Raw genomic sequence first — 56491 nt, 5'->3', positions numbered from 1 at the left:
CCTTGAAGCGGGTGTTGCTGCGCTGCGCCATGTCGCGCAGGTGCAGGAGGGTCACGAGGGTCTTCGAGTCGGCGAGCTGCGGGGCCACGTCGTCCGAGCAGAGGGCGATGATGTGGTTGTACGAGCCGGGGTTGAGGGACTCCAGGAGCATCCGGTCGGTGGTGTCGTCCTCCTTGAAGTTCAGGCCCTGGACGCGCATGGTGGGGCCGATCTTGCGGATGGCCTCGGCCGCGTCGGGGTGGTCGGAGACGACGTCGGTGACCGAGCCGGGGGTCACGTACTGGTCGAGCTGCTCCAGGATCGTGCGCGACATGGCGTTCCAGCCGAGGATGAGCGTGCGCTCGGGTCGGTTCCCGGCGTCGGCGCGCGCGACGATGACGCTCTCGTCGATCACGGGCCGCGAGCCGTCGAGCGCGATCGCGGAGTCATCGGCCGCGAGGAGGATGAGCTTGTCGCCGGGCTGGAGCGAGGCCGAGGTCGGCGGGTTGATGATGCAGCGGCCCTCCTTGGTGAGCACGCCCATGAACGAGGACGTGCGGTAGGAGTGCAGGGCCTGGCTGAGGGGCCGGCCGAAGAGGCCCGGCTCCTCGACCATGTAGATCTCGTCGCCGCCGAAGTCGAGCAAGTCGGTGTAGACGACGGAGAGGCCTGACTGGCGGCAGGTCTGGACCATGAGGCGGGCCATGAGGTCGTTGGCGTCGACGATGTGCGCGGCGCGGCCGCCGGCGAGGCGGGCGGCGGGAAGGTTCCGGCCCTCGGCCACGGCGCCGACGACATGGCACTTGATGCCGTTGCCGCCCTGGGTGACCGCGAGGAGCGAGCGCACGAGCTGCGCGTCCGGGTCCTCCTCGGCGGAGGTCAGGATGATGACGCTCTTGGCCTGCGAGGGGTTGACGAGGCCGATGCTGTCGGGGTCGGCCGGGTCGCCGGAGCGGCACACGACGACAGTGGATTTGAGATCCGCGATCTTCGTGCGGATCTCGTCCTCCATTTCGACCTTGTCGCGGTCGGCGAGGATCGCGATGACGGCGCGCTTCTCGCTCTCGTTGGCCTCCACCAATTCCGAGATGACGATGAAGACCTGGTCGGACCATCCGAGAACGACCGTGTGATCTTTCTCAACGACGAGCGAGCGGCCTTTCCGGAGCTCTTCGAGTTTCGCGTCGAGACCGGTCGTCAGCACACCGACGAGTGACGACAGGATCACCAGACCGCCGATGGTGGTGATGAACATGACGACCATCGCGGGGCCGCCGGCATCGTCGCCGGTGATGGTTCCGGCGTCGAGGATGTGGATGAACGACTTCCACAATGTACCGCCGAATCCGTCGCCTTCTTGAACGACGACGAGGAACAGGGCACCAATCGCGGTGAGCGCCAACGTGATGACGGTCAACCAACCGATCAGCGCTTTCGTGCCCTTCGACATGGTGTTGTCGAACCAATAGCGTGCCCGCTGTTTGAAGGTCGGCTCGGACATCGGGGGCGTCCTTTCTGGGAACGGCTTTCGACCGGCCGACTCGGGGCGGAGGCGAGTGGGGCCGGGACTTTGTCAGGGGCGTCAGCCACTATTACTGCATTGCGTCCACTGCGACCGGTCGCAGCGATACCGCTACACGTGGTCACCCGGATCCGAAGGCGCGCTGAGGGGTGGGCGCGGACCGGCGGGCGAGGACGCCTCCACCCTAGTTCGAATCGTTAAGCCGCACGAGGCGAGGGGTGACCGGGGGCCGACGGGGCCTCGCGAGCACTCCTTAGAGGGGGCCGTCCGCGTCGGGGGCCACTTCGATCGCGAGGCGGGTGTGGCGCTTTGGCACGGTGAAGCGCGGTTCGGTCTCAGGGCCGGTGCCCTTGCGGTGGGCGGTGATCTGGAGGCTGACGCCGTCGCGGCACTCGCGGTCCCAGACGCGCACCTCGTCGGCGACGCGGACGGCGAGGGCCGAACCGTTGGGGCCGTGGCCGCGCACGCCGATCTCGTTCCCACCGCCGTGGCGGCGGCACACCAGGTAGGCGAAGTCCTCGCCTTCGACGACCGCCGGGTTGGCCCAGCGCAGCAGCAGGCGCTGCAGGCCGTGGTCGCCGAAGGGGGCGCTCATGCGCCCGTACCCGGCGAACGCGCAGGCCAGCCAGAGCGAAAGCTGGGTGGCGTCGTCGTTCACCTTGAGCTGCACGGGGGTCCACACGGTCGTGCCGCGCCCGTCGAGGACGCCTCGCACGCCGTCGGCCTCGACCTCGTGCTCGACGTGGAAGGTCATGATGCGGCCCTCGGAGAGTTCCACGGTCTGGCCCTCCTGGCTGCCGAGGCCGCGCATGGGCATGAAGCCGCAGCTCACGATCGAGCGGCTGCGCATGACGCCGTCCACATAGTCGAAGGCGACCGAGTGCTCGCAGCCGCGGATGCTCAGGGGCGCGACGAGCCGGCCGCCTTCGGCGAGCTGGTCCCACCAGGCCGGGGGCAGGTCCCAGGTGCCGACGGTGGCGATGATGCGGTCGTACGGCGCGCCGTCGACGAAGCCGAGTTCGCCGTCGCCCTGGATGACGCGGGCGCGTTCGGCGCCGACCGCTTCGAGGGCCCGGCGGGCCCGCCCGGCGGTGTCCGCGTCGATGTCCACAGTGGTCACCGCGCCCTCGGGGCCGACGAGCGCGTCGAGCAATGCGGCGTTGTAGCCGGTGCCGGCGCCGATCTCGAGCACGCGGTGGCCGGGCCGCACGTCGAGCTGCTCCAGCATCTCGGCGACGATCGCGGGCTGCGAGGCGGAGCTGACGGCCTCGCCGTCGCTGTTGCGCTTGGTGACGTACACGTCGTCGGCGTAGGCGATGCGCAGCGTCGCCTCGGGCACGAACAGGTGGCGCGGTACGGCGAGCATCGCCGTCTCCACTGCCTCGCTCCGGATCACGCCGCGCGACCGCAGGCTCTCCACGAGGCGGGTGCGCAACCGCTGCGCCTCGTTACCTGAAGTATCGGTGTGATCACCCACGTCTTCCAGCGTACGTCCGATGTGCCACGTTCGCCTCCTCCAGTTCCATCGATTGGAACGGTTCAACCGTTCATTCCCGCTCGGCGCAACGCGCGTCGAGCATCGTCCATAGGGCTTCGCGCCGGTCCTCCGGCACGTCGATCGGGGTCGCGACGGGCTCGCCGCCGCCGATCGCGATCCACGCGGTGAACCCGAACGGGTGCTTCGCGTCGCCCACCACATGGCCGTCGCAGCGGTGCGCGTCGAAGACCAGCGGCACCGTCACGCCGCCTGCCTCGGGCGTCGACGCCCCGGCGTGGATCTCGAACAGGACGCTCCCGCGAACCTCGGTCACCTCCAGCGCCGCCTCGCCCAGCGGCGTCACGCTCAACCTCCCTTCGAGGGTGCCGTCCGCGGCGGCGGTCAGCTCCCCCAGTTCGATGCGGGCCGCGGAGGCCACCGCCTGCGCCGCGCACGCTTCCCGGACCAACCGGTCAAGTGTGCCGTTGGGGTACGACAATTCCAGGTTCACCGTGTGCTCGGCCCCGTCTTCAGTGGCGACTTGCAGGACCACGGACGCCGGTTCGGCCTTCGTGTCGACGCCGTCGGGGCAGTTCGCCGCACCGTATTGAATGAACATGTCTCGGGCGTTCACGCTGGGCGGGACCTCGGTGTCGAACTCCTGAACGCCCGAGGGCGCGAACGACTCGGTGAGCAGCTCGACGCCGCGCACGCGCACGGGCGCATCGCCGTGGTTGGTGACGGCGACGGCGACCTGGCCCGGCTTCATGAACATGCGACGGATCTCGGCGGTGGCGCTCAGATCGGGCGGGTCGGCGACGGCGACCGCGGTCGTCTCGCCGCGGGGCGCCGCGAGGCTCCCGGCGAGCGCCGCCGAGGCGGCGGCCAGCACGAACACGGCGACGATGGCGATCCGAACCCAGCGCACACGGCCTCCCCGGCGAGCCGATCCGAAGGCCCGCAGGGGGTTGCGGAGACGGAAGGGCCGATCGAGTCCAGTCTGGCACCGAGTGCGGCCGATGTGAAGCACCCCGGCCGCGGCGCTTCGCGGTCGGTCCCCCGCCCCCGAGGTCGGGTGTAGCGCGGCCGATGTGAAGCACCCCGGCTGCGACGCTTCGTGGCCGGTCCCCCTCCCCCGAGGTCGGGTGTGTCGGGCCGCGGGACCCCCCGAATCAATATTGGCGCGGAGGTACGACGAGTGCGCCGCCCGTCCGCCACCCGCGCTCGGGTGTGTCGATGCGCAGCGCCCCTGTACACAAGGGTGCATCGCGGGTACGACGATTCGCCGCACGAGGACGGACCGGAAGGCGCCGATCCGCGGTCGGGCACCGGCCCGGCAAGGCGGCGCTCGCTACCGATTAGGGGCGCCAGCCGCCGCCCGGGGCACCGACGCGGGCACCGGCGGAGATGCGAAGCGGCCGTAGGGCCGCACAGGCCAACGGCAATGCGGCGCGCTCGTCAGCGGTTAGGGCGCAAGCGCTCCGATTCGTCGAGGCACCAGGCGAGTGCGGAAGGCCAGCGCCCGTAGCCGTCGCCCAGGGCGAGGTGGCCGCCGCCGGGGATCACGTCGACCTCGCAGCCGAGGGGCCGCCCGTAGTGTTCGGCGGCGCCTTCGGTGCAGTACGGGTCGTCGTCGGAGCAGACCAGCCGCACCGAGCGCTCTGCGAGGCGCATCCCGGCGAGGTCGAGGCCGACCGTGGTGAAGCCGGCGATGACGTCCCAGTCGAACGCCTGCGGCCCCGGGGGGCTCACGAGCAGGACGCGGTCGGCCGAGGCGGGGTTGGCGGAGGCGGCGTCGGCCGCCGCGAGGTGGAGCCACGCGACGCTGGCGAGGCTGTGGCAGACCACGACCTTCTCACCGCGCATGAGCGCCAGCTCGGACCGGAACGCGTCGGTCCAGTCCACGAGCCTCGGCCTGTCGGTGTCGGGCAGCTGCGGGTAGAAGACCTGCTCGCCTCGCTCGCGCAGGTCCATGGCCAGCTCATGCTGCCAGTGGCCCTCGGGCCTGCGGTTCTCCACGCCGTGGAGGATGAGAAAGCTGCGGTTCCACATAGTTCGGGAGCGTAGCGGCGGCGCGCTGCGGAAGCGTACGGGGTCCCGGCGCGAAGCCGGCTCGCGAACTGCGAACGCCGCGCCCGGCGCCGACTCGCAGACGGTGCGCGGCACGCAGGGTCCCGCTGCGCGAAGCCCGCTCGCGAACTGCGAACGCCGCGCCCGGCGCCGACTCGCAGACGGTGCGCGGCACGCCGAAGCCCGCTGCGCGGGGCCGGCTCGCGGGCGCCGTGCCGCGGGCACGGGCTCGCGGCATGCCCAGTCCCATTGCGCGGGGCCGCCGGGTTCGGTCGGGCCCCGCGCAGCGGGCTTCGGCGGCGGGCGTCAGGAAGCGGGAACCGTCGCGACCGTCAGCAGGTGGTTGCTCGCGCCCAGCAGCGAGGGCTCGGCCTCGATGATCCTCAGGCCGTCCATGAGGTGCTGGCGGACGTCCTCGTCGTCGATGAGCGCCTCCAGCTCGGGGATGTACCCGGGAGGGCCCTGCACCGCGTACTGCGCCGCGCCGGCCAGTCCCGCATCGGCGAATTCGGACGCGACCTCGGAAGGATGGGCCAGGTAGGCGGTGGTGAAGATGTCCTGGTCGAAGTACCGCAACGTGCCTTCGCGCATGATGCGCAAGCTCGCCTCGGCGCTCAGGCCCTTGTCCCCGCCGCCCGCCCGGAACAGCAGGAAGTCGTTCCAGCCCGCCGTGCGGTTGATCGTCGCGGCCGCCACGATCCCGCCGGGGCGCGCGCACCGCGCGGCCTCCTTGACGGCCTGCACGCGCTGCTCGCGGTCGGTCAGGTGGTAGAGCGGCCCCATGAGCAGCACCGCGTCGAAACTCGCGTCGTCCCAAGGCAGTTCGCGGGCGTCGCCGACGACGGCGGTGACGCCGGGCAGCTGCGCCGCGACCTCGACCTGGCTGGCGACGGGGTCGATCAAGGTGACGCGGTGGCCGTCCTCGGCGAGCCACTTCGCGTGCACACCGGTCGCGCCGCCCACGTCGAGCACGTCGAGGCTCGCGCCGGGGAGCTTGCGGCGCAGCAGGTCCTGCATGCGGGCGAACTCGAGGCGTCCGCGCGCGTTGCGCGTCAGGCGCTCGCGCTCCTGGCCGCGCTCGTAGTACGACTCGATCTCGGTTTCCAGTTCCCAGGTGCTCATGGCGACGATTCTCCAAGAACCCCGCAGATACCGCTATCGAGTAATCGAAGCGTGGAAACGGCGGCCGGTCTGCCGTCCCCTCGCACTCCCGCAAGCGCAAAGGATCGGTCGGCTGGCCGCCGCGCTGCTATCTCACCGCATCGCCCGCGAACCCCGCCGCGCGGGGCCGCCCGGTCGACCGATGCATCAGTTCGCGGCGACGCGGAGGCCCAGGGCGACCATCACTGCCCCGGTGACGCCGTTGAGCCAGGCGCGCACGCGTGGGCGTTCGAGGACGGCGCGGAACAGGCCGATCAGGTTCGCGAGTCCGATGTAGAAGAGCCCGCAGACCGCCATCCCGACGGCCGCGAGCTCGACGATGAGGACCGCCTGCGAGCCGCCGCCGACGAGGAACTGCGGCATGAGCGCGGTGAACAGGACGACCGCTTTCGGGTTGAGCAGGTTGCACATCAGGCCGGAGCGGAACGCGGCCCAGTGGCTCATCGGCCGGTCGAGTTCGATCTCGGCGGCGGGCCGCCGCCGTTCCTTTACGGCGGTGCGGATCGACCGGATCCCCAGGTAGACAAGGTAAGCGGCGCCCGCGAGCTTCACCACGGTGAAGGCCAGCGCCGATGCGGCGAGGAGCGCGGCCAGGCCGATCGAGGTGGCGACGACCCACACGACGATGCCGAGGCCGATCCCGGTGGCGGTCCACATCCCGCTCACCCGCCCCGAGAGCACGGTGTTGCGCACGACCATCGCGAAGTCGGGTCCGGGGACGATGGCGGCGAGCAGGATCGCCAGGCCGAAGAGCAGCGGGCCGGTCATGGTGTCTCCCCCGTTTTGGTGCGGTGCGTTCGCACCCATCCTCCGCGCGGGAGGGCGCGTCCGCATCCGCATGGTGACGGGGTCGGGTGACCAGGTTTCGGCGGGCCGGTCGGGGGGGATCGGTCAGGCGGGGTCGGCGAGGCGCCAGTACTGCTTCTTGTCCTTGTCGTGCACGACGACGCCGAGGGTGTCGAGTTCGTCGAGGAGTTCGGCGAGGTCGCCGCCGTTGGACTTCTCGAGGGCCTGCTGCCGGGCCTTGAGCACGGCGTTCGCGCCCTTGGGGAGGCCTTCGGCGCCGGGGACCCAGCGTTTGAACTCGGCGGCGTACGGGTCGCCGCCGGGGAGCCAGGCGTAGCCGTGCTTGCGGAGGGCGGAGGCGAGCTTGTCGCGGTCGAGGTCGAATTCGACGTTGGCGAGTTCCTGGCGGCGGTGGCCGAGCACGACGACGCGCTTGTCCTGCACGAAGACGCCGCTGACGTCCGCGCGGTCGAGCTCGCGGTCGTAGTCGCCGCGTTTGAGGGCGATCCGGTCGCGGCCGACGCTGATCTTCAGCATCTCGTGGACGGCGAAGAGGGCGAGCACGATGCCGAGGAGGAGGCCGACGGCGAGGGCGACGACGAGCCGGAGCGTCTCGGACAACTCGGTGAACAGCTCGAACAGGCCCTGGAAGGGGAACCACCTGAGCCCGACGATCCATTCGACGATGAAGGTGAGCCCCCATCCGAGCGCGGCGCCGGCGAGCGGGAGGCCGATGAGGAAGGCCGGGCCGACCCAGGGGGCCTCGGCCACGGTGGTGGTCTCGCCGACACGGGCGTTATCGGTGGACATGCGGTCGCCTTTCGGTCGGATGCGAACGACTTCACTGTATTTCGCGCCTGTTGACCTGCGCAAACGCTGGCGCGAGATCGAGCCCAAGGGATGAGCCGCGGCTCCGCATTCGATACCGAAGACGTTCGCGCCGAGCCGCGGGCGATACGAAAGTATCGGGGACCCGACACTGCATACACCACCGAAACAGGCGAAAGCATCACAAACAGGATCGGTCTCGGCTAGCGTCCGGATTGTTCGATCCGGAACGCGGCCATGGACTCTTGGCCGCGCGCGAGAAAGGCCCGGACCCGTGCCGCACCGCCGCCCTGCAACGCTCGCCGCCGCCGCGGCGTTCCTGCTCTGCACCACCGCATCCGCCGCCACCTCCACCGCGTCGTCGCAAAATTATGCGCACCTCGTTCTGGTGGAAGGCGACAGCCGCTGCACCGCCGAGCGCGTCGAGGTGGACGCCGCACCGCCGGCCTCAGTCGCGGTCGACGCCGACCGGATCGACTTCGACTGCAGCGGCACCACCTGGTTCGCGTTCAAGAGCGACATCGCGTTCGCCTTCGACGACGCGGCGGGCACGGCGACCGCCGAGGACGTCCGCATCGCCGCCACGAAGTTCGGCGTGACCTGCACGTACAAGGCCTCCAGGGTGACGCTCGAGCGGGAGGGCACCGGCCGGGAGTACCGCGGCGGGCCGATCGGCGCGGGGAAGGTCGGCGGTTCGTTCCTGTGCCCGGGGTCGGTGAACCTGGATTCGGCCGAGGTCGTCTTCCACCGGTAGCGTTCGCCCGCAACCGGATCGGCGCTGGCCGCCGCCGCCTCCTAAGGCACCGGCACCGGCCGGTCCACGAGCGTGCCCTCCCGCGCCGCCGCGACCGCGTCCCGCCAGGGCTCGGCCGCAGCCGGGTCGCGCAGCTCCGGAACGCGCTCCTCGAGCAGGTCCAACTGCAACTGCTGCAAGCGCTCCTGCGCGACTCGCACGGCGCCGAAACTGCGCAGGTACCGGCGCCGCGCGCGCCGCCGCGACAGGCTCGCGACCTCGACCGGCACCAGGCTCCCGAGCGCCACCTCCTCGGCGGCGACCGCGGCGAATCGGGCCCGGAAGCCGCGGCGCACCACGATGTACACGACCACGAGGATGCCGAAGTTCACCAGCGGCTTCGCCACCACCCCGGCGATCCCGCCGCTGAACAGCGGACTGTTGAACAGCCAGTGCATGCCCATGGCCAGCGCCAGGCAGCCCGCGGCGACCCAGGCGCGCCGGGCGGCCGTCCGGCCGGACGCGCTCACGAGGTACCCGATGCCGGCCCCCGCGACCGCGCTCATCGCCCAATGCGATCCGATGCCGGTGAGCAGGATGCGAACCCACAGCACCTGCCCGGTCGCCCCGACCGGGTCGACCCCGCCCGCCATGGCGATCGCGTTGAGCCCGTACGTGAAGTTCTCCATCAGCTGGAAGCCGAATCCGATGAGCGCGCCGTACACGAAGCCGTCCGCGGCGCTGCGCACGAGCCGCGTCGAGACGCACGCCAGCAGCACCACGCCCGCGGTCTTCACCGCCTCCTCGTTGACCGGCGCGGTCAGCGCCGCCGCCCACTCCCCTGACGCCTCCAGCCCCAGGGCCTTCGACCAGGCCGACATCAACACGCCGTTCATGACCAGTGCGAGCCCGCACGCGCCGAACGCGCCCCACATGAGCGCCAGCCAGGTCCCCGACCACGGCGGGGCCTGCACCGGGCGCAGGAACCGCCGCGCCAGCCACAGGGCGACGGCCAGGCTCATCCCGAGCACGAGCAGGTCGATGGCCGTGCTGCCCGGGAACGCCGCCACGACCGGCAGGAAGTCGTGCTGCAGCACCCACAGTCCGAAGGCGGACACCGCGAGCATGATCCAGAACCCCGTGGTCCGGACGCTCACCTTGACCGGACGCGGCACCGCGGTATGGGCGTAGACGGTCATGACGCCTCCTCGAACGCGATCGAGTCGATGAGCGCGGCGGCGTCCGCCATCTCGCGGTCGCCGGTGCCGGCCGGGGCGAGCACCTGCGCTTCCACGGCGGTGTCGCCGTTCGCGTCGGGCAGTATGTACGCCTGCCCGGACCGGTCCCCGATCTGGAGGTCCCCCTGCATCCCGGCGACGCCCGCGGCGTTCTCGTACTCGGCCGGGTCGCCGAGGCGCGCCGTGACGCCTTGGCGGCGTTCGATGTCCAGGAGCCGGTCCATGCCCTCCCACATCGCGTCCGGTGAGGCCGCCGCAGGGAAGGTCACACTGGACAGTTCCACCTCCACGTCGCCCCGCACGAGCACGAGGCGCGAATTGACGTCACTGGACGCGCTGTCGAGCACCCAGTCCTCGCCCACCTGCACCGACGCGCGCTGGTCGGGCCCGAACCCGATCACCGTGTCGGGGGCGACCCCCACCCCGTCGGGCTGCGACCTCGCGAACACGGCCTCAGCGGCGAGCAGCACCAGCAGCACCCCCACCACGGCCAGCGGCACCCGGATCCGGCGCCTGCCGTACACCGCGTTCCCCGCGGCCCCCATCTCGTTCATCTGCTCAACATAGCCAGAATCCGTTCGCTCTAACCTGGGAAAACTCTCAGGACGGGTTATCTGTGGACACTCCGATCCCCGGTTCACCGCGCGTCCACTCGCGTCACCGCGCCCGATCCCGGTGGCCGCCTGTGCCGGAACCCCGACCGATGGGAGGATGTTGCGCATGTCGACCATGGCGCACGGTACGGAGCACCACCGCTTCCGCCGCATGACGGGCCGCGACCCCGAAGAGCCGCACCGCAGCGCGACGCCGCTCGAACTGCTCTTCGACCTCACCCTGGTCGTGGCGTTCAGCCAGGCCGGCGCGCAGATGGCGCACCTGCTCGAACTCGGGCACTACGGGCCCGCCATCGGCGCGTTCGGGTTCTCGGTGTTCGCGATCTGCTGGGCGTGGATCAACTACTCGTGGCAGGCGTCGGCGTTCGACAACGACGACGTGTTCTTCCGCGTCGCCACCATGGTCCAGATGCTCGGCGTGCTCATCCTCGCCCTCGGCCTGCCGCAGATGTTCCTCTCGATCGACGAAGGCGCGCACGTCGACAACAGCGTGGTCGTCGCCGGATACGTCGTCATGCGCGTGGCCGCGATCGCCCTGTGGCTGCGCGTCGCCCGCCACGACCCCGAGCAGCGCCGCAACGCCCTGACCTACGCCTTCCTCATGGGGCTCGCCCAGGTCGGCTGGGTCGTCCAGATCTTCACCAACCCGCCGCTGGAGGTCACCGCGGCGGTCGTGGTCGCCCTCGGCCTCTTCGAGATCCTCATCCCGATCGTCGCCGAACGGCGCGGCGGCCGCAGCCCGTGGCACCCGCACCACATCGCCGAACGCTACGGCCTGCTGGTCATCATCACGCTCGGCGAGATCGTGCTCGGCACGATCCTCGCCGTCTCGGCCGTGATCGAGGAGCAGGGCTGGTCGGAGGAGGCCGTGCTCGTCGCGTTCGGCGGCACCGCGCTCGCGTTCGGGCTGTGGTGGGTGTACTTCCTGATGCCCTCGGCCGAGGTGCTCGCCCAGCACCGCGAGCGCGGATTCGTCTGGGGCTACGGGCACCTGATCATCTTCGGCTCGCTCGTCGCGTCCGGCGCGGGCCTGCACGTGGCGGCCACCGTCATCGAGCATGTCGCGCACATCAGCGCGACCGCCGCGATCCTGACGCTCATCGTCCCCGTCGCGATCTTCATGACCGCGCTGTTCACGCTCTACTCGATCCTCCTGCGCGATCTCGACCCGTTCCACGTGGTCCTGTTCGTGGGCGCGATGCTCGCCCTGGCCGCCTCGGCCGTCGCAGTCGCGGCGGGGGCCACCGTGGGTATGGGCATCGCGATCGCGGCCTGCTCGCCGCTGGTCGTCATCGTCGGCTACGAGACGATCGGCCACCGGCGCCAGGCCGCCACCCTCGAACGCATCCTGGAGTGAGGTGCGGCCGGTCGACTCCCACCTGAGTCGACCGGCCTTTGAGAGCTCCGCGGGCCGTTCCCGGGGTTGACCGGCACGCGGAGCAGCTGTGGTGCCGCGGGGCTGCGGCGGTTGCTATCTGTTGGCGGCCTTGGCGATCAGGGCCCTGGCCTGCTTCATGATCGCCGGACACCAGGGGTCACCGCGCCAGGCGCCGTTCCACTCCGGGACGTCATCGGGCTCGTCGGTGAAGCGGCAGCATTCGCGAGCGCCCACGCCGTCGTCCACGTCGATCAGGTAGTAGCCGGGCACGTTCGGGTAGCAGCTCTGGTCGGGCGCGATCCGATAGACCGTGAACAACGCGGGCTCCCGGGCGAAGTCGCCCAAGTAGCCGTGCGTGCTTGAACCGCCGTCGGAGCGCAGGCCGTGACGCTTGGAGGAGGGATCGGCAGGGCCGACCGGGCTCGCGGTCCTAACCATCGCAGAACCGCACCGAGGCCGGAACTCCCCCCGCTCCAGGCCCTTACCCGGTCCCGCATTGTTCTGCTGCTGAGTCGCCAATGCCTTACCTCCACTTCGAGCTGTCACATTCCCGACAGATTCGGAAGCCGCAATGAGCTTCCCGATGTATCGAATGTAGGCAACGGGTACGTGTTCTCAGAAGAACCACGAGGTGGCACTACCTGCCCCGCAACAGCACGTGGAAAGAATCGACCGGAAAGTTTTGCAGCCCAAACCTTTCCTTATCGGACGCCGCATTGCGTCGAACATTTGCGCGAGGGTACCGTCTGATCACAGTGCGTTTCCACCGACGAACTCCGGGAGGCTTGAATGCCGCTCTCACACCTTGCCGACTGGTACGTTCCTGCGGAGCTCCAAGCGTTGTATAGCGAATCTGGGCTCACCTACGGACAGATCGGTGCCAAGCTCGGCGTGAGTGTGCGGACCATCGGGAACTACCTGACCGGAGAGACCCGGCCGAAGCTCGCGATGGCCGCGAAGTTCGCCGAGGTCTGCGGAGCGACCGAGAAGCGGACCGAGTTCCTGATCCATGTCATCAGCCAGATGGACCACGGCAGGATCGTGTCAGACCTCGATGAGCGCAACATCTTCATCGTCGAACGCGCCGAGGCGACATCCGGCGAGTTCTGGAAGTTCGATCCCTGGTACATCCCAGGGCCACTCCAACTCGAGCAGTACCACATGGAACTGCAGCCGGACAAGACTCCGCGCCTCGCTGCGAACTGGCAGCGAAAGAAGCGCCGTCATCTCCGAATCTTCAGCCGCAGGCCCGCCCCTGCAATGAAGTATCTGATCAGCACCAATGCGCTGCACCCACTGATCGGCTGGGAGTGGGGAGCCAAGGCATGGAACCACCTGCTCGAACTCGATCAGAAAGCCGGGTGCGAAATCCGACTCCTTGATGGTCTGCATCCGGGCGTCGAGCACGCATTCGAAATCTACCTGCCTGGCGGAATGAAGGATGCGCCGCCGCCATTCGTCTATGTCGAGGCCATGGATCAGAGCCGACACATCGAGGAGACAGAGAAAATCGAGCTGTACCATGGCGGAGTCAAAGGCATGTGGTCGTTTGGATCGCGAATCGGAGGTCGCCTGGATGACTGGGTTCACTAACTGGCGCAAGAGCTCTCGGAGCGGCAGCGGCGACGACAGCAGCTGCGTCGAGTGCCGCGTGACCTGGCGCAAGAGCACCCGCAGTGGCAGCGGCGATGACAGTAACTGCGTCGAGGCCCGCCCCCAATCCGGCGGGTTCCAGGTGCGGGACTCGAAGCTGGGCCATGACTCGCCGATCTTCGATCTCGGCGCGCCCGACTTCAGAGCACTCCTCACGGCGGCCGAGTGATGGGCAGCGAAGAGAAGCCGAGCCTTCCCGGATCGGCCGCGTACTGGGAGCGCCGCTACGCCAAGGGCGGGAACTCGGGCGCGGGGTCGCGTGGCGAGCACGCCCAGTTCAAGGCGGAGGTGTTGAATCGGTTCGTGGCGTCGCAGGGCATCGACTCGGTCATCGAGTTCGGTTGCGGCGACGGCGAACAGCTCTCGCTCGCCGAGTACCCCCGCTATCTGGGCTTCGACGTGTCCCCCACGCAGCTGAGCCGGACCATGGCCAGGTTCGCGGAGGACGCCTCGAAGAGCTTCGCGCTCTACGACCCCATTCGCTACAGCGACCGCGCCGGGATCATCACCGCCGACCTGGCCCTCTCGCTCGACGTCATCTTCCACCTCACGGAGGACGAGGTCTACCAGCGGCACCTCGAGCACGTCTTCGGTGCCGCCCGCCGCTACGTCGCCCTCTACACGAGCGACGCCGATGACCCCGAGCTGACCGGGGAGTTCGCTCCCCACATGCGCAACCACCCGGTGCTCCGCGATGTCGCGAAGCACTTCCCCGAGTGGCGGCTGCGCGAGCGCATCGAGAACCCGCATCCCTGGTCCCGAGAGGATACGGACGGGTCGATCTCCGACTTCTTCATCTACGAGCGCACCGGGGTCTCCTGAACCACCGAGCCGCCACAACGATGAGGGCCGCCGCCGCGAACATCGCAGCGACGGCCCTCGCGCGTTCAGCGGCGGGGGCGCATGATGTGCAGGTCGTCGCCCCAGTCGTCGAGGGTCTTGTCGTGTCCCGCCTTGCGGGCCTTGGGCTCCACTTCGGCGAAGAGCGCCCGCTGCACGTCGGTGTCGGCGGTGGCGACGATGCGGCGCAGCGTGCCCAGCAGCGCGGCGGTGTCCCAGCCGGGCAGCGGGTGGTGCTCCAGCTCCCACTCCAGGCACTTGTTGTACGGGCGCGGGCGCCGGTCCAGGGTGAACAGCAGCTCGAGGAGGTAGCCGATGCTGTCGGCGGCGTCGAGGTGCCCCGCGAGGACGCGACCGTCGCGCTGGTTCTTCACCGAACGGAACAGCGAGTTCGCGTAGGCGTCGAGGACTTCGGCGGCGTGGTCGAAGGCCTGCTGCGGGTCGAGGCGCCGCTTGCCTTCGAGGAACGCGGTGAGCCGGCCTCCGGTGCGGTCGAGGACGACGCGGCTGCGGGCGAGGGCGTAGCGCGTGTACTCGGGGAGCACGTCGCCAAGGAGCTCGTTCACGGGCACGACGTTCAGGTCGAGGGCGGTCGAGCGCAGGCCGTGGTGGCGCTCGAGCCCGGTCGCGGCGCCTTCGGCGGTGATGACGAACAGGTCGTGGTCCGAGTGCTCGGTCGCCAAGCCCTCCATGGACTTCGACCCGATGAGGAACAGCCCCACCACGGCGGGGTCGGCTTCGGCGAGGCGGACGACGTCGTCGTACGTGAGCGGCTGCGTTTCGGTCATCGTCGATGTCTAGCAGCCTTTGGGCTGCAAGGAAAGCGCGTTTCGGCTGCGGTGTCCCGGATCGCCGGAAACAGGCGTGAGCGGTGCTCGCGGTCTCTAGACTGCGGGGATGGCGATTCGATGGACCACCGCGTTCTGGGACTATCCGGCTGAGGGCTTCGAGAGCGGTATCGCGTTCTGGCTCAAGGTGACCGACTCGGCGCTCTCGGAGCGGCGGGGGCCCGGAGGGGCGTTCGCGACTCTCCTGCCGAAGGCGGGCGACCCGTGCCTGCGGGTGCAGCGCGTCGGCGAGGGGACGGGCGGCAGCCACCTCGACCTGCACGTGGACGACATCGAAGTCGAGGCGGAGCGGGCGATCGGGCTCGGCGCGAAAGTCGTCCACGGCGAACCGGGCCTGGTGGTGCTGCACTCCCCCGGGGGCTTCGCATTCTGCCTCGTCGGGTACCACGGCGAGGCGGCGGTGCCGCAGCCGCTGGACTGGCCCGGCGGGCAGCGCAGCCGGGTCGACCAGCTGTGCATCGACATTCCGCCGCAGGCGTTCGACCACGAGCTGGCGTTCTGGCAGACCTTCACGGGCTGGCGCCAGACCACCACCGATACTCGGGAGTTCCGGCGGCTCCTGCCGCCGCCGGGGCTCCCGCTCCAGTTCCTCTTGCAGCGCTTGGACCTCGCCGAGCGCGGGCAGAACGCGACCGCGCACATGGACCTGGCCTGCAGCGACATCGACGCCGAGACCGAGCGGCACGTCGGCCTCGGGGCCGCGGAGGTGCGGCGCCACCACTGGTGGCAGGTCATGCGCGACCCCGGCGGCCTCGAGTACTGCATCACCCGCCGCGACCCGGACAAGGACCTGCACGCGGTCACCTGACCCGCAGCGCGAACGCCTCCCGCGAGTGCCTGAGGCGTTCGCGCTGCCCCGCATCACGATTCGGGCAGGCGCCGGCCGAGGACGGGGATGAGGATCGCGGCCACGATCACGTGGAGGATCGCCAGGAAGACCTTCGTGCCGACGGTCGCCTCGGTGAAGACCACCGGGAAGCACTCGAGGGCGAAGACGACGCCGGCGCCGATGCGCCAGACCAGGACCGCGCGTTTCCTGGCGAAGCGGTCGAGGATCGCGCGAGCGAGCCAGCCCGCGCCGCCGAAGAGCACGACCGAGACGGCGACGTTCCATGCGGCGATCGGCACCGGGTCCTGACCGGGCTGGCTCGCGGTCAGCTCGACGCCGGCGAGGTTCGCTACGCCCCAGGCGATCAGGGTGGCGACCATCGTGGCGCCGAGGGCGAGCAGGCGGATGCGCCAGACCGGGGCCTGTATTGCGACGCGTTCGTCTGTTTTGGACATTTGTTGACTCCACTGCCTTGGGTTTCGGGTTCGGGGGAACGCCTTCGAAGGTATGGCCGGGAGTCGGGAGCGCCCATCAGCGAGCGTCCTCGGTTCATACGCGATCGTCCTCAGGCCCGCCGCCAGCGGGCCGCGCTGGCTAGGGTTGCCGCATGGATGTGCTCAGCGACGTCATGGCCGTGCTGCGGACCGGCCGGCCCTTCGCCGCCCGGTTCTCGCTCGCGGCGCCGTTCTCCGATCAGCGCCGGAGCCACGCGAACGGGTTCGGCGTCCAGATCATGGTGCGCGGCAACGCCTTCGTGACCACCGCCGACGGCCGGGTCATCGAGGTCGAGGAGGGCGACGTGCTCGTGGTCCCCCGCGGCAGCTCCCACACGATCGTGTCCGACTCGCTCAGCACGCCCACCGGTCCCGCCTGCGACGGCGCCGGCCCCTCGGAGCTCATCCTCCGCACCGCCGACGACCCCGCTGCCACGCACGTCATGGTCTGCCTCGCCTACGCGATGGCGCCCGGCCGCGGCCACCCGCTGCTCGCCGGGCTGCCCGACTTCACCCGCATCCCCGCCGACCCGGTGGCGCGGCCCGAACTCGCGGGCGCGATCAGGATGCTCGAAGGCGAGCTGCGCGCCGAACGCGGCGGCGGCGACACGCTCGTGTCGGCGCTGCTCGACGCGGTCCTGATGTACCTGCTGCGGGCGCTGCTTGAGGGCAACACGCGCCATTGCGGCTTCGACGGGTGGGCGGCGGCCCTCGCGGACCGCTCGGTCGGCGCGGCGCTGCAGGCGATCCACGCCGAACCGTCCCGGCAGTGGTCGGTGAGCTCGCTCGGGGAGGTCGCCGGACTCTCGCGGTCGGCGTTCTCGCGGCGGTTCACCGAGCTGGTGGGCCAGCCGCCACTGGCGTACTTGACGTTCTGGCGGCTGACGCTGGCCGCGCGGCTCCTCGCGGACACGGACGCGCCGCTGGCGGCCGTGGCCCGGCAGGTCGGGTACGCCTCCGAGTTCGCGTTCGCGGCCGCGTTCAAACGCGACTTCGGCCAGCCCCCGGGGCGCTTCCGCAAGCAGGCCCCGGCATGCGACCCGGCGGTGCCCGCGTTCGACCGCGAGCCCGTGCCGGCCTGATCCGCCTCTGCCGATCGCTCCCCGCGGACGGCCGTCCCGCGTTCCAGTGCGAGCCCGTGCCCGCCTGATCCGCCTCTGCCGATCGCTCCCCGCGAACGGCCGTCCGGCGTTCCAGTGCGAGCCCGCGCCCGCCCGATCCGCCCGCCTCCCCCGCTACGCGCCTCCCGGGACGTACCGTCAGGCGACAGTCGTTGCGAGAAGGAGGCGGCATGGCCGTGGAGATCGAGGTCCGCGAGAGCGCGACGCGGCTGCGGGCGCGCCGGCTCTGGTACGCGGCGCTGTTCGCGGTCGCGCTGGCGTCGCTGGTCGCCCAGACGTTGCTGGTCGTGCAGGGCGGGACCGACGTCAACGCGAGCGAAGCGGCCCCCGCCGGCCTCGCCGTGCGGCTCGTGCGCCTCGCCAGCTACTTCACGATCCAGAGCAACGTGCTCGTGCTCGCGGTCTCGCTGCTGCTGATGCTCCGGCCCGGCCGCGACGGCCCGCTACTGCGGGTGCTGCACCTTGATGCGCTGCTGGGCATCGCGGTCACCGGCCTGGTGTTCGCGATCGTGCTCGCGCCGCTGATCGACCCCGAAGGCGTGGCCGCCGCGGTGAACGCGGGCCTGCACGTCGTCTCGCCGATCGCGGCCGTGCTCGGTTGGATCCTGGTGGGACCGCGCGGCTGGGTGGATCGCCAGGTCATCGGGCGCGCGTTCCTCTGGCCGGTCGCCTGGATCGCCTACACGCTCGCGCACGGCGCGCTCACCGGCTGGTACCCGTACCCATTCCTCGACGTGGCCGAGCTCGGCTACCCCAGATCGCTGCTCAACATCGCGGTGGTCCTGGCCGTGGCCTTCGCGCTCGCGCTGGTGGCCTTGTGGGCCGACCGGCGGCTCGCGCGGCGCTGAGGTCAGTCCTCGTCGACGACGTCCGCATCGGACAGTCGAAGGGAGACCGGGTCGCCGCTCGCGCCGTTGGTCTTGGGGAGCAGGGTGAGCCGGATGCGGTGGAGCTGCGAGCCGGTGCGGGTGGTGTCGGTCTTGGCGTCGGCGAGCCCGAGGACCGCGACGCCCGCACCTCCGGTCCGGGTCCGTCCGATCTCCAGGGTCAACTCGAGTTCGATCTCAGAGACTTCAAGGGCCACTTGGTCATCCGCGGTCAGCATGGCGATCTTGAGCTCACGGCGGATCTCGGCGACGGCGGCACTGAGGGGAATCGGTTCCATCCGTTGAGTCTAGAAGCTCAAGAGGATCCTCTGCTGTTCCTCGGAGTCCGCCAGGTGCCGTTGGGCAGGGGACCGGGGTCAAACCCGTGCTGCCTCAGCTTGAGGCTGAGGTCCGTGATCTCGTCGTAGACCAGCGCGGCTTCGTCGTTCCGCTTCAACGCGCGGAGGGTCGAGACCATCGACGCCAGGCTCTCCAAGAGCTTGGGGCCGTGCACCTTCAGGGAAGCATCGGCCAGTTTCCGCCGGATCTCCGCAGCCTCGGACACGGCCTCGAGCACGAGTTCGAGCTCGCCCGCGACGGCGTGCTTTTGACCGAGTTCCTCGAGCGTGTTCGCGAGGGTGCTATACGCGGAGGGGCTCTCCTCCGCGACCATTCGCAGGAGTTGGACCTTCAAAGCCGGTTCCATGCCGGCCTGGACGGCACTAAGGCGGTCCGCGCCGAAACACCCGCTCCGCGAATCGCCCAGGGACGGCTGCTTCGCCTGCTTGAAACGCTCACGGTCGCGTTCGATCGACTCCGCCTCCGCCATGAGCCGGATCGCGAGCTGTTGCCTGCCCGATTCCCAAAGGGCTGCAGCGTAGTACTCGATGGCGTACACCGTCTCGACCCACAGCTCCGGGACCAATTGCGCCGCGGTGCGCATCTCAGCGTCCGCCTTTTCGAGGATCGGGAGCGCCAAGGACTTCTCGCCCTTCAGCCATAGCGCCAGACCGTACTCGACAAGCGACCGCCCGAGGCCGACCTCGTGCTCGATGCCGGTGGCCGCGCCGCCCCGCCGCATCTGGACCGCCTTCTCCAGCACGGACAGCGCCTCATCCGCTCTCCCGATCCACCAGAGGCGGGCGCCGCACACCTCCAGTTCCTCGGCGGCCTCGGTCCGGAAACCGGGGTCCTCGCCGGCGAGCCATTCCAACAGCTGCGCCACTTCCAGCACCAGGTCGGGTTCGACGCGCTTGTTCGCCGCGAAGACCTGGTCGATCCGGTAGAGGTTCCGCATGTAGGCAGCCCCATCGGTATCCCAGATGCGGCGCCGCAGTCGCAGTGCCTCCATTGAAGCCCGCAGCGACTCGAACCGGAACTCCCCTCGGCCGCTCCCCGCGATCTTCTCGTACTCGCCGATCGCGGGAAGGAAGTCCGCGCGATCCTCCGAGCCAAGCTTGCGGCGCAGGGACACCGTGTAGTCCAGCCGCCGCAGCGCCTCATCGAGCCGGTACTCCCGCCTCGCCTTCCGGACCGCACTCTCGAGTGTGGACAGTCCTGGCTCGTACGCCTCGCGCTGGTCCACGCCGGCGGCGAGCAGCGTATCGAGGGCGACCTCGGCCATGCTCACCGACTCGTCGAACAGGCCCTCCTCCTTGAGCAGCACCTGCACGTGCTGCACGGCCTCGAAGGCCCATTCGCTGTTCGCGAACCACCCGTGCTGCACCCGCAATCGCAGCGCCTCGGTGAGGAAGACGGACGCGTCGACGGTGCGTACCTTCATGAGGAGCGCCCGCGCGGAGCCTTCCAGCGCGGACACGAGGCCCGCGGTGTCGCCGCGCTCGCGGCAGTGGCGGACCTTGATGTCGTAGAGGGTCTGGCCGAGTTCGGAGAGCCGCGCGTCGTCGTGGCCGGCGAGGTCGGTGTCGGCGACGACCTCGGCGATGCGCTCGAGGTCCGACACCTGCTTCAGGGCGCTGGAGAGCAGGTTGGCGACTTCAGCGTCTTCGCCGCGCTCGACCTGCTTGACGGCGATCTCGAGGAGGCGCGGGAGGCTCTGGTCCAGAACCTCGGCGATCGAGAGGGTCTGGTCCTCGCCGCCGACGATCCGGGTCAAGGCGTGGACGAGCATCTCCTTCACGGCGGCGACGGCGTCCGGGTAATGGTCGTGCGTGAGCGTCAGCAGGTGGAGCATCCGCGCGAAGTGGTCGGTGCCCAAGGGCATCTTGTGAAGTGAGGCCGTGACCGCTGGGAGGTCCTCGATGGCGGCGACGAGGTGCTCGGACACGAGGTCGGGCTCGATCGGCGCGGTGCGGCCGTCCTCGGCCGGGTAGAGGCGGGCGAGGGCCTTGGCCGCCTCCCGCCGGGCCGCGTTCGACTGGTCGATCCAGAGGTCGGAGGCCTTGAGGAATTCGGCGGCCTCAGGGACCGTCGGTCCGGTCAGGGTCATGATCGCGACCGCGTGGAGGGCCTGGTCGCTTTCGGCCGCACCGACGTTCGTGGTGGAGAGGGCTGGTTCGGCTGCCCAGCGGCGGTCGCGTTCGCGCTGCAGGAGGAACCCGAGGAGGCGGTCGCGCAGGCCGCTGCGGTCGGGCGAGGGGAGGGTCTCCCCTTTGGCGGCGAGGAGTGCGGCGATGTGGACGAGGAGCGGGGAGTCGTACTGCTCGCCCTCGACGAGGTCGCCGAACCGCTCGGGGTCGGCCGGGTCGTCGAGTTCGGCGGTGAAGCGCGCGTAGGCGCTGCGGAAGTGCGCGGCCCGCTGCCCGGGCCCGAAGTCGCCGCGCCGGAGCTCGATCCGGGGCGAGGTCTCGGCTCTGAGGCGCTGCTGCAGCAGCGTGCCGCCCTGGTCGCTGAGCTGGTCGTACCAGCCGCCGGCGGCGCGCGAGATGAGCAGGACCCGGACGGGGAACCGCAGGCGCTCGCCAAGGCGCTCAAGGTGTTTGAGGAAGTCGATGACCTTCGCGGTGACGGCCGAGCGCTCGACGTAGTCGAACACGGCGAGCAGCGGCGTCTGCGGCAGGTGCGACCCCCACGGCGCGTTCGGGTCGTCGAGGGCGAAGCCCGCACGCCAGGTCGGATCCTCTTCGGCGACGCGGCGGCAGAGTTCGGCCGCGAGGCGGGTCTTGCCCGCGCCGGCCGGTCCGGTCACCAGCCGCAGCGCCACGTCGCAGCCCGCGGCGGTCTCGGGCTGGTCCTCGAGGCACCAGGCGGCGAGGGTGGCGAGGGCGTCCCCGTGGCTCTCCTGCACGAACGGCACCTGGCCGTACCGGGCGGTGATGAGCTTGAACTCGGTCGCTTCCCCGAGCGGCTCGAAGGGACTGCGCACGAGCGGGTGCGGGTCCGAGAGCGGCAGCAGTTCCGGGTCGCCGAGGAGCCGGCGGAGCCGGTCCTGCTCGAGGATCACGGAGGCCGGGACGGCGTTGAAGCGGCGCTTGCGCGTTCCGGACCGTTCAGCGAGGACGCCGAGGAGCGCCTGCCGGTCGAGGATCATCGCGCCTGAGAGGCCGGCCCAGAGCCGCTGATCGACCGCGTCGGGGGCATGGACGTCGAACTGCATGCGGCCCTTGCCCGAGCCCTGGCCGGGCACGAAGCCGCCGTCGATGAGGGCGGCGTGGTGGCCGCCCTTCTCGCGTTCGGCGCGGGGGAAGCCGATGCAGCGGGCGGCTTTGGCGCCCACGTAGTCGGTGTACTCGCCCCAGACCACACGGCCTTTGGGGGCCTTCAGGCCGGGCGCGCGGAGGAGGGCGACGTCGACCAGGTCGAGGTCGACGGACGCTTCTTCGGGCCCGGGCCAGAGCAGTTCGGCCGGAACGGGGTCGGCTTCGGGACGGCAGACCTCGCGGGACTCGGCGTCCGCCACGTCGTGGGCGCAGGTGAGGACGAGCTCGTCGGCGACGAGGTAGCCCGTGAGGCTGTGGCGCCGCAGCGCGCCGTCGGTCCGTTTGACAGTGCTGATCCGGACGACGCGCTCGTCGCTGCTCCAGAGGCGGTCGGTGGGTGCCATGCGTGCTGCGGGTGCTCCTGGGGTGTCAGGGAACCCGAGTTGCGGCGATGGCCGGTGGGCGTGGTCGCGGGCGCCGGAGTTCCGTTGCGGCGGTGAAGCCGTGGTGTCTCCAGGTTGCCATGTCCGCGCCGGCGGCGGGGGCCGTCCTAGGCGCGGACTCGCTTGCGGGCCTTGAAGGCGATCAGGACGACCGGGATGAGCAGGAGCGCGCCGATCCAGAGGACGCCGCCGGGGGCGGTCGCGTCGACGACATAGCCGCCCGCGAAGGAGCCGACCGCGATCGACAGGTTGAACATGACCGTGTTCAGGGAGGTCGCGATCTCGACCTCGCCCGGCTCGACCGAGTTCATGTACCAGGTCTGGAGGACCGGCGAGACCAGGCCGTAGCCGATGCCCCAGAGCACGAGGACCGCGGTGGCGGAGAACAGGTCGCCGACCGCGAACGCCATGAGCGCCATGCCGAGCGCCATCGCGACGCCGAGCGCCGCGAGGGTGCCGCGCAGGCGGGAGCCGATGAGCGAGCCGGAGGCGACGGTGGCGATGAGGGCCGCCGCGCCGAAGGCGAGGAGCAGGGCGCTGACCTGGCCGGCGGCGATGCCGTTGGCCTGGAGGATCGGGCTGATGAACGTGTAGGCGATGAAGTGGCCCGTGACGATGAAGAAGGTCAGGGCCAGGCCGATGCGCACGCCCTTGTTGGCGCGCACCAGCTTCGGGAGCGACGCGAACGAGACCGTGGTGTTCGACGGGAGCTTCGGCACGAGCAGCGCGATCGCGGTCATGGCGACGATCGCGAGCGCGGCGAGGGCCCACATGGCGGCGCGCCAGCCGAAGTGGTCGCCGATGAGGGTGCCGGCCGGGACGCCGAGCACGGTGGCCGCGCCGATGCCGCCGTAGACGGCGGCGGTCGCGCGGGGCACGTCGCGCTTGGGGACGAGGCGGAGGGCGATGCCGCCCGCGACGGCCCAGAACGCGCCGATCGAGAGGCCCACGAGGACGCGGGCCGCGAGGAGCAGTTCGAAGCCGGAGGCCAGCGCGGCGCCGACGTTCGCGGCGGCGACGAGCACGGCCAGGCCGATGAGCACGAGGCGGCGGTCGAGGCGGCGGGTGAAGACGATGCTCAGGGGTGCGGCGACGGCGGCGACGAGGCCGGGGACGGTGACCATGAGGCCGGCCGTGCCGGCGGAGACGCCGAGTTCGGTGCCGATCGGGGTGAGCAGGCCGACCGGGAGGACCTCGGAGGTCATGACGACGAAGACGCCGAGGGCGACGGCGGCGACGGCGAGCCACTGCTTGAGCGTGGCGCGCTCGGGCGCGGCGACGGCAGCAGTCGGCAGCGTGGAAGTGGGGCGATCGTCAAGGGTGGTCACGGTGGCGGCCTTTCGCGGTTCGGTTCGGGTCAGAGTCCTGGGACTCATTCGCCGGAACCGGTCCACCACTCGGTCCGCGCTCGGTGACACGGGCTCGACTCGTACAGGGGCTGCGGGCCTCGCGGAGAGGCGTTCGGCCGGGAGTGCTGCAGGAAGCACGCCCTTGGCGGTGTACGAGCGTTTGCCCTGACCAGCAGCACGATGTACTCCTGAGGCGTCGCCTGATCCCAAGGGTAGCGCCGTTGCGGGTGTTTCGGAATGGTGAACTTCGTCGCACCGGCGGCCCGCGCGCCTGCCGGGAAGCCGCGGCCTCGTCGATCCGGGTGTGGCGAGGCCATGACAGACTCCATGCTGCGTATCTCGCACCCCTACGGAAGGAAAGACGAGCAGATGTCAGCAGAAGGCGGCACCAAGGCGATCGTCGCGGCCCTAGTGGCGAACACCGGGATCGCGATCAGCAAATTCGTTGCGGCGGGGATCACAGGTTCGGCGTCGATGCTGGCCGAAGGCGTCCACTCCGTGGCCGACGCGTCCAACCAGGTCCTGCTCCTCATCGGCGGCAAGGCCTCGCGCAAGGCCGCGAGCCCGGCCCACCCCTTCGGATACGGGCGCGAACGCTACATCTACGCGTTCATCGTCTCGATCGTGCTGTTCTCCATCGGCGGCGTGTACGCCCTGTACGAGGGCTACCACAAATGGCACGAACGCGGCCACGGCGCCGAGCTGGAGTGGCCGCAGGTCGCGGTCATCGTGCTGCTCGTGGCGATCGTCCTGGAGTCGTTCTCGCTGCGGACGGCGGTCATCGAGTCGAACGCCGTGCGCGGCAAGCAGACGTGGACGCAGTTCATCAAGGGCTCCCGCTCGCCCGAGCTGCCCGTGATCCTCCTGGAGGACATCGGCGCGCTCGTCGGCCTCATCCTGGCCCTGATCGGCGTGAGCCTCTCGTGGATCACGGGCGACATCCTCTTCGACGCGCTGGGGACCTTCAGCATCGGCGTGCTGCTCGTGCTCATCGCGGTCGTCCTCGCCATCGAGATCCGCTCGATGCTCATCGGCGAGTCGGCGACGCTGGAGGACATCGACGCGATCAAGACCGCGATCAACGACGGCGAGGGCGACACACTCATCCACCTCAAGACCCTCCACGTGGGCCCGGACGAGCTGCTGGTGGCCGCGAAGGTCGGCATCGGCGAGTCCGCGACCGGCGAGCAGGTCGCCTCGCAGATCGACGCGGCCGAGGCGCGCATCCGCGCGGCCGTGCCGAAGGCGACGATCATCTACATCGAGCCGGACATCCCGCGCACCGGCGCTTAAGGTTCGAACATGGCGAAACTGGTGCTGGACCTGCACGACATCTTCAACAAGGGCGACCAGATCGAGAAGGCGCTGCGGGAGGTGATCGACGAGGCGGTCGCGAAGAAGATCGACCTCGTGGAGATCATCCCCGGCAAGGGCTCGGGGCAGTTGAAGAAGAAGGTGCTCAGGTTCCTCGACCAGAAGGAGATCAAGGCCCTGTACCACCGGGTGGACAAGGACTCGAAGAACTTCGGTCGACTGTTCGTCCACTTTCAGCACAAGGACAAGCGCAAGAAGCGGTAGTGACCGCTGACGGCGGCGCCGCACCCCTCCCCCGGGGCGGCGCCGCCGTCGCGCGTTCGCTAGTCGATCAGGATCCGCTCGACCCGTTCCCTCTCGAGCATCGGGTCGGGTGCGCCGAGCAGTTCGAGCAGCCGCAGGACCGGGACCCGGTAGCTGTGGCCGATCCGAAGGACCTGGACGGGGAACTGTCCGTCCTTCGCCAGCCGGTACGCGACCGTCCTGCCGATCCCGAGGATCTGCGCGGCCGTCTCGACATTCGTCATCACGCCGAGCGATTTGACTCGCTCGACGGTCCAGATCTCGTCGATGACGACACTCGAAGGCCCCACCTTCGCATTCGGTGTCATGTTGGTCCTCTCTGGCGCGCCGAGCCGACACGGGGTGCATCGGCCGGGTGACGCCTAGGACCAGTCGACCCCACCCGGCACTGCCAAGTCCAGAGCGCCGCGCCGGAATTCACTCTTACGCGTGGTATCCGATTCCTCACTTGACGAGGATCGTTTGGGCGCGAATGGGACTCATCGCGCATAACGAACGCCGATTCGAGTCCCAACACACAGCTGACCTGCCGAGATGCGCACTAGCGCGGGATAGGTTAGCCTTGCCTACATGCCAGACGGCCCCACTGACCCCGGCTTGAACGGGCGCGCCCTCCGCCTCGCCTACTACGGCGACACCGTCGTCCACGACGCCGACATCACCCTCCGCGGCGGCCAGGTCACGGCCCTCCTGGGCCCCAACGGGTCCGGCAAGTCCACCCTCCTGCGCTCCCTCGCCCGCCTCCACAAGGCCGAGGCCGGCGGCGTCGAGTTCACCGACGGCACCGACGCGGCCACCTTGAGCCCCAAGGACTTCGCCCGGCGCGTCTCCCTCCTCGCCCAGTCCCGGCCCGTCCCCGGCGGCATCCGCGTCGTCGACGTCGTCGGCTACGGCCGCCACCCCCACCGCGGCCGCTGGCGCCAAGGCGACGCAGAGGGCCCCGCGATGATCCAGCGCGCCATGGAGATCTGCGGCGTCGCCGGCATGGCCGAGAAGGGCGTCGAAGCGCTCTCCGGCGGCGAACGCCAGCGCGTCTGGTTCGCCTCCTGCCTCGCCCAGGACACCGCCGTGCTCCTCCTCGACGAGCCCACCAACCACCTCGACCTGCGCTACCAGGTCGAGATCCTCGACCTCGTGCGCGACCTCGCCGACGAGCACGGCACGGCCGTCGGCATCGTCCTGCACGACCTCGACCAGGCCGCCGCGGTCGCCGACCACGTGGTCCTCCTCCACGACGGCCGCGTCAAGGCCGCCGGCACCCCACCAGAGGTCCTCACCGCCGAGAACCTCACCGCCGCATACGGCATCGACATCCGCGTCGACGCCGACCCCGCTACCGGCCTGCTCACGGCCCGGCCCATCGGCCGGCACAGCCGCAGGTTCGCGAGCACAGCCACCGAATAGAAGGAACCCGATGCGAATCCCCCACCTCAAGCGCTCCGCCGTGCCCGCGGCACTGGCCGCCGCCGCGCTCCTCGCCGCCTCCGCGTGCGGCACCACCGAGGAAGGCGCCGGCGACGACGCGACGACCGCCGAGTCCGGCCCCGTCTCGGTCACCGACTTCCTCGACCGCACCGTCGAACTCGACGCGCCCGCGGCGAAGGTCGTGACGCTCGAATGGGCCGAGACCGAGATCGCCGCGAGCCTCGGCGTCATGCCCGTCGGCGCGGCCGACCTCGAGGGGTACAACACCTGGGTGGGCGCCGCCGAGCCCATGGACGACACGGTCGTCGACGTCGGCACCCGCCAGGAGCCGTCCGTCGACGCCATCGCCGGGCTGAGCCCGGACCTGGTCATCATGGAGCCCGACGACGAGGCGATCATCAAGCAGATCGAGGAGTTCGCCCCCGTCCTGGTCGTCGAGGGCTCCAACGCCGCCGACAACCTCGCCCGCATGAAGCGCGACGTCGACATGATCGCCGAGCTCACCGGCACGACCGCTGAGGCCGAAGCGCTCTGGACCGAGTTCGAGGGCAAGATCGAGGCGACCACGACCGCCATCGAGGCCGCCGGCACCGGCGACGTCCCCTACCTGTACGCCGACGGCTGGGTCGAAGGCGACGCGATCTCCATCCGCCCCTTCGGGCCCGGCTCGCTCGTCGGCTCCCTCGGCACCGCCGTGGGCCTGGAGAACGCCTGGACCGGCGAGACCGACGCGGCCTGGGGCCTCGGCGGCACCGACGTCGAGGGCATGGCCCAGTACACCGACACCGACCTGAAGTTCATCTACAACAACTCGTACAACGACAACATCTTCAACGAGAAGCTCGTCGGCAACCCGATCTGGGACGGCCTGAAGTTCGTCAAGGACGGCAGCATGTACGAACTGCCGCACAGCGTCTGGACCTTCGGCGGCCCCCGCTCCTCGGGCGCCGTCCTCGACTACTTCGCCGAGGTCTACGCGAGTTGAGCACCGTAAGTCCACCGGTGCGACCCGAGGTCGCGGGCCCAGCGGGCCCGCGCCTCCTCCCCACCGCGGCGGTCTTCACCGCCGCGGTCGGGGCGCTCCTCGCGCTGGCGGCCCTCCATCTCACCCAGGGAACGTCCGCTGTGGACGGCGGGGACCTGCTGCGGCTGCTCACCGGCAGTGCCGATCCGGCCGTCTGGAACGTCCTCGAAGGCGCGCGCCTGCCCCGGCTCACGGGCGCGGTGCTCACCGGGATCGCGCTCGGCGCTTCCGGCGTGCTGCTGCAGTCGGTGGCGCGCAACCCCCTCGCGAGCCCTGACACGCTCGCGGTGAACGCGGGCGCGCACCTGGCCGTGACCGCCGTGGCGGCCTTCGGGCTCACCCTGCCGCTGCTCTCGGGGATCGGCGTGGCGTTCACCGGCGCGCTGCTGACGGCGGGTCTGGTGCTCGCGCTCTCGGCGGGCGGCGGCGAGTCCGCGACGACCCGCCTGATCCTCGCCGGGTCCGCGACCGCGATGGCCGCGAACTCCATGGTCACTCTTCTGGTGCTCCTGTTCCAGGAGGAGACGACCGGCCTGTTCGCCTGGGGCTCGGGCAATCTCAACCTGGCCGGATTCGGCACCATCGCGCAGGCCGCGCCGCTCGTGCTCATCGCGGTCGCCGTGGCGGTCATCGCCGCGCCGCGCCTGGACCTGCTGCGCCTGGGCGACGACACCGCCTCGAGCCTCGGCGTCCACGTGCGCCGCGTCCGCCTCATCGCCGTCGTGTGCTCGCTGCTGCTCGCCGCGTGCGCGGTCACGGTGGCGGGCCCGATCGGCTTCGTGGGCCTCGCTGCCCCCGTGATCGCGCGCCAGATCGCCGTGCGGGTGCCGGTGCTGCTCGCGCACCGCGTCCTGATCCCGTTCAGCGCCTTGTGCGGTGCGCTCGTCATCGTCGCCGCCGACCTCGCCGTGCGGGCGGTCCTCGGCGCCGAGAAGAGCATCGAAGTGCCCGTGGGCGTGGCGACCACGCTCCTCGGCGCCATCGTCATGGTCTGGCTCGCACGCTCGGTCGCGAGCGGCGCGGCCGAGGACCGGCCCGCGATCCTGCACGGCGCGGCCGGCCGCAGCCGCCTCGGTTTCACCCTCATCTGGATCGGGCTCGCGGCCGCCGCGGTGGCCGCCCTGATCGGCGGGATGCTCGCCGGGGACACGATGCTCCTCGGCGGCGACCTCGTCAACTGGGTGGCAGGAAAGACCGGCGACTCTTACACGTGGATCATCGACCAGCGGTATCCGCGCGTCCTCGCCGCGATCCTCGCCGGTGCGGCGCTCGCGTGCGCCGGGGCGGTCACGCAGGGCATCCTGCGCAACCCGCTCGCCGAACCCGGGCTCCTCGGCGTCACCGCCGGGGCGGGCGTCGGCGCGGTCGCCCTCATCACGTGGGTGCCCGCGGCCGGAGCCTGGACCGTCACCGGCGTTGCGGCCGTAGGCGGTCTCGGCGCTTTCGCGCTCGTCTACGCCCTCGCGTGGCGGGGCGGGCTCGACACGTCGCGGCTCGTGCTCATCGGCATCGGCGTGTGGTCGTTCGGCATGGCCGCGATCACGCTCGTCATCCTGGCCTCGGACCCGTGGAACATCCCGAAGGCGATGACCTGGCTCTCGGGCACCACGTACGGGCGCACGGCCGACCGGTTGATCCCGCTCGCCGCCGCCCTCGTGGTCGTGCTGCCGCTGATCATCGCGCACCGCAAGGAGATCGACCTCCTCGCGCTCGACGACGACACGCCGCGCGTGCTCGGCGTCCGCCTCGAACGCACCCGGCTGCTCCTGCTGGGAGCCGCCGCGGTCCTCACCGCGGCCGCCGTGGCGGTCGTCGGCGTGATCGGCTTCGTGGGCCTGGTCGCCCCGCACCTGGCGCGGGCCCTGGTGGGCAGCAGGCACACCCGCGTCCTGCCGGTCTCGATCCTCATCGGCGTCCTGCTGGTGAGCCTCTCGGACACCTTGGGCCGCACCGTGATCGCCCCCGCACAGATCCCCGCGGGCCTGGTATGCGCCCTCATCGGCACGCCCTACTTCATCTGGCTCCTGTGGCGGACCCGAACCCGGACGTGACGTAGGCGAGATACGACGGCCCGCCGGAGCGGGGAATTCGCCCGGCGGGTCGAGCGGCGTTCACCCGGGATTCATGGGGAGGCCCGAACATCGAATCGACAACTCAACCGATTCGAGGAGACTCCTTGCTTTCCCGACTCATCTCCCTCACCGCCTTCGGCACGGCCGCCCTGCTCGCGTGCGCCGCCTCGGCGCAGGCCCACCCCCATCGGTCGGACGACGAACTGACGGCCGAGCTCGAGACCCCCGCGCTCTGGGCCGACGACGACGCCGACGCCGACGACCCCGCGATCTGGGTGGACCAGGACGACCCCGAGGACAGCCTGGTCATCACCACCGCGAAAGAGGCCGGCCTCTACGTCTACGACCTCGAAGGCGAGGAGGTCCAGCACATCGCGCCCAAGCCCGCCCCCGGCGAGGACGACGCGCCCGGCCGCTACAACAACGTGGACCTCGTGCGCGGCTTCCAGCTCGACGGCGAGCGCGTCGACCTCGCCGTCGCCTCCGACCGCGGCATGGACGACCTCGGGATCTTCGTCATCGAGGACGGCGAGCTGGAAGAGGTCACCGACCCCGACACGGGCTGGATCTTCAGCGAGTCGCAGGCCGAGATCAACGACGAGCACACCGCGTACGGCCTCACCACCTGGCAGGACTCCACGGGCGCTTACGCCCTCGTGAGCCGCAACTCCGAGACCGAAGTGGCCCTGCTCAAGCTCGTCGCGAACGGCGACACCGTGGGCTGGGAGAAGATCCGCACCCTCGCCCTCCCCGCCGAGTTCACGATGCCGGACGGTTCGACCTGGACCACCTGCGACGACCCCGGCGAGTACGCGCAGGTCGAGGGCATGGTCGTCGACAAGGCCACCGGCACCGCCTACCTGGGCCAGGAACTCGTCGGCATCTGGAAGATCAGCGCCGACCTCACCGGTGAGCCCGAGCTCGTCGACACCGCCGTCGAATTCGGCCTCCCCGGCGCTTACAACGCCGAGACCGACGAATGCGAGTACGGCGAGAACCCCGGCTTCGGCGGCGACGTGCTCCGCACCGACATCGAGGGCCTCACCATCTACTACACCGGCCGCGGCAAGGGCTACCTGCTCGCCTCCAGCCAGGGCGACGACACGTTCGCCGTCTACTCCCTCACCGACGGGAACCGCTACCTCGGCTCCTTCGCGATCGGTGACGGCGACGTCGACTCGACCCAGCACAGCGACGGCGCGGACGTCGTGAACGTCAGCCTCCCCGGCTTCGACGGCGGCCTCCTGGTCGTCCAGGACGGCGACAACACGCCCGAAGGCAGCGACGAGTCCAGCACCAACTTCAAGTACCTCGAATGGGAGGACGTGGCCGAGGACAGCGGCCTCGACCTCGCCCAGGCCCGCGGACGCCGCTAGGCGAACGGCGAGGGCCGCTAGTCGGAAGGCCGAATCGAAGCTCAATCCGCACCGGCCGCCGGGGCCCCCAGGACCCGGCGGCCTTTCGGGCTCTTGCGGCTTGCGGTTCAGGCGGGCGGCGACGGAGCTGTGGGGGATGGTTCGGGTGGGGTGGCGGGGCTCGGGTCAGGTTCGGGGACGGTCCTGGGCGGGCGGTGACCGTGGTCGTCTTTTGCGTTGCGGCGCAGGCTGTCCGGGGTGGAATGTGAGGGTCTTGTACGCGTGTGGGTGATGACGGTCGGGGGTCGCTTCGGGGATACTTGAGGTACGTACAGGGAAATGGAATACGTACAGGTGTCGAGTAGGTGCAAGCAGACTACGACAAGCCTCTGGCCGATCCGGCAAACCAGCGTATGCCGAGACCCGAACCCCCGTCAGCGGGGTGCTGGTCTCATCCTCGTGCTATCGCCCGCAGCTGTCCGCGCCCCCGATGGGCCGTGACTGGGTGGACGATCCCTGGTCCGGATCACCCTCACCAGATGGAAGCGCCTCACACGGAGACGTCTTCAACCCCAGCAAGACCCGCCAGCGTGCGCGGTACCTGCCCGACCGGGCAATGAAGGACCCGGCCCCGGCAGCGCCGACGCGTTCCATGGCGACCCCACCACACCCGTCCCGGCGCCACCATGCGCACACGAGGCCATGCCTCCAGGACGGACACCCAGGCAAGGACAAGCACCAGGAGGCGAACCGCCACCGGGGCGACCACACCCCCGAAGGCACGGAGGGCCATAGGCCCCTCCCCGGCAGGATGGCGTGAACTGGCCGAGGCCAGCACGCCAAGCGAGGCGCAGCGCGTGGGCGCTTCGCAGGATCGGGGCTACGACATGACGAGCGGAGGTGAGACGACCATGAGAGACACGGCCATGCCCAAGGACTGGCGCAGCGAAAGCCACTGCGACTGCGGACCGATCGCTGCGACGACCAACCGCCTCCGACCGGCCATCGCCATGCCACGTCTCGACGGCACTGCCCGGCCGAACCGCTACCCCGCGAGGACACCGCGAACCGGGCATCGCCACCGGCCGACCCGGCCCGCAACTCCAGCCGCAGCCGCGACAACGGCCCCGACCCCGACCCTGGCCAGGGTCCCCAGTGCGACCGCAACGGCGGCAACGCACCCGAACCAGGCTGCCCGCTTCTCCGTCGCCGCCCGCTTTGACCGCCAGCCACCCCGGCCCGCAGCCAACGCAGCGGCCACGACCCAAGCCTCGGCGGGGATCCCGAGTGCGACCGCAACGACGGCAGCGAACCCGAATGCCGTCCCCGCCGTCAGGGCTTGCGGGCCACGATCAGGTCGCGGTTGATGGCCTGGTCGACCCGGTGCTCGAAATCGTGGAACGGGCCTGAGGCCATCACTTCGAGGCCCGCTTCCTCGAGCATCGCGGCGAGGTCGGCGCGGGCGGTCGTGTAGAGGTTCCAGGACAGGCCCATCGCCCCGCCCCGGCGCAGCAGGTCCGCCCACACCGGGATCGCCGCCTCCAGGACCTCGGTCGGCTTGCGCGTGAGGGCCCGCGTGTCCTTCACCGCGGCGTGCTGCACGCCGTACGGCGCGTCCGTCACGATGAGGTCGAAGGCGCCCTTGCGGAAGACCTCGCCGCTGCGCAGCGTGTCCGCGTTGACGATCTCCACCACCTGCAGGTCCCCCGCGCGGTGGCGCTCCTTCGTCGCCGCGAACTCGACCCGGGTGCGCTGCCCGACCCCGCGACCCTCGCGCTTCACCCGGCTCTGGACCGCATGGTGCTTGAGCCGCTTGTCCTTCAGCCATCGCTGCACGAACGCGCTGTACGCCTCGAAGTCGCGCTTGTCGACCTCCACGCCGAACGCGTCCCAGCCGTACATCGCGGCCTGGTTCAGGCTGGTGCCGCGCCCGCACATCGGGTCGAGCACCGTGACGTCGCCGGAGAGGAGGCGGTCCGGGTCGAGTGCGACGGCGGCCGTCACGTTGAGCAGCAGCTTCGTGAACTGCTCGTTGGTCTTGCCCACGTATTTGAGGATCGTGATGAGGTCGTCGTCGTAGCGGTCGAGCCGTTCGACCGCGATGGGCTCCAGCATCGTCCCGCGCACCGCGAAGAGGGCGAACAGGGAGGAGAGGTTCGCGAGCAGCCGCAGGTCGCGGGCGCTCAGCGAATCGGAGCGGAACGTGAGGTACGGGACGCCGCCGAACGCGGCCTCCTCCACGTCCTCGATCGCACCGTCCAGCGCGTGGGCGCTGAAGACCCGGATCTCGTTCGCCGCCATGCGGGCGGCGGTGCGCGCGTACACGCGGTTGGCGGAGGGCGATATCAACATCGCGTACTGCTGCATCGACTTGCAAACCTTCAAGGGCATCGGACACGTGAAAGGCCCCGGCCTGCCGGCCGGGGCCTTGACTCGCCTGACCATAGCAAATGTCGCTCGGCGGCGTCGACGGTCCGGTGATCTACGCGTAGAAGTCGGGCCGCTCGGGCAGTTCGATCGGGACGATCTCGCCCGAGTGCAGCGAGCGCACTGCCGCGTCCACGACCACGGTCGCCGCGAATCCGTCCCATGAGGACGGTCCGGTCGGCTCCCGGCCCGCGAGCAGGTGGTCGACCCAGTCCTGGAGCTCGACGTCGAAGGCGTCGGCGAAGCGGTCGCCGAACTCCTGCAGGACCTCGGTACCCGCCTTGGCGCCCTTGCGGACCACCGGCGCGGCCGGGTCGGGCAGGCGCACCGCGCCGTCCTCGCCCACGATCTCGCACTGGATGTCGTAGCCGTACTGGCAGTTCACGAACGCCTCGACGTCGACGCGCGCACCGGAGGCGGTCTCGAACAGGAAGATCTGCGGGTCCTGCAGGTGCGGGAACCGCTTCGTGGTCTTGCGCGGCAGGATGGTCTGCACGGTGGCGAACTCCTCGCCGAGCAGCCACCGCATCGCGTCGACCTCGTGCACCGCGGTGTCCTTGGCGGCCATCTCGGTCGTGTAGGCCTCGCGCACGTTCGGGTTGCGGTGCACGCAGTGCGCCATCAGCGGCTCGCCGATCTCGCCGGCGTCCAGGATCCGCTTCATCTGCCGGTACCCGGCGTCGTAGCGGCGCATGAACCCGACCTGCACGAGGCGGCGTCCAACGGCCTGCTCGGCCTTGAGGATCCGCAGGCCGTCGGCGGTCTCGGTGATGAGCGGCTTCTCGCAGAACACCGGCTTCCCGGCGGCGATGCAGGCCAGCACCTGCTCGGCGTGGGCCGGACCCCAGGAGGCCACGACCACCGCCTCCACGTCGGGGTCGGCGATCAGCCGCTCGGCCGTGTCGACCACGCGCGCGCCCACTGAGGCCGCGACCTTCCCGGCCGAGGCGGGGTCGATGTCCGCGACCGCGACGACGCGCGCCCCGGCCACGATGTGCGCGAGCCGGTGCACGTGCTGCTCGCCGATCCAGCCGGTGCCGATCAGGCCGATGCCGATGCTCATGGTGTGCCTACCTCACTCGTCGATCTCAGGACTGCCGGCGCCCGGCGCCGAGGCCGCAGGCGCCCAGGTACTCGCGGGTGCGCACCGCGATCGGGAAGGGGACGTCCGGCTCGCACGGGTAGAGGTCCTGCTCGACGATCACGAACAGCTCCGCGTCGAGTGTAGACAGTGCGGTGACGATGTCCGCCGGGTTCGGCACGCCCGCGGGCGGCTCGACGCACACGCCGCGCTTGACGGCCTCGCCGAAGCCCAGGCCCTCGTCGCGCACCTGCCGCAGGATCTCGGGGTCCATCTGCTTGATGTGCACATAGCCGATCCGCTCGCCGTAGCGGCGAATCAAGTCCACATTGTCCCCGCCGCCGTACGCGACATGGCCCGTGTCCAGGCACAGCGACACCACATCGGAGTCGGTGCCGTCCAGGAACGTCTCGATCTGCGGCTGCGTCATGATCTGGCAGTCCGCGTGCGGGTGCAGCGCGATCTGGACGCCGTACTCCTCGAACATCTGCTTCCCGAGCCGGTTCGCGTTGGCGTGCACCGTGGCCCACTGCGCCGCGTCCCACTCGGTCACATCGTTGACCGCGTCGGTCTTCTCATCGCGGAACAGCGGCGGGATGAGCACCACGTGCTTCGCGCCTTGCGAGGCGGTCAGCTTCGCCACCTTCCCGACGATGTCGAGCGTCTCGCCGAAGAGCTCGGGCCGGTGCAGGTTCCCGAACACAGTGCCGCCGGAGACCTTCAGGCCGCGCTCGCCGAGCTCTGCGGCCAGCACCGCCGGGTCCGTCGGCAGGTACCCGTACGGGCCGAGCTCGAGCCATTCGTAGCCGGCGCCCGCCAGCTCGTCCAGGAACCGCTCGTACGGCAGCTGCCGCTCGTCCTCGGGGAACCACACGCCCCACGAGTCGGGGGCCGAGCCGAGCCGGAGGTTCAGGGCTTGCGTTCCAGGCATGTGACGTGCTCCTTTGCGGGTCAGCTGGAGGTCGGGAAGTTGAGCTGCGCGGCCTGCGACTCGGTGTGCTTGGGCCAGCGCGAGGTCACCACTTTCGCGCGGGTGTAGAAGCGCACGCCCTCGTGGCCGTGGATGTGGCTGGAGCCGAACAGGGAGTCCTTCCAGCCGCCGAACGAGTAGTGGGCGGTGGGCACCGGGATCGGGACGTTCACGCCGATCATGCCGACGCTGACGTCCCGCTCGAAGGTGCGCACCGCGCCCCCGTCGAAGGTGAAGATCGCGGTGCCGTTGCCGTACGGGTTGGCGTTGATGAGGTCGATCGCGGCTTCGAGGGTGTCGACGCGGACGACGGCGAGGAGCGGCCCGAAGACCTCGTCGCGGTAGACGTCCATGTCGGGGGTGACGCGGTCGAGGACGCTGGGGCCGACGAAGAACCCGCCGAGGTGCCCTTCGACGCGCAGGCCGCGGCCGTCGACCACGGGCTCGGCGCCTTGGGCGACACCGGATTCGATGTAGGCGTGCACGCGCTCGCAGGAGGCCTGGGTGACGACCGGGCCCATCTCGGCTTCGGGGTCGTCCCCGGCGCCGACGACGATGGCCTCGGCCTTCTCCTTGAGGAGGCCCACGAGTTCGTCGGCGGCGTCGCCCACGGCGACCGCGACGGAGACGGCCATGCAGCGCTGCCCGGCCGAGCCGAACGCGGCGGCGGTGAGCTGCGACGCGGCCCAGTCCAGGTTGGCGTCGGGCATGACGACGGCGTGGTTCTTCGCGCCGCCGAGGGCCTGCACGCGCTTCCCGTTCTGCTGGGCGCGTTCGTGGATGTACTTGGCGATGGGGGTGGAACCCACGAAGGAGATGGCGGCGACGTCCTCGTGGTCGAGGAGGGCGTCCACGGCGGTCTTGTCGCCGTTGACGACGTTGAACACGCCGTCGGGGAGCCCGGCGTCGGCGTAGAGCTGCGCGATGAACAGGCTCGCGGAGGGGTCGCGCTCGCTGGGTTTGAGGACGAACGTGTTGCCGGTGGCGATCGCGATGGGGTGCATCCACATCGGGACCATGACCGGGAAGTTGAACGGGGTGATGCCGGCGCAGACGCCGAGGGGCTGGCGGAACTCGTAGGAGTCGACGCCGCGCGAGATGTCGTTCGAGAAGCCGCCCTTGAGCGCGGAGGTGATGCCGCAGGCGAACTCGATCACCTCGCGGCCGCGCACGATCTCGCCGCGCGCGTCGTCGATCACCTTGCCGTGCTCGGCGGCGATGAGCTCGGCGAGTTCGCGCTCATGGCGTTCGACGAGGTCGCGGAGGCGGAACATCACGCGGGAGCGGTTGGACAGCGACTGCCGGCCCCAGGACTCGAACGCGGCCTTCGCGGACCGTACGGCAGCGTCCACATCGGACTCGTTGGCGAGGCGCACCTGCGCCTGCTGCGCGCCCGTGGCGGGGTTCCACACGGGCGCGAGGCGGTCCGACCCGCCGGCGGTCGGCTTGCCGCCGATCCAGTGCTCGATGGTCTGCATGCGGTGGTCCCCTTAGAGGTAGTGGCGCTGGTCGCGCTTGCTGGCGGTGTAGGCGGCTCGGGCGGCCTGCGTGGAGTCCAGTGCGGACACTTCGCTCACGGGCACGTCCCACCACGCCGAGCCGGGCGGATTGGGACCGTGGGGGTCGGTCTCGACGTGCACCACGGTGGTTCGGGTGTTGGCCTTGGCCTTGAGGATCGCCTCGCGGAAGCCGGCCACGGTGTCGGCGGTGATGACCTCGGCGCCGAAGCTGGCGGCGTTCGCGGCCAGGTCGACGGGGAGCACGTCGCCGTCGAGGAGGCCCGACGCCTCGTCCCGGTAGCGGTACGCGGTGCCGAAGCGCTGGGAGCCTAGGGATTCGGAGAGCGCCCCGATCGAGGCGAAGCCGTGGTTCTGGACGATCACGATGATGACCTTGAGCCCCTCGGCGACCATGGTGGCGATCTCGGAGGACAGCATCAGGTAGGAGCCGTCGCCGACGAGGACGACCACTTCCCGTTCGGGCGCGGCCATCTTCGTGCCGACCCCGGCGGCGATCTCATAGCCCATGCACGAGAACGCGTACTCGACGTGGTAGGCCTTCGGATCGCGTGCGCGCCAGAGCATCTGCAGGTCGCCGGGCATCGACCCGGCGGCGTTGATCACCACGTCCGAGTCGTCCAGGACCTCGTTGAGCGCCCCGAGGACCTCGGTCTGCGCGGGCAGCGGGCCGTGGCCGAGGTGCATGCACGCGTCCGCTTCGGCCCGCCACTCGTCGGCGAGGCGCAGCGTCTCGGCGCGGTACTCGTCGGGGACGCTCCAGCCCTCGAGGGCCTGAGCGAGCGCGGCAAGACCGGTCTTGGCGTCGGCGAGCAGCATCTCCGCCGCGTGCTTGGCGGCGTCGAGGCGGGCCACGTTGAGGTTCGCGAAGGTGACGTCCGGGTCGCCGAACACGGTGTGCGAGGCGGTCGTGAAGTCGGAGTAGCGGGTCCCGATGCCAAGCACCACGTCCGCTTGGGCCGCAAGGGCGTTCGCGGCGGAGGTGCCGGTGGAGCCGAGGCCGCCCACGGCCTGCGGGTGGTCCCACGGGATCGCGCCCTTGCCGGCGTGGGTGTCCGCCACGGGTATCCCGGTCGCTTCGGCGAACGCCCGCAGCTCGGCCTCCGCCTCGCTGTAGACGACGCCGCCGCCGGCGACGATGAGCGGTTTCTCGGCACTGCGCAGCAGTGCCGAGACCCGCTCCACAGCAGACGGTTCGGGCGCGACCCGGCCGACGCGCCATACCCGCCTGCGGAAGAATTCGAGCGGCCAGTCGAAGGCCTCGGCCTGCACGTCCTGCGGGAGGCACAAGGTCACGGCGCCGGTCTCGACCGGATCGGTGAGCACTCGCATCGCCGCCAGCGCGGCCGGGATCAGCTGCTCGGGCCGGCTGACGCGGTCGAAGTACTTGGAGACGGGCCGGAACGCGTCGTTCACGGACACGTCCCCGGCGCGGGTGTCCTCGAGCTGCTGGAGCACGGGGTCGGCCGCCCGGGAGGCGAACATGTCGGAGGGCAGCAGCAGTACCGGAAGCCGGTTGGTGGTCGCCAGCGCCGCGCCGGTGATCATGTTCGTCGAGCCCGGGCCGGTCGAGGCGGTGCACGCGAAGGCCTGGAGCCGGTTCTTCACCTTGGCGTAGGCCGCGGCGGCGTGGACCATGGCCTGCTCGTTCCGGGCCAGGTAGTACGGCAGGTCCGCCTCGCCGGTCCGGGCCGCTTGGAGGAGCGCCTGCCCGAGCCCGGCGACGTTCCCGTGGCCGAAGATCCCCCACACGCCCGGGATGAGGCGCTGCTCGTCGCCGTCGCGCTCGGAGTACTGGGCGGCGAGGAACCGGACGAGGGCTTGGGCGGTCGTGAGGCGCACGGTCGCGGCGGGCACGGTCTCAGCGGGCATCGTCGCCCTCCTTCTCCACGGCAGAGGACATCGGCAGGCGAGGATCGAGATCCTCAGGGGCCCAAGTGGACCGGACCCAGGCGTGGGCGGGGTCGTCGCTGATGAGCCAGGCGCGGTCCTCACCGGGCCCGGCCATCACGTTGAGGTAGTAGAGGTCGTAACCGGGGGCGGCGGCGCTGGGGCCGTGCCAGCCGTGCGGGATCACGACGACATCGCCGCTGCGGACCGCCTCGCTCACTTCGATGGGCCGCTCGGGGGTGCCGTAGACCCGCTGCCAGGCGATCCCTGCAGGGTCGCTGACCTCGAAGTAGTAGATCTCCTCGAGTTCGGCCTCAGTGCCCTTCGCCTCGTCGTGCTTGTGCGGCGGATAGGACGACCAGTTGCCGCCGGGGGTGATGACCTCGCAGGCGATGAGCTTGTCGGCCGCGAAAGTCTCCGGCGTGCAGAAGTTGTTGACCTGGCGCGAGGCCTGGCCGGAGCCGCGCAGCTCGACCGGGACGTTCTCGGCCGGACCGTAGCGGACGGGCAGGCGGCGCTCGCATCTCGCGGACGGCAGGGCGAACCGGCCGCCGCTCGCGCTGGTGACCGTTACTTCGGCATCCCTTGGGACGTAGACGAAGTCGGTCACGCGGCTGAAGACGTTCCGGCGGCCTTGGACCGCGAAGGTCTCGCCGTCGCAGGTGACGGTGCAGCTCCCGGAGAGCGGCAGGACGAGCGTTTCGGCGTCGCCCGTGGCGAAGGTCGCGGTGCCGCCAGGATGCAGCGCCAGCACTTTCAGGCCGGAGTAGGTCCATCCGGCGGTCTCCGGGGTGACGACGGTGTCGTAGTCGCCGTCCGCAGTGGATCCGGCGGGCAGGAAGTAGGTGCTCACAGGAGGCTCACCACCGCTTCGACGGCCCCGGCGACGTCGCCGTCGGCCGGGTACAGGAGGGAGCGGCCCACGGTCAGTCCGACCACATTGGGCAGTGCGAGGGACCGGCCCCAGCTTTCGCGCTGCGCGGCGAGGTCGGCGACCTCGCCGCCGAGCACGACCATCGGCAGCGTGGAGGCGGCGGCGACGCGCGCCATGTCCGGTGCCGTGGGCAGCTTCAGCCAGGTGTACGCCGAGGTCGAGCCGAGGCCGGAGGCGATCGCGACCGAGGTGACGACCCCTTCGGTCGTCAGGTCGTTCACGACCTTGCCGCCTTCGCGGCGGGAGATGAACGGTTCGACCATCGCGATGAGCCCTTGTTCGGCCAGCGCGTCTACTGCACGGGCGGTCGCTTCGAGGGTGGGCGCGGTGCGGTCGTCGTCGTAGTCGATGCGGGTGAGCATCTTGCCGCCGTCGAAGCCCATGCGGGCGATCGCGTTCGCGCTCATGCCGGTGAACCGGTCGTCGATCTCGAACGCGGCCCCGGCGAGGCCGCCGCGGTTCATCGACCCGAAGACGGTCTTCCCGTCGAGGGCCCCGAGCAGCAGGAGGTCTTCGAGGATGTCGGCGGTGGCGAGCACGCCGTTGCAGCCGGGGTTCTCGAGCGCGGTGGTCAGGCGGTCGAGCAGGTCGCCGCGGTCGGCCATGGCCATCGGGTCGCCGCCGGTGGCGAGGGCGCCGCGGGCGGGGTGGTCGGCGGCGATGATGAAGCACTTGCCGGTGGGCCCGAGGGGCCCGGTGGCCCGCGGGCGGACGTCGGCGGCCTTGCGGATCGCGCCCGGGTCGGTCAGCCGGGTCCGGGCCAGTTCGGTGAGCCGGTCAGGCCGCATCGCTTGCCTCCTGCAATTTCTGCTCCACTTCGGCTTCGGTCGGCATGGCGTCGGAGCAGGCGAGTGCGCCCGCGACGAGCGCGCCCGCCGCGTTGGCGAAGCGCATGATGCGCCCGGTGTCCCAGCCGGCGAGCAGGCCGTGCACGAGCGCGCCGCCGAAGGCGTCGCCCGCGCCGAGGCCGTTGACCACGGTCACGGGTGCGGGTGGCACTTCCACCTGTCCGCTGTCGTCGAGGGCGAGCACGCCTTTCGGGCCCTGCTTGACGACGGCGAGCGAGACGCCGGCCGCGCGGAGCGCCTGGGCGGCTTCGGCGGGAGTGTCGTGGGCGCCTACGGCCACTTCGCACTCCTCGCGGTTGCCGACCGCGACGGTGACGTGCGGCAAGGCCAGTTTCACCCAGTCGCGGGCAGCCTGGGGCGAGTCCCAGAACATCGGCCGGTAGTCGAGGTCGAGCACGGTGATGCCGCGTCCGCCTCTCGCTTCGAGCGCGGCGAGCGTGGCCGAGCGCGAGGGCTCCTGGCAGAGGCCGGTGACCGTGGCCCAGAAGACGGCAGCGTTCCGGATGGCGTCGAAATCCAGTTCCTCAGGACGAATGTCGAGGTCAGGGGCGGTCGGGAACCGGTAGAAGTAGAGCGGGAAGTCGTCGGGGGGAAAGATCTCGCAGAACGTGACCGGAGTCGGCAAGCCCTCGGAGGTCCCGACCAGCGCATCATCCACTCCGTACCCCCGGAGCGCCTTGCGCACGAATCGGCCGAAGGGGTCGGCGCCGGTCTTGGTGATCACGCCGGCCGTGCGCCCGTACCGCGCCGCGGCCACGGCCACGTTCGTGGGGCTCCCGCCCAGGAACTTGGCGAACGACTCGACGTCCTCGAGGCCGACGCCGATCTGCTGCGGGTAGATGTCGACACCGACTCGGCCCATCGTGACGACGTCATGCGTCGCGGCCACGTGCACACCTCCCTCTGAAATCTGGAGCGCTCCACTGTCGCGCGTTACTGTCGCGCGACAGTGATTTGGAATATACTCACTTCCAGGCCCGCGCGTCAAGCCGCCCGGCAAGACGGAAATAAACTCGGGTCACCGGCCTCGCGCCCACCGAGGCCACGAGAGGATGAGGCGTTGGACGAAGCGCTCGAGCCCCAGCAGGAGGCGGCCCCCAAAGGCGCCCCGCAACGCGCCACCATGGCCGACGTGGCCACGCGGGCGGGCGTCTCCCGCACGCTCGTCTCCCTCGTCCTGCGCGACCGCCCCGGTGCGGGCGCGGCGACCCGCGAGCGGGTCCTCAAGGCCGCCGAAGAGCTCGGCTACCGGCCCGACAGCGCCGCCCAGATGCTCGCCCGCGGCCGCAGCCGCACCCTCGGGGTCCTCATGAACCTCGAGCAGCCCTTCCACGCCGAGGTCGTCAAGGCCATCTACCCGGCCGCCGCGCAGCTCGGCTACGACGTGCTGCTCTCCGCCGTCGCGCCCGGCCGCGACGAGCACATGGCCACGGGAGCGCTCCTCGGCCACCGCTGCGAAGCGCTCGTGCTCCTCGTCTCCGACCCCGAATCGCACGCCACCGAACGGCTCGGCGGCAGCGTCCCCACCGTCGTCGTCGGCCGCAAGGCCACCACCCCCGGCGTCGACAGCGTCCACACCGCCGAGGCCAAAGGCGTCCGCCAGGCCGTCGACCACCTCGCCGACCTCGGACACCGCCGCATCGTGCACATCGACGGCGGCAAGGGCCCCGGCTCGGCCGACCGCCGCAGCGCCTACCGCGCCGCCATGCGCCGCCACCGCCTCGCCGACGAGATCCGCGTGATCCCCGGCGCGCAGGACGAGGACGCCGGCATCGCCGCCGGGATGCTCCTCCTCAGCGAGGGCGAGCTCCCCACGGCGGTCCTGGCCGCGAACGACCGCTGCGCGATCGGCCTCATGCACGCCCTGCGCAGCGGCGGCGTGGACGTCCCCGGCGACGTCTCGATCGTCGGCTACGACGACGGCAACCTCTCGCACCTGTCGCACATCAACCTCACCACGGTCCGCCAGGACGCCCCCGGCATCGCCGAGCACGCAGTGCGCAACGCGGTGGAGCGCTTGGAGAACGGGTCCCTCCCGGGCCGGGAGACCGAATGCGACGCCAAGCTCGTCGTCCGCGCCACCACGGCCCCGCCCCGCTGAACCGGCGGGCCTCAAGAACGCTTCGAGTCCGGCATGGCCCACCCCGCGGTTCAGGCCAGCAGCTTCGCTTTGGCGGCGGCGAACTCGTCGTCGGTGAGCACACCGGAGGCGTGCAGCTGTCCGAGCTGGCTCAGCTTGGCGATCACGTCGTCGCCTCCGGGCTCGGTAGGCGCTGCGGGGGCGGCCTGCTGCTGGCGGTAGGCCTCCGCGTCGGCCTGCGTCTGAGCGCGGCCCTGGGCGGCGCGGTTCATGGAGCGGTTGACCGCGCCCGCGGTGCCGGTGATGACGGCGGTGCGGGCCATGGTGCCGAGCAGGCCCGGCCGTCCAACACGTCGGATCATGGCGGTGCCTCCTAGTTCTCGGCGAGTTCGGCGACGGCTGCGGCGGGCACGCGTTCCCAGTCGAGCAGGCGACCGCCGACGCCCTGCACGGCGTCGGCGAGGGTCGCGGCCCAGGAGTGCTGGAACACGAGCATGCCGATCGCGGTGTCTGGCTGCAGCTCCTCGGCGAGGGCCTCGGCGTCCTCGGCGCTCAGGAACCCGGCGGGCTCGCCCACGAGCGACGCGAGCCGGTCATCCACCGTAGACGCCTCGAGCCACGCGATGGAGCCGTCAGCGCCACGGCTGACCAGCAGCGCGTCCAGGACCTCGATGGTGCCGTCGGCGGAGAGCCGCTCGAGCTCGGTGAGGACCCGGCCGTCGAACCGGTTGCCCGAGAACTCGACCAGCACCAGGTCGACGGGTGCCTTCACTGCCATGCCTGCCTCCCATTGCGGAGCCTGTGCCGCTCCTCGAACGGACGCTACCGCCCGGGCCGCGCCGCAGTGCGCGATTCCCGCGAACGGCTCAGAACGTCTTCGGCAGCACCAGCAGCACGATCGCGGCCCCGATGAACGTGACCACGGCGGCTCCCGCGAGCAGGCGCTGCGAGCGCGCCGTGCGCGAACGCCCCGCCACCCCGGCGAAGAACAGGGCGAGCGCAAGGATCACCGCCATGAACACATAGTCGTCCGAACGCTGGTTGTCATCGTGGGCCTCGGCGGTCGCCGCCTCGGCCCGCTCGACAAGCTCGGCCGCGAGCGCCTCCGATTCGAGGCGGTACTCCGGCATCTCGAACGGCGTCGCGGGCGCATCCGGGTTCACCATCGGCCGCGTGGCGACCCAGGCGTCGACAGCCGGCTTGAACTCGGGCCGGAACCGCTCATAGAGGAACCCCGAGACCTCCTCCGGATTCGGCTCGTAGTCGCCGCTGGGACGCGTCGAGGTCCCGGCGATGATCTCCTCCTGCAGCGCCCCGATCCAGGAGGTGAACGCCACCAGATCAGTCAGGCGGTCCTGCCCGGCGTCGGTGGAGGCCTTCGCCGACTCGGTCCGGGCAGCACCGGCCTCAGCGAACGAGATGGCCTGCAGGCCGCTCCACTTCGCGCTCTGGAACCCGGCCCACGCAGTGCCCACGGCCGCCAGCGCCATGATGACCGTGAGCGCCAGGTCGAGCCACGGGGGCATCGCCGGCTTCGCGTCGTCGTTCACCGTGGACCTCCCGTCCGGACGCAGCGCCGTGGATGGCCCAGACGATAGCGGCGCAAGCGCAGACGCGCCGCCGAATCCGCCCGTTCCGCCCACCGTCCAGGCGGGACATTCGCCGAGTCGGGCCCGCCCGAAGCCTCGCGGGTCCATGATCGGTACGGGACACGCAGATCGGGGGAGCCATGACGACCACAGCGGTCACAGCGAAGCGCCACATCTTTCCGGCGATCATGCTGCTCGTGGGCGGCGGCTGGCAGGCGTTCACCGGCATCGCGGCGATCGCCCGAGGCGGATACTTCACCGCCCCGGCCGGCTACGCGTTCGAGTTCAGCATCGCCGCATGGGGCTGGGTCCACCTCATCGTCGGCGCCTTCGCCATCGCCGTCGGCATCGCCCTCTTCACCGGCAACGCCACCGCCCGCCTGCTCGGCCTCATCCTGGCGTCGACCTCGCTCATCGCCAACTTCCTATGGCTGCCGATAGAGCCCGCCTGGTCGATAGCGGTCATCGCCCTCGACACCATAGTCATCTGGGCCCTCGCCACCGGCGACAACCGCACCTGAATGGGAATCACCCACGACTCGATGCGACCAAGGGCATAAGAAAAACCCGGCTCCCTCTTTCGAGGAAACCGGGTTTTTCATCCAGTAGCGGGAGGCGGATTTGAACCACCGACCTCCAGGTTATGAGCCCGGTCCTGTCGTAATTGCGACGACCCTAGGCGAGCAGGAAGTCCAACTGAAAACTGGTTCTTGACCAGGGAAAACACAGCGTTTCAACGTACCTGTGCGTACCCCTGGGTCCTTGTCGATCACGAATGGTCTGACAAGCGAAAAACAAGCGAGAACCGGAGCTCCCCCATGGGCTACTGCAACAAGAAGACGAACAGATTCGGCGACGAGCGCTGGACCGCGATGTTCCTCGACCGCCACGGCATCGCGCGATCTGCCGGAACCTTCGACTCCGAGGACGCGGCCGACGACGCCTGGAAGGAAGCCGAGAAGAAGGTCCAGGCCGGCAAGGGCGACGTCCTCGTCCGCGGCCGGACACTCTTCAGGGAGTACGTCGAGAAGACCTGGCTCCCCCACCTGTCGGTTGAAGTCAAGACCCGCGAGGTCTACACGTATCAGCTCTACGCGCACCTCATGGCCTTCTTCGGCGACAGGCCGATGCTCGACATCTACACCACCGACATCAAGGAATGGCTCTCCGAGCTCAAGAGCCATGGCGTCTCCGCCACGACCAGGAAGCGCCTCAAGCAGCTACTTAGCTCGATCCTCGGCAGCGCGGTCAACGATCGGTACCTCGCCGAGAACCCGTGCCTTCTCGTCAAGACCGACCCGGTTCCAAGGAAGCCGCTCACCATCATTACTCCCGCTCAGTTCGACGTCTTCTATGAGGCACTCCCGGACGCCATGTCGAAGCTGGTGGTGGAGACGGCGATCGAAACCGGAATGCGATGGGGTGAGCTCACTGAGCTTCGCGTGTCGGACTGGGACTCCGAACACCAGGCGTTCACGGTCTGCCGCGCCGTCGTCCAGGTCAGGCCGGAATTCCATCCTGAGGGCAAGCGATTCTTCGTCAAGGACTACCCCAAAGACGGCGAATACCGCCTCATCAAGGTCGCCGGGCAGCTCGCCGAGAAAATCGACGCCCATATCGAGGCCAACAACCTGAAAAAGGATGACCTCCTGTTCTGGTACCAACCCCAGACACTGCGCTCCTCCAGCAACGCCAAGATCTCCCTCGGTGAGCCCTCGGGCCGCACCAAACGAAATCGCCGTGGTCAGACCTTCGCGCACGGCACGATGAGCGCCTACACGGCCGGGCGCTGCCGTTGCGCCCATTGCAAAGAAGCGATGGCGGCCTACCGCCGAAAGCGCCGCGCCAACGGCAAGGACAGTCCTCGCAAGCTTCGTACTTGGGACACCGACGGCCACATTCCCAACCGCTGGTTCAGGGAACAGATCATCAAGCCCGCCTTGAAAACAGCGGGAATCAAGGTCGACATCCGGATGCACTTGCTACGGCATGCCCATGCGTCTTGGCTGCTGAACGGCGGCGCGGATCTCATGGTCGTGAAGGAACGCCTTGGCCACGGCAGCATCACGACGACCGAGAGATACCTGCACACCGTCGCGAACGCCGATGAGACCGCACTCGCCGCCCTCGAAAAGGTGCGCCAGCAACAACGACGGGAAGCGCCGTCCGAGCCGACAGATCGCAACAGCCGCGTTCGGTCGGGCCTGATGTCGAACGAGGAGCTGCTCGCTCAGATGTCGGCGCTTCAGGCTGAGCTAACCAAGCGACTCGGCGGGAGCAACGGAGGGGCAGTTGCCGCATGAAATGGTTCCGCATGCTGGCCCACCGTTCCAGGTCAAGAACGCGAGATTCCCAACCACATCAGGACATCGCGGCTCGGCCCTCGGCACCGATGATCGATGCACTCCCAATCGGCCCCGGTCTTCTCTACCCGGACATGTTGCCGGAGAACGTCTGGGGCTCGAACCTCCGAGGCATCCTGCCCAAGAGCCAGTGGGACGCACTGCGCATCCCTGTCTGCGACAACGCGGGGAACCTCTGTGAAGTCTGCGGGCAGCCGGGATATGACCCCGAGTCCGGAAAGCCCCGCCGCCCTGACTGCCACGAGCTCTGGCACTTCGAAGTCCATGCGGACTTGGCGGTGCAGCGACTCGCTCGACTCGTCGCGTTGTGCCCTGACTGCCACCGCGTTCAGCACGCTGGTCGGGCGGCGGTCCTGGGTGAGCTGTCGATGGTCGTCGGGCAGCTGCGGGCAATCAACGCCTGGAACGACTACGAAGTCCGTCTCGCCCTCCACAGCGCCGACGAACGCTTTCGTTGGCGGCTGCAATTCGAGTGGGACTTGGACCTCACACTTCTAGCTGGGAAGGTCCACGTGACTCGGCATCCGAACCTGGTCGTTCCAGCCTCGGAACGGAATCGACTCGGGAACTCGTTCCATAAGTAGTAAGTCCGCCTGGGATGGCGCCGATCGGCGCCACCCCAGGGTCATCTACAGCATCTTGCTCAGCAACCGTGCCGTCCACGGGCGGCGAGGGAATTCGAGATTGCGGCTTCCCGCACGCCGTCGGTAATGTGTGGCCCGTGATCGAGGTACCCCGGGCCTTCGCCGAGGAACGGATCCGGCTCAGTGGCGAGCCGGGCCGCCGGTGGATCGAAGGGCTGCCCGCGCTCGTGGCCGAACTGTGCGACCGTTGGCGACTTGAGCCGACCACCGAGCCCGCGATGCACGGCGAGCTCGGCGTCGTCTTTCCGGTGCGCCGGGACGGAGCAGCACTCGTCCTCAAGATCGGATGGCAGGAACATTCGACGGTCGACGAGGCCGCGGCGCTGCGGGCCTGGAACGGCGACGGCGCCGTGCGGCTCTTCGACGCCGACGACGATGCCGGGGCGCTGCTCCTGGAGCGGTTGGAATCCCGGCGAAGTCTCCGCAATCTGCCGCTTCTGGCTGCGGCCGAAATCGCCGGCGGCCTGGTACGGCAGCTGGCGATCTCCGCTCCGGAGGGCATCCGTCCCCTGAGCGAGATCGCGGCGTATGTAGCCGACACCGTTGCACACGCGCAACGAGCGCCTCGGCCGACCGGTCCCCCGGCGGTGGACGGACCTGGCCGCGGACCTGGCGCGCGACCTCGGGACCGGCACCGGATCCCTGCTCGCGCACGCGGATCTCCACTACGGCAACGTGCTCGCCGGTCATCGTCAGCCTTGGCTGGCGGTCGACCCCAAGGCCGTCTCCGGCGACCCCGAGCACTCGGTACCGGAGTTGATGTGGACGAGGCTCGACGAGGCCGTCGGCCCGGCAGGCGTGCGCACCTTGCTCGACACCATTGTCGGCGCCGCCGAGTTGGACGCCGGCAAAGCCCGCGGCTGGGCGATCGTCCGCGCGATCGACTACTGGCTGTGGGGCTTGGACGTCGGCCTGACCGAGGACCCGCTCCGCTGCCGTCGCCTGGTTGAGGCCCTCACCGCAACGTAACCAGCACGGCCGCAATTGCCGTGCAGGCCTCAACGAGCACGATTTGACCGTCGCTAACACGGAAGAAGCGGTACGGTCGATGGCCTGTTCATTGCTCTCGGCCGCACGGGAGTAGGGGCCGGGCGGATGCCCTCCGGCCCGATTCCCGTTGCTCACGCGGTGGACTCCCGCGCGACCACCTCGAACGGGGCGGTGTGCTGGCGGGGAGGGATCTCGAGTTCGTCGATGCGCGAGATGATGAGGTCCAGGGCCTTTGCCGCCGTCCACCGATGATCGGGACTGACAGTGGACAGCGAAGGGGTGAGGACCGGGGATTCGGGAATGTCGTCGAAGCCGATGACGCGCATGTCGTCGGGCACTCGGACACCGCGGTCGAGCAGGCCCCGCATGATCCCCATCGCAACGGTGTCGGTGAACGCGACCACGGCGTCGATGCCCAGGTCCGACTCGGCGATCCGGCGCCCGGTGCTGCGGGCGCTCTCCCGGGAGAACGCCTCGAGGATGAGCCGAAGGTCGGGATCGACCTGGAGCCCACGGTCCTCCAGCGCGTTGCGGTAGCCGTTGTAGCGCCGCGTGATCATGGTGAGCCGGTTGAACTCGGCGTCGGTGACGACCGCGATGCGTCGGCAACCTTGGTCGATCAGGTGCTCGGTGGCCGCGGCGGTGCCGGCCTCGTTCGGCATCATGATGTGGTCGTACCTGCCGCCCAGGTCCTGCTCGCCGAGCAGCACGATCGGGTATCCCTGGGAGGGTATCGGGGGTACGAGCGGGTCGAACTCGACCGCCGCCATGATCAGGCCGTCCAGGTGGAGTACCTGCGACTGGGCGATCGCCGTGGCCTCGCCCTCGGCGATGCCGCGGGTCTGCTCGACCGCGATGCGGTAGCCGCGCTCATGCGCCTGCTCGCTCAGGAGGCCGGCGAGCATCCCGTAGTAAGGGTTGTCGAGCTGGGGGACGGCGAATCCGATGACCCTGCTGCGCCCGGAACGCAGGGCACGGGCCGAGAGGTTGATCTGGTAGCCGGAGGCGCGAATGGCCTCCAGGACGCGTGCCTTGGCCTCATCGCTCACGTTGACGCGCTTGTTGACGACGTTGGAGACCGTCATGGGCGACACGCCGGCGAGGCGCGCGACGTCGCTCATGGTGACCTTGCCGCGCTTCACCGGGCCTCCGCACTCTGCGTTCTCGGCACCACCTTGAGCCGGTGCGGCCCCTGAAGTCCGGCCACGAAACCGATTGCCTCCGTATCGGGTATATCGAACCTCAATAGACCTCCCCGATCACCGCGGGGACCAGTGACCACGGCCCTCAGCCTGTCGTTCCGAATCACGAAATCCCCCTCTGCCTCCTTCGAGACCGCCAAAACTGATCCGAGGCGCCGGCGTCGCCGGTGCTTCGGATCGGGTTGTCAGCGGTTCAGGGGCGGAGCTCTAGTTGACGGCCCAGCCTTGATTGGTGCCGTCGTTGCAGGACCACAGGATGATCCCGGTGCTGTTGGCCATGCCCCGACTGGTCGGCCTCCAGGCACTTGCCCGACTGGGTATTCGTAATCGAGCCGTTGGCGTTCACGGTCCATTTCGGGTTGCTACCGCCGTGGCAGTACACGCGGTGGAAGTGACAGGCGAGGCGGACCACGAAGGTCCGCCTCGCTCTGCCGCATGCCCCTGACTCCCGGCACAGGTACCTGGAGCACGCGAGAATTACGGAGTGTGGACGTCGGGCCAGGCGTAGCTGGTCTTGTCGCTGCCGATGTAGAAGCTCGGGTGAGGCGGCTGGTTGTACGCGGTGTTTTGCCAGGCGACGGCGACCCGGTACTGGATGTCGTGCATCAGTGTCGGGATGCGCAGGTTCGTCTGGTGCGGCGTCGAGTAGATCCGCAGCCGGGAGCTGTCGGTCGTCTTCCAGACGACTTCCTCGCGCCAGTCGCCGAACAGGTCGGCGGACAGGCCCGGGGTGGACTTGGTGCCATTGTTCGAGGACACGCCTGACCCGGAGAGCGACGTCCCGGACGGGTAGTTGGTGATGGACGTGCCGTCAAGCAGCTCACGCTCACCGTCGCCGTCCCACCAGGACAGGAAGTTCATCGAGCCGGGCTTCGACCCGATGTTCTGGCCGGAGGCGTTGAGCAGCCCCCCGACGTTCGCCGACCAGTACTCGGACCCGGGGTTCGAGGCGAGGATGTTCGCGCCGACGCCGCGGCCGTTGTCGCCGCTCGGACTGGTCTGGAACAGGATCTGCCCGTTGGAGGCGTTCAGGCTGGAGGACGGGGCGCTGCCCGACTCGTGGACCATGAACGACTCTTGGCCGGCCCGGCTGGGCACGTGGTCGGTCACGTGTTGTGCGTCGCCGTGGCCGTGGCGGGTGTTGTAGAGCGCCTGTCCGTTGGAGCCGATCGCCATGGCGCCGTAGACGACGTCCTGGTTCCCGTCGCCGTTCATGTCGGCGATGGAGAGGCTGTGCGCTCCTTGGCCGGTGTACTGCGAACCGGCGGTGTTCGAGTCGAACGTCCAGCGGGAGGTCAGGTCGGTGCCGTTCCAGTCGACGGCCCAGATGACCGAGCGGGTGTAGTAGCCGCGGGCGAAGATCATCGACGGCGTTTCTCCGTCGAGGTAGGCCGTCCCGGCGAGGAACCGGTCGACCCGGTTGCCGTACGTGTCGCCCCAAGAGCCGACGTTCCCGCGCGGCGGGTTGTAGTTGATCGTGTCCATCGCCGCGCCGGTCTGCCCGTTGAAGATCGTCAGGAACTCCGGGCCTGCCAGGACGTAGCCCGAGCCGTTTCGGTGGTCCGCGTTCCCGTTGCCGATGACCGTGCCGACACCGTCGCGGGTGGCGTCGGCGGTCTTCATGGCGATCTCGGCCTTGCCGTCGCCGTCGTAGTCGAATACCTGGTACTGCGTGTAGTGCGCGCCGGAGCGGATGTTGCGGCCCAGGTCGATGCGCCACATCCGAGTGCCGTCGAGCTTGTAGGCGTCGATGATCGTGTTGCCCGTGTAGCCGGCGTGCGAGTTGTCCTTGAGATTGCTCGGGTCCCACTTGACGATCATCTCGTAATCGCCGTCACCGTCCAGGTCGCCGGTGCTGAGGTCGCCGGCCGAGTAGGAGAACGACTCGCCCGAGGGAGTGGTGCCGCTGGCGGGGCGCTGGATCGGGACGTCGTAGTAGCCGCTGGAGTTGAGCGTGACCTCGGTGCCCGAGGCGGTGCCTTCGGTGCCGTTCACGATGGACCGCACCGTGTACTGCGAGGAGGCGGACCCGCCGGTGTCCAGGTAGTTGCTCGCCCCGGTCAGCGGTGAGCCGTTGAGCTTGGTGCCGTCGCGGTAGACGTTGAAGGCCACATTGGACGGGTCGGTGCCCAGCAGCCGCCAGGACACGAGCCTACCGCTGCCCGAGGGCACCACGGTCACGCCCCGTGTGAGCTCCTCGACCTCGTAGCGGCCGTCGCCCTGCTGGGGCGGGTCACCGTCGGTGACCTCGACGTAGTCGATGTTCGCCAGGCCCGCGGCGGTGGAGGCTGCGAGTCGGACGGTGTTGCTCCCGGCGTTGACCGGGATGGTGACGGTCTTGGTCGACCAGGTCGTCCAAGCGCCGGTCGCGGCGAACGCACTCGCCGCGTGCACCGTCGTCCCGTTGACGACGATGTCGGCCGATCGGGTGTCGGTGCCGCCGTGGGCGTACCGGATCGCGAGCGTCGCTGTGCCCGCGCTCGGGGCATTCACCGTGAACTGGTTAGCGGCGCCAACGGCGTTGTTCGAGTTGCAGAAGCCGCTGCCGGAGTAGCCGGCGTGGTTCGTATCGATGGTGCCGTTGCAGGTCGCCGGAGCGCTCTCGGCTTCGTAACGGGTGGTGGCGGCGTTCGCGCCGTTAACCGCCATCAACGTCGCCGCTGCGGCGGCGACAAGACCCGTCACCGCCGCAGCGGATGCTCGCAGGCGTCTCGCCCGTCGAGAGGTTGGCATGTGCATGTTCACTCCGTGCTAGTCGGGTTATCGATCTTCCGAGTGCGCGGTGCCACGCGCGCTGGATGCCTGGTGCCGCCCGTCACCGCGCACTCGGAAGAGGTTGAATCGTTCTAATCCTGTGGCCAGAGGTGTGCGCTGGGTACGGCGACAAGAGCCTGTCCGGCACTGGCCGATCCGCCACGATGAATCGACCTATATCGATATAGGGATTTGCAGAGCATAACTGCGTTCGCCCGCAAGCGCAACCACTCCATACCGCCCGAATTTTGCGCGCATAGCGGATGATTCGGTCATATTGCCTCACGTTGCTCGCCCGGAAGTTGGGGCCGATGGTGCGTTGCGGCCGACTCGCGGCACTCGATCGATAAAATTTCCCGCCCGGCCTCTTGTCCTGAAGCATCGAGCCCGCCTATCCTGAACATCGTATTGATGTATGTCGAAACATTCATGTAGGAGCGCACGGACAGCAGCTTCGTCGCGTCTGTCTCTAGAGGAGGAATCGATGAGCAGTCCAGTTCTCAACCGGTCAGGGCCGAAGCGGCTCGCGCTGGTCATCTTGACGGCGGTCGCCGCCATGATGACCAGCCTGGTCATCGCCCAGCCGGCGTCAGCGCAGCAGAATCCGTACGAGCGCGGTCCGGCCCCCACGGTCCAGAGCGTTGCGGCGCAGCGGGGTACGTTCGCCACCGCCGAGCTCACGGTCGGCGGCGGTCACGGCTTCAAGGGCGGGAAGATCTACCACCCGACCGACACGAGTCAGGGCACGTTCGGCGCCGTCGCGGTCGTCCCCGGCTACACCGCGTCCTGGGCCGCCGAAGGCGCCTGGATGGGCCACTGGCTCGCCTCGTTCGGGTTCGTGGTCATCGGCATCGACACCAACAGCCCTAACGACTGGGACGACGCGCGCGGCACGCAGCTTCTCGCCGCCTTGGACTACCTGACGCAGCAGAGCCCTGTCAAGGACCGGGTCGACCCGACCCGGCTCGGGGTCATGGGGCACTCGATGGGCGGGGGCGGCGCGGTCAACGCCGCGATGCGCCGGCCGAGCCTCCAGGCGGCGGTCCCGTTCGCTCCGGCGTCGTTCTCGCAGAACATGTCGAGCGTCTCGGTGCCCACCCTGCTCATGGGCGCCCGCGACGACGGTACGGTCACGCACTCGTCGATCACCAACCTGTACAACTCCAAGCCCGCCTCTACCGAGGCCGCGTACGTCTCGCTCACCCGCGGTGGTCACGGCTTCCCGACCTGGGGCAACTCGGAGGTCACGCGACGGGTCATCCCGTGGCTGAAGATCTGGATCGACAACGACACCCGCTACACCCAGTTCATGTGCCCGGGCCTGGCCGACAACACCGGCGTCGCCAGCTACAGCAACACGTGCGGTTTCGACCCCGGCGGCCCGACCCAGCCCGGGGACGGCGACCAGATCGTGGGTGCGGCGTCGAGCCGGTGCGTCGATGTCGCGGCCTCCACGAACGGAACGCAGGCGCAGCTGTGGGACTGCTCCGCCCAGCGAACCGGCCAGGCCTGGACCCGTACCGCCGCCAATGAGCTGCGCGTCAACGGCAAATGCCTGGACGCCGAAGGCGCAGGAACCGCCGACGGCACCCGAGCCGTCCTCTGGGACTGCCACGGCGGCAGCAACCAGAAATGGACCGTCAACTCGAACGGCACCATCACCAACAACGCGAACGGCAAATGCCTCGACGCCGACAGCCGCGGCACCGCCAACGGCACCCGCATCATCCTCTGGACCTGCAACGGCGGCACCAACCAACGCTGGACCCTCACCTAGTTCCGGCATCGCCCACCAATAGCTCCGAGGTGCCGGAAGCGTGTCCGGCACCTCGGCCCATGTCCGCACTCACAAAGGACAACTCCGTGCCAACGATCATCCACCTGCGCCGCAGTGCGGCCGCGTTCCTGACGGTCGCCCTCATCATCGCGTCGGCGCTCGCCGTCTTCCTCAATCCCAGCCCCGCCAGGGCCGCGCAACTCACCCAGATCACGAACTTCGGGAGCAACCCCGGCAATCTCCAGATGTACGTCTACGTGCCCGACAACGTGAAACCGAACCCGGCGATCCTCGTCGGCGTCCACTGGTGCACCGGGTCGGCGACCGACTTCTACAACGGGACTCAGTTCGACGAGCTCGCCAACCAACACGGCTACATCGTCGTCTACCCCTCCGTCACCCGCGCCAGCAAGTGTTTCGACGTCGCCTCGCAGGGCTCGCTCAACGGTACCGGCGGCGACTCGGCCAGCATCAAGTCCATGGTCGACTACGCGCTGTCGCGGTACGGCGCCGACCCGAACCGGATCTACGCGAGCGGCATCTCCTCAGGCGCGATGATGACCAACGTCCTCCTCGGGGTCTATCCCGAGGTCTTCAAGGCGGGATCGGCCTACGCCGGTGTGCCCTTCACCTGCTTCGCGGGAAGCACGGAATGGAACACCAACTGCGCGAACGGCACGATCAACCGCACACCGCAGCAGTGGGGCGACGCGGTCCGGAACGCCAACCCCGGCTACTCAGGCCCCTGGCCGCGCATGCAGATCTGGCACGGCGTCAACGACGACGTGCTCCGCTACCCGAACTTCCAAGAGCAGATCGACCAGTGGACCAACGTCAACGGCACCGACCAGGTCGCCGACTACACGGATGCGCCCCAGTCGAACTGGACCCGCACCCGCTACGGCGGCACCGGCGGTCAAGCACCGGTCGAGGCCATCAGCATGCGGAACACCGGACACAACCTGCCGCACCAAGCGGCCGAGACCATTCGCTTCTTCGGACTCGATCAGTCCACACCGACGCCGACCGGCAGCCAGATCGTCGGCGCCGCCTCGGGCAGGTGCCTCGACGTCCCGAACTCCTCGACGGTGAACGGCACGCAGGCCCAGCTGTGGGACTGCTCGGGCTGGTCGAACCAGTCCTGGACCCGCACCAGCAGCGGTGAGCTGCGCGTCTACGGCAACAAGTGCCTCGACGCCGAGGCCAACGGCACGACCGCCGGCACCAAGGCGATCATCTGGGACTGCAACGGCGGCACCAACCAGCGTTGGAACGTGAACGCCAACGGCACCATCACCAACCTCCGCAACGGCCTGTGCCTGGACGCGAACAACGCCGCCACCGCCAACGGGACCCCGATCATTCTTTGGACCTGCAACGGTGGCGCCAACCAACGCTGGACCCTTCGCTAGCGGCACTCGCCGATCCGTTCTCCTCCAATCGATCTGCCTAAGGAGGCACCAACCAGCAGTGGCGTCTGACCTCAGCGCGGTCATGCGGGTCGGCAGGACGAACCAGTCCAGCCGGCCCGCATCTCATCGAGGTTTCCCCGCCTTGGGCTCGATTACCAGACCACATTGAGGAGTCGTTGCAGAAGTGAGACTTGACTCTTGTTCGCACTCGCAATTCGGAATGTACTTCCCGCATTGGCGTTGACTCTTGTCGCCGATGAACTTCGCCTGTCGGATACCTCGCACCTGGATGCGGGAGGCGTGTTCGCCAGTGACGATCTTGGTCGGGCCGACCTCTTGGCCGTCTTGAAACGCGACGGCCTCGATGGTTCCGGGCTCGTAGGGAATCTCGGCTTCGGCGACGAAGCTGCGAGTCGTCCCGACCGGCGCGGTTTGCGAATGTCGCCGTCCCGCGCGAAATTCTTGACCTCCACGAGACTGAGAAGCTCCCGGTAAAGGAGATCCGTGCAAGACTGAGAGGGGCGACAATCACCTCGATTAACGGCTGGCGCGGCCCTCAGCAGCGCCACGGCAACTGCGGAAACACGGGGCCTCTGAGCGAGGTGGTTCCCGGCGTAGTGGGCGACGCAAAGCTTAGGGGGAACGGCCGCATCGCCCGGTTCCATATGGAACCGGGCGATGCGGCCGTTCCC

Annotated in this window: 51 protein-coding genes and 1 pseudogene (1 of these 52 cut by a window edge); 22 read left to right on the top strand and 30 right to left on the bottom strand. The window is 69.6% G+C overall.

Translation table 11 applies throughout. The features are described from left to right. From AB0I03_RS22765 to AB0I03_RS22735, 7 genes are all read right to left on the bottom strand, one after another. Positions 1-1480: the 5' portion of a potassium transporter TrkA gene (locus AB0I03_RS22765; RefSeq protein WP_360416006.1), read on the bottom strand. The gene continues 389 nt to the left of window position 1, outside the view; only the first 1480 of its 1869 coding nucleotides appear in the window; the start codon lies at positions 1478-1480; its stop codon lies beyond the left edge, outside the window. A gap of 274 nt (positions 1481-1754) precedes the next feature. Then, on the bottom strand, positions 1755-2978 hold the full coding sequence (fxlM, locus tag AB0I03_RS22760; protein ID WP_360416004.1) for a methyltransferase, FxLD system: 1224 nt from the start codon (positions 2976-2978) through the stop codon (positions 1755-1757). 70 nt (positions 2979-3048) lie between these two features. Next, a complete protein-coding gene (locus tag AB0I03_RS22755; protein ID WP_360416002.1) occupies positions 3049-3906 on the bottom strand; it encodes a hypothetical protein in 858 nt (285 codons plus the stop codon). A 530-nt stretch (positions 3907-4436) separates the two neighbouring features. Beyond that, positions 4437-5030, bottom strand: a complete 594-nt coding sequence (locus tag AB0I03_RS22750) for an alpha/beta hydrolase (RefSeq protein ID WP_360416000.1) — start codon at positions 5028-5030, stop codon at positions 4437-4439. Between the two features lie 324 nt (positions 5031-5354). Further along, a complete protein-coding gene (locus tag AB0I03_RS22745; protein WP_360415998.1) occupies positions 5355-6170 on the bottom strand; it encodes a methyltransferase domain-containing protein in 816 nt (271 codons plus the stop codon). Between the two features lie 186 nt (positions 6171-6356). Next, the gene (locus AB0I03_RS22740) at positions 6357-6977 is read right to left on the bottom strand and encodes a LysE family translocator (RefSeq protein WP_360415996.1); all 621 of its coding nucleotides are present in this window, start codon (positions 6975-6977) and stop codon (positions 6357-6359) included. Between the two features lie 123 nt (positions 6978-7100). Next, on the bottom strand, positions 7101-7805 hold the full coding sequence (locus AB0I03_RS22735) for a hypothetical protein (RefSeq protein WP_360415994.1): 705 nt from the start codon (positions 7803-7805) through the stop codon (positions 7101-7103). 292 nt (positions 7806-8097) lie between these two features. Here AB0I03_RS22735 and AB0I03_RS22730 point away from each other — a divergent pair, with 292 nt between their 5' ends. Beyond that, positions 8098-8577 carry a hypothetical protein gene (locus tag AB0I03_RS22730; RefSeq protein WP_360415992.1) on the top strand — a complete coding sequence of 160 codons (480 nt, stop codon included), beginning with the start codon at positions 8098-8100 and terminating at the stop codon, positions 8575-8577. Positions 8578-8618: 41 nt separating this feature from the next. On the opposite strand, the gene AB0I03_RS22725 is transcribed toward AB0I03_RS22730, so the two are convergent. Together AB0I03_RS22725 and AB0I03_RS22720 are read right to left on the bottom strand one after the other, a co-directional pair. Then, positions 8619-9755, bottom strand: coding sequence for a PrsW family intramembrane metalloprotease (locus tag AB0I03_RS22725; RefSeq protein ID WP_360415990.1), 1137 nt, complete (start codon positions 9753-9755; stop codon positions 8619-8621). Then, the gene (locus AB0I03_RS22720; protein WP_360415988.1) at positions 9752-10348 is read right to left on the bottom strand and encodes a hypothetical protein; all 597 of its coding nucleotides are present in this window, start codon (positions 10346-10348) and stop codon (positions 9752-9754) included. The genes AB0I03_RS22725 and AB0I03_RS22720 overlap by 4 nt, the downstream gene beginning before the upstream one ends. A gap of 166 nt (positions 10349-10514) precedes the next feature. Here AB0I03_RS22720 and AB0I03_RS22715 point away from each other — a divergent pair, with 166 nt between their 5' ends. Further along, positions 10515-11765, top strand: coding sequence for a low temperature requirement protein A (locus tag AB0I03_RS22715; RefSeq protein WP_360415986.1), 1251 nt, complete (start codon positions 10515-10517; stop codon positions 11763-11765). A 114-nt stretch (positions 11766-11879) separates the two neighbouring features. Here the strand turns inward: AB0I03_RS22715 and AB0I03_RS22710 are convergent, their stop codons facing one another. After that, a complete protein-coding gene (locus tag AB0I03_RS22710; RefSeq protein WP_360415984.1) occupies positions 11880-12224 on the bottom strand; it encodes a hypothetical protein in 345 nt (114 codons plus the stop codon). A 351-nt stretch (positions 12225-12575) separates the two neighbouring features. On the opposite strand from AB0I03_RS22710, the gene AB0I03_RS22705 reads away from it, so the two are divergent. Genes AB0I03_RS22705 through AB0I03_RS22695 form a run of 3 tightly spaced genes read left to right on the top strand, consistent with a single transcriptional unit; the run spans position 12576 to position 14261 of the window. Beyond that, positions 12576-13379 (top strand): Scr1 family TA system antitoxin-like transcriptional regulator, encoded by an 804-nt coding sequence (locus tag AB0I03_RS22705; RefSeq protein WP_360415982.1) that lies wholly within the window; start codon positions 12576-12578, stop codon positions 13377-13379. Then, entirely contained in the window at positions 13363-13608 is a 246-nt protein-coding gene (locus AB0I03_RS22700; protein WP_360415980.1) for a DUF397 domain-containing protein, read from the top strand. The genes AB0I03_RS22705 and AB0I03_RS22700 overlap by 17 nt, the downstream gene beginning before the upstream one ends. Continuing rightward, positions 13608-14261, top strand: a complete 654-nt coding sequence (locus tag AB0I03_RS22695; protein WP_360415978.1) for a class I SAM-dependent methyltransferase — start codon at positions 13608-13610, stop codon at positions 14259-14261. The genes AB0I03_RS22700 and AB0I03_RS22695 overlap by 1 nt, the downstream gene beginning before the upstream one ends. A gap of 65 nt (positions 14262-14326) precedes the next feature. On the opposite strand, the gene AB0I03_RS22690 is transcribed toward AB0I03_RS22695, so the two are convergent. Next, positions 14327-15067, bottom strand: a complete 741-nt coding sequence (locus AB0I03_RS22690) for a hypothetical protein (RefSeq protein ID WP_360415976.1) — start codon at positions 15065-15067, stop codon at positions 14327-14329. 109 nt (positions 15068-15176) lie between these two features. Between AB0I03_RS22690 and AB0I03_RS22685 the strand changes: the two genes are divergently transcribed. Then, entirely contained in the window at positions 15177-15935 is a 759-nt protein-coding gene (locus AB0I03_RS22685) for a VOC family protein (RefSeq protein ID WP_360415974.1), read from the top strand. A 53-nt stretch (positions 15936-15988) separates the two neighbouring features. On the opposite strand, the gene AB0I03_RS22680 is transcribed toward AB0I03_RS22685, so the two are convergent. Continuing rightward, positions 15989-16411: a DUF6069 family protein gene (locus AB0I03_RS22680; protein ID WP_360415972.1), complete on the bottom strand. Its 423-nt coding sequence runs from the start codon at positions 16409-16411 to the stop codon at positions 15989-15991. A 152-nt stretch (positions 16412-16563) separates the two neighbouring features. Between AB0I03_RS22680 and AB0I03_RS22675 the strand changes: the two genes are divergently transcribed. Continuing rightward, a complete protein-coding gene (locus AB0I03_RS22675) occupies positions 16564-17532 on the top strand; it encodes an AraC family transcriptional regulator (protein WP_360415970.1) in 969 nt (322 codons plus the stop codon). Positions 17533-17741: 209 nt separating this feature from the next. Beyond that, positions 17742-18419 (top strand): Pr6Pr family membrane protein, encoded by a 678-nt coding sequence (locus tag AB0I03_RS22670; RefSeq protein WP_360415968.1) that lies wholly within the window; start codon positions 17742-17744, stop codon positions 18417-18419. Positions 18420-18421: 2 nt separating this feature from the next. Here AB0I03_RS22670 and AB0I03_RS22665 read toward each other — a convergent pair whose 3' ends face one another. The 3 genes from AB0I03_RS22665 to AB0I03_RS22655 form a co-directional block, all read right to left on the bottom strand. Further along, a complete protein-coding gene (locus tag AB0I03_RS22665) occupies positions 18422-18736 on the bottom strand; it encodes a trypco2 family protein (RefSeq protein ID WP_360415966.1) in 315 nt (104 codons plus the stop codon). A gap of 17 nt (positions 18737-18753) precedes the next feature. Then, complete coding sequence (locus tag AB0I03_RS22660) at positions 18754-22440, bottom strand: serine protease (protein ID WP_360415964.1); 3687 nt, start codon at positions 22438-22440, stop codon at positions 18754-18756. A 146-nt stretch (positions 22441-22586) separates the two neighbouring features. Beyond that, positions 22587-23807 carry an MFS transporter gene (locus tag AB0I03_RS22655; RefSeq protein WP_360415962.1) on the bottom strand — a complete coding sequence of 407 codons (1221 nt, stop codon included), beginning with the start codon at positions 23805-23807 and terminating at the stop codon, positions 22587-22589. A gap of 390 nt (positions 23808-24197) precedes the next feature. On the opposite strand from AB0I03_RS22655, the gene AB0I03_RS22650 reads away from it, so the two are divergent. Together AB0I03_RS22650 and AB0I03_RS22645 are read left to right on the top strand one after the other, a co-directional pair. Further along, entirely contained in the window at positions 24198-25121 is a 924-nt protein-coding gene (locus AB0I03_RS22650; protein ID WP_360415960.1) for a cation diffusion facilitator family transporter, read from the top strand. 9 nt (positions 25122-25130) lie between these two features. Then, entirely contained in the window at positions 25131-25406 is a 276-nt protein-coding gene (locus AB0I03_RS22645; protein ID WP_270118371.1) for a Smr/MutS family protein, read from the top strand. Positions 25407-25465: 59 nt separating this feature from the next. On the opposite strand, the gene AB0I03_RS22640 is transcribed toward AB0I03_RS22645, so the two are convergent. Then, a complete protein-coding gene (locus tag AB0I03_RS22640) occupies positions 25466-25753 on the bottom strand; it encodes a helix-turn-helix domain-containing protein (protein ID WP_360415958.1) in 288 nt (95 codons plus the stop codon). Between the two features lie 262 nt (positions 25754-26015). Between AB0I03_RS22640 and AB0I03_RS22635 the strand changes: the two genes are divergently transcribed. From AB0I03_RS22635 to AB0I03_RS22620, 4 genes are all read left to right on the top strand, one after another. Next, the gene (locus tag AB0I03_RS22635) at positions 26016-26849 is read left to right on the top strand and encodes an ABC transporter ATP-binding protein (RefSeq protein ID WP_360415956.1); all 834 of its coding nucleotides are present in this window, start codon (positions 26016-26018) and stop codon (positions 26847-26849) included. Between the two features lie 10 nt (positions 26850-26859). Beyond that, positions 26860-27855, top strand: coding sequence for an iron-siderophore ABC transporter substrate-binding protein (locus AB0I03_RS22630; protein ID WP_360415954.1), 996 nt, complete (start codon positions 26860-26862; stop codon positions 27853-27855). Further along, positions 27852-29945: an iron ABC transporter permease gene (locus AB0I03_RS22625; protein ID WP_360415952.1), complete on the top strand. Its 2094-nt coding sequence runs from the start codon at positions 27852-27854 to the stop codon at positions 29943-29945. Before AB0I03_RS22630 ends, AB0I03_RS22625 begins: the two co-directional genes overlap by 4 nt. 125 nt (positions 29946-30070) lie before the next feature. Beyond that, positions 30071-31342: a phytase gene (locus tag AB0I03_RS22620; RefSeq protein ID WP_360415950.1), complete on the top strand. Its 1272-nt coding sequence runs from the start codon at positions 30071-30073 to the stop codon at positions 31340-31342. Between the two features lie 1311 nt (positions 31343-32653). Here the strand turns inward: AB0I03_RS22620 and AB0I03_RS22615 are convergent. The 8 genes from AB0I03_RS22615 to iolC all read right to left on the bottom strand — a co-directional run bounded on the left by AB0I03_RS22615 (position 32654) and on the right by iolC (position 41877). Then, positions 32654-33688 (bottom strand): SAM-dependent methyltransferase, encoded by a 1035-nt coding sequence (locus AB0I03_RS22615; RefSeq protein WP_360415948.1) that lies wholly within the window; start codon positions 33686-33688, stop codon positions 32654-32656. Between the two features lie 115 nt (positions 33689-33803). Continuing rightward, positions 33804-34811 carry a Gfo/Idh/MocA family oxidoreductase gene (locus AB0I03_RS22610; protein WP_360415946.1) on the bottom strand — a complete coding sequence of 336 codons (1008 nt, stop codon included), beginning with the start codon at positions 34809-34811 and terminating at the stop codon, positions 33804-33806. Between the two features lie 25 nt (positions 34812-34836). After that, positions 34837-35760: a TIM barrel protein gene (locus tag AB0I03_RS22605; protein WP_360415944.1), complete on the bottom strand. Its 924-nt coding sequence runs from the start codon at positions 35758-35760 to the stop codon at positions 34837-34839. Between the two features lie 20 nt (positions 35761-35780). Next, a complete protein-coding gene (locus AB0I03_RS22600; protein WP_360415942.1) occupies positions 35781-37277 on the bottom strand; it encodes a CoA-acylating methylmalonate-semialdehyde dehydrogenase in 1497 nt (498 codons plus the stop codon). A 12-nt stretch (positions 37278-37289) separates the two neighbouring features. Further along, a complete protein-coding gene (gene iolD / locus AB0I03_RS22595; RefSeq protein WP_360415940.1) occupies positions 37290-39188 on the bottom strand; it encodes a 3D-(3,5/4)-trihydroxycyclohexane-1,2-dione acylhydrolase (decyclizing) in 1899 nt (632 codons plus the stop codon). Continuing rightward, the gene (iolB, locus tag AB0I03_RS22590) at positions 39178-40059 is read right to left on the bottom strand and encodes a 5-deoxy-glucuronate isomerase (RefSeq protein WP_360415938.1); all 882 of its coding nucleotides are present in this window, start codon (positions 40057-40059) and stop codon (positions 39178-39180) included. The genes iolD and iolB overlap by 11 nt, the downstream gene beginning before the upstream one ends. Beyond that, entirely contained in the window at positions 40056-40928 is an 873-nt protein-coding gene (locus AB0I03_RS22585; RefSeq protein WP_360415936.1) for an aldolase, read from the bottom strand. The genes iolB and AB0I03_RS22585 overlap by 4 nt, the downstream gene beginning before the upstream one ends. Then, the gene (gene iolC, locus AB0I03_RS22580; RefSeq protein WP_360415934.1) at positions 40918-41877 is read right to left on the bottom strand and encodes a 5-dehydro-2-deoxygluconokinase; all 960 of its coding nucleotides are present in this window, start codon (positions 41875-41877) and stop codon (positions 40918-40920) included. Before iolC ends, AB0I03_RS22585 begins: the two co-directional genes overlap by 11 nt. Before the next feature lie 234 nt (positions 41878-42111). Here iolC and AB0I03_RS22575 point away from each other — a divergent pair, with 234 nt between their 5' ends. Beyond that, positions 42112-43089, top strand: coding sequence for a LacI family DNA-binding transcriptional regulator (locus AB0I03_RS22575; RefSeq protein WP_360416148.1), 978 nt, complete (start codon positions 42112-42114; stop codon positions 43087-43089). 50 nt (positions 43090-43139) lie between these two features. On the opposite strand, the gene AB0I03_RS22570 is transcribed toward AB0I03_RS22575, so the two are convergent. The 3 genes from AB0I03_RS22570 to AB0I03_RS22560 all read right to left on the bottom strand — a co-directional run bounded on the left by AB0I03_RS22570 (position 43140) and on the right by AB0I03_RS22560 (position 44618). Continuing rightward, a complete protein-coding gene (locus tag AB0I03_RS22570) occupies positions 43140-43430 on the bottom strand; it encodes an SHOCT domain-containing protein (protein WP_360415932.1) in 291 nt (96 codons plus the stop codon). An 11-nt stretch (positions 43431-43441) separates the two neighbouring features. Further along, positions 43442-43846: a DUF6325 family protein gene (locus tag AB0I03_RS22565; protein ID WP_360415930.1), complete on the bottom strand. Its 405-nt coding sequence runs from the start codon at positions 43844-43846 to the stop codon at positions 43442-43444. Positions 43847-43934: 88 nt separating this feature from the next. Further along, positions 43935-44618: a hypothetical protein gene (locus AB0I03_RS22560; RefSeq protein WP_360415928.1), complete on the bottom strand. Its 684-nt coding sequence runs from the start codon at positions 44616-44618 to the stop codon at positions 43935-43937. 179 nt (positions 44619-44797) lie between these two features. Here AB0I03_RS22560 and AB0I03_RS22555 point away from each other — a divergent pair, with 179 nt between their 5' ends. From AB0I03_RS22555 to AB0I03_RS22535, 5 genes and pseudogenes are all read left to right on the top strand, one after another. Continuing rightward, complete coding sequence (locus tag AB0I03_RS22555; RefSeq protein WP_360415926.1) at positions 44798-45178, top strand: hypothetical protein; 381 nt, start codon at positions 44798-44800, stop codon at positions 45176-45178. Between the two features lie 297 nt (positions 45179-45475). Next, positions 45476-46960 (top strand): tyrosine-type recombinase/integrase, encoded by a 1485-nt coding sequence (locus AB0I03_RS22550; RefSeq protein ID WP_360415924.1) that lies wholly within the window; start codon positions 45476-45478, stop codon positions 46958-46960. An 89-nt stretch (positions 46961-47049) separates the two neighbouring features. Further along, positions 47050-47604: a hypothetical protein gene (locus AB0I03_RS22545; RefSeq protein ID WP_360415922.1), complete on the top strand. Its 555-nt coding sequence runs from the start codon at positions 47050-47052 to the stop codon at positions 47602-47604. A 14-nt stretch (positions 47605-47618) separates the two neighbouring features. Then, positions 47619-48164: pseudogene (locus AB0I03_RS22540) on the top strand (aminoglycoside phosphotransferase family protein); the annotation flags it as partial. A gap of 43 nt (positions 48165-48207) precedes the next feature. After that, positions 48208-48633 carry an aminoglycoside phosphotransferase family protein gene (locus AB0I03_RS22535; RefSeq protein ID WP_360415920.1) on the top strand — a complete coding sequence of 142 codons (426 nt, stop codon included), beginning with the start codon at positions 48208-48210 and terminating at the stop codon, positions 48631-48633. Between the two features lie 152 nt (positions 48634-48785). Here AB0I03_RS22535 and AB0I03_RS22530 read toward each other — a convergent pair whose 3' ends face one another. Continuing rightward, a complete protein-coding gene (locus AB0I03_RS22530; RefSeq protein WP_360415918.1) occupies positions 48786-49796 on the bottom strand; it encodes a LacI family DNA-binding transcriptional regulator in 1011 nt (336 codons plus the stop codon). A gap of 537 nt (positions 49797-50333) precedes the next feature. After that, positions 50334-52595: a carbohydrate-binding protein gene (locus AB0I03_RS22525; RefSeq protein WP_360415916.1), complete on the bottom strand. Its 2262-nt coding sequence runs from the start codon at positions 52593-52595 to the stop codon at positions 50334-50336. Between the two features lie 499 nt (positions 52596-53094). Here AB0I03_RS22525 and AB0I03_RS22520 point away from each other — a divergent pair, with 499 nt between their 5' ends. Together AB0I03_RS22520 and AB0I03_RS22515 are read left to right on the top strand one after the other, a co-directional pair. Continuing rightward, positions 53095-54387: a ricin-type beta-trefoil lectin domain protein gene (locus AB0I03_RS22520; RefSeq protein WP_360415914.1), complete on the top strand. Its 1293-nt coding sequence runs from the start codon at positions 53095-53097 to the stop codon at positions 54385-54387. Positions 54388-54473: 86 nt separating this feature from the next. Beyond that, positions 54474-55799, top strand: a complete 1326-nt coding sequence (locus AB0I03_RS22515; protein ID WP_360415912.1) for a PHB depolymerase family esterase — start codon at positions 54474-54476, stop codon at positions 55797-55799. Positions 55800-55922: 123 nt separating this feature from the next. Here the strand turns inward: AB0I03_RS22515 and AB0I03_RS22510 are convergent, their stop codons facing one another. Then, complete coding sequence (locus AB0I03_RS22510) at positions 55923-56309, bottom strand: DUF4982 domain-containing protein (protein WP_360415910.1); 387 nt, start codon at positions 56307-56309, stop codon at positions 55923-55925. Between the last annotated feature and the right edge of the window lie 182 nt (positions 56310-56491).

The organism is Glycomyces sp. NPDC021274 (genome assembly GCF_040641195.1).
Taxonomy (GTDB): domain Bacteria; phylum Actinomycetota; class Actinomycetes; order Mycobacteriales; family Micromonosporaceae; genus Glycomyces.
Note: the sequence above shows the minus strand (reverse complement) of the source record. Positions and strands in the feature narration are given on the sequence as shown.

Excerpts from the sequence above, each read along its gene's own strand:
- AB0I03_RS22690 (WP_360415976.1), bottom strand. The coding sequence starts at position 15,067 with ATGACCGAAACGCAGCCGCTCACGTACGACGACGTCGTCCGCCTCGCC.
- AB0I03_RS22660 (WP_360415964.1), bottom strand. The coding sequence starts at position 22,440 with ATGGCACCCACCGACCGCCTCTGGAGCAGCGACGAGCGCGTCGTCCGG.
- AB0I03_RS22570 (WP_360415932.1), bottom strand. The coding sequence starts at position 43,430 with ATGATCCGACGTGTTGGACGGCCGGGCCTGCTCGGCACCATGGCCCGC.
- AB0I03_RS22635 (WP_360415956.1), top strand. The coding sequence starts at position 26,016 with ATGCCAGACGGCCCCACTGACCCCGGCTTGAACGGGCGCGCCCTCCGC.
- AB0I03_RS22575 (WP_360416148.1), top strand. The coding sequence starts at position 42,112 with ATGGCCGACGTGGCCACGCGGGCGGGCGTCTCCCGCACGCTCGTCTCC.
- AB0I03_RS22680 (WP_360415972.1), bottom strand. The coding sequence starts at position 16,411 with ATGTCCAAAACAGACGAACGCGTCGCAATACAGGCCCCGGTCTGGCGC.
- AB0I03_RS22725 (WP_360415990.1), bottom strand. The coding sequence starts at position 9,755 with ATGACCGTCTACGCCCATACCGCGGTGCCGCGTCCGGTCAAGGTGAGC.
- AB0I03_RS22550 (WP_360415924.1), top strand. The coding sequence starts at position 45,476 with ATGGGCTACTGCAACAAGAAGACGAACAGATTCGGCGACGAGCGCTGG.
- AB0I03_RS22600 (WP_360415942.1), bottom strand. The coding sequence starts at position 37,277 with ATGCAGACCATCGAGCACTGGATCGGCGGCAAGCCGACCGCCGGCGGG.
- AB0I03_RS22645 (WP_270118371.1), top strand. The coding sequence starts at position 25,131 with ATGGCGAAACTGGTGCTGGACCTGCACGACATCTTCAACAAGGGCGAC.
- AB0I03_RS22700 (WP_360415980.1), top strand. The coding sequence starts at position 13,363 with ATGACTGGGTTCACTAACTGGCGCAAGAGCTCTCGGAGCGGCAGCGGC.
- AB0I03_RS22650 (WP_360415960.1), top strand. The coding sequence starts at position 24,198 with ATGTCAGCAGAAGGCGGCACCAAGGCGATCGTCGCGGCCCTAGTGGCG.
- AB0I03_RS22605 (WP_360415944.1), bottom strand. The coding sequence starts at position 35,760 with ATGCCTGGAACGCAAGCCCTGAACCTCCGGCTCGGCTCGGCCCCCGAC.
- AB0I03_RS22720 (WP_360415988.1), bottom strand. The coding sequence starts at position 10,348 with ATGAACGAGATGGGGGCCGCGGGGAACGCGGTGTACGGCAGGCGCCGG.
- AB0I03_RS22705 (WP_360415982.1), top strand. The coding sequence starts at position 12,576 with ATGCCGCTCTCACACCTTGCCGACTGGTACGTTCCTGCGGAGCTCCAA.
- AB0I03_RS22670 (WP_360415968.1), top strand. The coding sequence starts at position 17,742 with ATGGCCGTGGAGATCGAGGTCCGCGAGAGCGCGACGCGGCTGCGGGCG.
- AB0I03_RS22740 (WP_360415996.1), bottom strand. The coding sequence starts at position 6,977 with ATGACCGGCCCGCTGCTCTTCGGCCTGGCGATCCTGCTCGCCGCCATC.
- AB0I03_RS22675 (WP_360415970.1), top strand. The coding sequence starts at position 16,564 with ATGGATGTGCTCAGCGACGTCATGGCCGTGCTGCGGACCGGCCGGCCC.
- AB0I03_RS22565 (WP_360415930.1), bottom strand. The coding sequence starts at position 43,846 with ATGGCAGTGAAGGCACCCGTCGACCTGGTGCTGGTCGAGTTCTCGGGC.
- AB0I03_RS22555 (WP_360415926.1), top strand. The coding sequence starts at position 44,798 with ATGACGACCACAGCGGTCACAGCGAAGCGCCACATCTTTCCGGCGATC.
- AB0I03_RS22735 (WP_360415994.1), bottom strand. The coding sequence starts at position 7,805 with ATGTCCACCGATAACGCCCGTGTCGGCGAGACCACCACCGTGGCCGAG.
- AB0I03_RS22640 (WP_360415958.1), bottom strand. The coding sequence starts at position 25,753 with ATGACACCGAATGCGAAGGTGGGGCCTTCGAGTGTCGTCATCGACGAG.
- AB0I03_RS22715 (WP_360415986.1), top strand. The coding sequence starts at position 10,515 with ATGTCGACCATGGCGCACGGTACGGAGCACCACCGCTTCCGCCGCATG.
- AB0I03_RS22745 (WP_360415998.1), bottom strand. The coding sequence starts at position 6,170 with ATGAGCACCTGGGAACTGGAAACCGAGATCGAGTCGTACTACGAGCGC.
- AB0I03_RS22695 (WP_360415978.1), top strand. The coding sequence starts at position 13,608 with ATGGGCAGCGAAGAGAAGCCGAGCCTTCCCGGATCGGCCGCGTACTGG.
- AB0I03_RS22750 (WP_360416000.1), bottom strand. The coding sequence starts at position 5,030 with ATGTGGAACCGCAGCTTTCTCATCCTCCACGGCGTGGAGAACCGCAGG.
- AB0I03_RS22685 (WP_360415974.1), top strand. The coding sequence starts at position 15,177 with ATGGCGATTCGATGGACCACCGCGTTCTGGGACTATCCGGCTGAGGGC.
- AB0I03_RS22520 (WP_360415914.1), top strand. The coding sequence starts at position 53,095 with ATGAGCAGTCCAGTTCTCAACCGGTCAGGGCCGAAGCGGCTCGCGCTG.
- AB0I03_RS22610 (WP_360415946.1), bottom strand. The coding sequence starts at position 34,811 with ATGAGCATCGGCATCGGCCTGATCGGCACCGGCTGGATCGGCGAGCAG.
- AB0I03_RS22630 (WP_360415954.1), top strand. The coding sequence starts at position 26,860 with ATGCGAATCCCCCACCTCAAGCGCTCCGCCGTGCCCGCGGCACTGGCC.
- AB0I03_RS22710 (WP_360415984.1), bottom strand. The coding sequence starts at position 12,224 with ATGGTTAGGACCGCGAGCCCGGTCGGCCCTGCCGATCCCTCCTCCAAG.
- AB0I03_RS22615 (WP_360415948.1), bottom strand. The coding sequence starts at position 33,688 with ATGCAGCAGTACGCGATGTTGATATCGCCCTCCGCCAACCGCGTGTAC.
- iolD (WP_360415940.1), bottom strand. The coding sequence starts at position 39,188 with ATGCCCGCTGAGACCGTGCCCGCCGCGACCGTGCGCCTCACGACCGCC.
- AB0I03_RS22585 (WP_360415936.1), bottom strand. The coding sequence starts at position 40,928 with ATGCGGCCTGACCGGCTCACCGAACTGGCCCGGACCCGGCTGACCGAC.
- AB0I03_RS22665 (WP_360415966.1), bottom strand. The coding sequence starts at position 18,736 with ATGGAACCGATTCCCCTCAGTGCCGCCGTCGCCGAGATCCGCCGTGAG.
- AB0I03_RS22545 (WP_360415922.1), top strand. The coding sequence starts at position 47,050 with ATGATCGATGCACTCCCAATCGGCCCCGGTCTTCTCTACCCGGACATG.
- AB0I03_RS22525 (WP_360415916.1), bottom strand. The coding sequence starts at position 52,595 with ATGCACATGCCAACCTCTCGACGGGCGAGACGCCTGCGAGCATCCGCT.